This is a genomic window from Paenibacillus qinlingensis, assembly GCF_031455095.1.
Lineage (GTDB): Bacteria > Bacillota > Bacilli > Paenibacillales > NBRC-103111 > Paenibacillus_E > Paenibacillus_E qinlingensis_A.
The window spans coordinates 1-57,671 of record NZ_JAVDSB010000004.1 but is presented as its reverse complement, the minus strand read 5'-3'; the positions used below and the strand labels follow the sequence as shown (position 1 = coordinate 57,671).

Below are 57,671 nucleotides of genomic sequence, written 5' to 3'. Positions count from 1 at the left end.
GCCTGGTTCATCGCGCGAGATATGAATTTACTTCTCATGGGTGAGGATACGGCGAAAGGCTTGGGTCAAAAGACGATCTGGGTCAAATCAGTCGCAGGCCTGCTCATTGTCGTGCTTGCGGGCTGCTCTGTGTCGGTCGCGGGTCCCATCGGATTCATTGGCATTGTTATTCCGCATATCTCTCGATTTTTCATCGGTGGTGATCATCGTTGGGTCATTCCTTATTGTGCTGTCTTAGGAGCAATTCTGCTGATACTAGCGGATCTGGCAGCAAGATTTATTATGATTCCTGAGGAAATGCCTGTTGGCGTGATGACCGCCATTATTGGAGCCCCATTCTTTATTTATATTGCGCGAAGGGGGCTTATCAAATCATGAAGGGTCATGTTCCGGTTCGATTACGGCAAGGTAGGATCTCTTTTTTAGTCGAAAAGAAAGCGTTGAAGGTATCCCTCTTGTTACTCGTGGTTTGCGTCGTGATTGCGATTGTCAGCACGGGGATGGGGGAAATGTACATATCGCCGATCGATGTAGTCAAAAGTGTTATAGGCATTGGCGCCGATGATTACGCGATGGTCGTTCAAAAGCTCCGCCTTCCGCGTATTGTCATTTCCATGTTAGTAGGCGCTGCGTTGGCAGCGGCAGGTGCGATCATGCAAGGGATTATTCGAAACCCATTGGCATCGCCAGATATGATGGGTGTTACGGGGGGAGCTTCAGTGGCTGCGGTCACCTTTCTCACGTATTTCAACGGCATGCTCAGCATTCGGTGGCTGCCGGTCTCGGCGATGCTGGGTGCTGCAGTGGTTTCCGTCATTTTGTATATGCTCGCTTGGAAAAAAGGAGTCACACCCATCCGCCTCATCCTCGTCGGCATTGGGATGTCATCGCTGATGTCAGCTGCGACGACGATGATGATTGTTTTTAGTCCGAAGAACGATCCTGGCACAGCTTACCTATGGCTGACAGGTTCGGTTTACGCGGCGAATTGGGAGAATGTGCTTACGGTTCTGCCATGGACGGTCGTCTTGATTCCACTTGCATTTCTATTAGCACGCCATGTCAATATTGGACAGCTCGGGGATGATGTGGCAGCAAGCGCGGGAAGCGCAGTAGAGATCAACCGCTTGTTATTGCTGCTCATCAGCGTGGCGTTAGCGGGTTCAGCTGTTTCCGTAGCTGGCGCGATCGGATTCATTGGCTTAATCGCTCCGCATATGGCACGCAAATGGGTGGGCTCAAGCTTTGATAGCCTGTTGCCCGTCTCGGCACTGCTCGGAGGGGCCGTCGTGATGTTAGCTGACCTGGCGGGAAGAACGTTCTTTCTACCGCTCGATGTGCCAGTCGGTGTATTCACGGCTGCGGTGGGGGCACCCTTTTTCATCTATTTGCTGTACACCAAGCGAAATTCAAGATAGGAGTGAAGAGCGTGCCAACCTTGGAGACCAGAAATTTAAATTTAACCTATGGCAAAGAAAATATTATCGAAGGTTTGAATCTTACCATTCCTAAAGGAAAAATTACCGTATTAATCGGTTCAAATGGCTGTGGAAAATCAACACTCCTTCGTTCGATGGCTCGCTTATTGAAGCCTGCTCAAGGCGAAATCATTTTGGATGGCAAGCATATCGCGGAAATTCCAACGAAAGAGATTGCGAAGCGCTTATCGATCTTGCCGCAAGGGCCAATTGCCCCCGAAGGGTTAACGGTGTTTCAATTGGTGAAACAAGGACGGTACCCTTACCAGAATTGGTTGAAATCATGGTCGGATGAAGATGAACGATTCGTGAAGGATGCCCTTGCCGTTACCAAAACAAGCGAATTGGCGGAAACCGCGGTGGATTCCTTATCCGGCGGACAACGCCAGCGGGCGTGGATTGCGATGACGCTTGCGCAAGGAACGCAAACCATCCTGTTGGATGAACCTACAACGTATTTGGATATGGCTCACCAAGTTGATATTTTGGATCTGTTGTTTGAACTGAATGAACGTGAGCAACGCACGATTGTCATGGTTCTCCATGATCTCAATCTCGCTTGCCGCTATGCGCATCATCTCGTGGCGATCAAAGATAAATCTGTTTTTGCCCAAGGGAAACCGGAGGATGTCATTCATTCAGAACTTGTCAGACATGTATTCGGTATGGAATGTGACATTATGGAGGATCCATTCTTTGGTACACCGATGTGTGTCCCGAAAGGTAAAGGCCGCAAATCGGAGAAGTTCGAACTTAAGCAAATAGAGGAGGAAGCCCAACATGAGCTTATCCGAAACTAAACAAGTGGGAACGATTGCTGCATTAATCAAAGAAAGAAGAACAATTCGTGATTTCAAACAGGATCCTGTTTCAGACGAATTGCTGCTGGAGTTACTGAATGTAGCCGTTTGGGCACCAAATCATGGGAATAGACAGCCTTGGCGTTTCATTTTGTATAAAGGAGATGGACGCAAGGCATTAGCAGATGCGATGCTCCAGACCTATGATGATGAAGAGATGAGGGAAAAACACGGGATACCCAAGTGGAACGATTTCATGAAGATTCCCGCGCATCTCGTTGTAATTCTGAAAGAAGATACACGCCAGAAGCAATGGGATGAAGACTACGGTGCCGTCTGCGCCCTCATTCAAAATTTCCAATTGGCCGCTTGGGAGCAAGGGCTCGGCGTCGTGTGGAAAACGAACAATTATAACTATGAATTGGAGTTCCAACAATCCGTCGGCTTGCAGGCAGATGAGAAGATCGTCGGCCTTCTAAATGTCGGATATCCCGCATCTGTTCCAAAGGTGCAGCCGCGGAAGTCTGTGGAGGAAATGCTGACGATTATTGATTCGCAATAGGATAGGCAAATAGTAAAAGTGATTCCAGAAAACCTTCGAAACGCTTAACGCGATTCGGGGGTTTTTCGATAATTGCAGATCGGCCTGCAGCCTTTTATAATAAAGGGACTTTAACCAGACACCAAGGGGATACAGATGAAAAGAATTCTTGTGATTAGCGATATTCATGGCGAACTTGCCAAATTTGAAGCTTTACTAGCAGCCGCGAGGTACAACTCCGAACAAGATCAACTGATTTTGCTGGGCGATTATGTGGATCGAGGGCCAGACGCCAAGGGTGTCATTGAACGAGTTATGGCTTTAAAAGAGGCCGGAGCGCGAGTTTTAAAAGGGAATCATGAGGATTTAATGATCAAAGCATTGACGACGCAGGATGAAAGAGCATGGAAACGCTGGGCACAAATCAATGGCGGCGATATGACGCTACAAAGCTATGGGTTTACGGAGGCTGATTATGCCCTCGATGAGAACGCGGAGTCGTTCACTAAACCAGAACTCCAGTCCGATTTATTATCGGAGCACTTGGCATTCATAACGCAACTGGAGCACTATATCGAAACGGATGACTATATATTTGTCCATGCCGGTGTGCAGCCAGGAGTGCCTGTTTCGGAAACGGATCCATTTACGCTGATGTGGATTCGTGGCGAATTTCATACAGGGTATAGTGGTGAAAAAATTGTGGTTTTCGGTCATTCATCCACCGATACCCTGCACGGCGATTCGGATAATTATCATGTTTATTTTGGTGTAAATCGTATTATTGGCATCGATGGTGGCGCCGTTTATGGTGGGCAATTAAATTGTCTAGAACTGCCAAGTCAAGTAGTGTACAACGTAAAGTGAGGGATAACCGTTATGTCTTTAATCGAATTTGGAATTGTAGGGCGAGGGTGGAGAGCTGAATTTTATTTGCGCATTGCGCAAATGCAGCCTCACCGGTTCGCCGTCCGTGCGATGCTCGTCCGTGATGAGGAACGAGGCAGGGAAATCGAGGAGAAATGGGGCGTGAAAACCTACCGAGACATGGCATCTTTCGTTTCAAGCGGGCAGCTCCTATTCGTGGTTGTTTGCGTTTCGAGGGATGCCATGCCTGGCTGCACACTAGAGCTGGTAGAAAGGAACATACCCGTATTGACAGAGACGCCTCCGGCCAATGACATCTCGGGTATGACTGACTTGTACCGGTCGGTGTCCAAGCTAAAGGGGCGCGTACAGGTGGCCGAACAATATTTGTATCAGCCGATGCATGCTGCACGTATAGCTTTTGTGAGATCAGGTAAACTAGGTGACGTTTCTCAGGTGCAAGTATCGGCCGCTCACGGTTATCATGGCATCAGTCTAATCCGAAAGTTGCTTGGCATTCAATTCCAGAATGCCATTATTCGTGGACAGAGATTTACCTCTGAAATCGTGAAAGGTCCGGGGCGTAATGGGCCTCCGGAAAGTGAAGTGATTGGCAACTCGGTGCAGGATATCGCTACGCTTCGTTTTGGAAACCAGCTGGCGCTGTTTGATTTTACAGGTGACCAGTATTTCTCTTGGATTCGCCAAAATCGTGTCCTTGTTCGCGGAAACCGTGGCGAATTATCGGATGAAACGTTCCGGTATTTGAAGGATTTTACAACACCTATCACTGGCAATTTCCGTAGAGTCGATACCGGTCATAACGGTAACTTGGAAGGATATTATCACCAAGGGATTATCGCGGGCGAAGATTGGGTGTACGAAAACCCAGTCGTTCCCGGGCGTTTATCCGATGATGAGATTGCGATTGCTACTAGTTTGACTCGAATGGCGGACTATGTAAAGGGTGGGCCATCTTGTTATGACTTGGCTGAGGCGATGCAGGACCATTATGTATCGATCATCATGCAATCCGCGATTGAGTCGGGCGAGGAACTGACAACGACGACGCAACCCTGGGCGGAGTAAATGCTGACATTAATGTTTTAAACGTGATTATTTTCAAATAAATTCCTTACCTGATCAGCCATAAATTGTGTGGAATGCGGCATGTTATGAAGGATCCACCACTCTACAATGCCAATGAAAGCAGAGGCCATGAATTGGGCCTTGATTTCAATGTCGATATCGGGAGGAGTTCCCGGCTTTTCCATTTTAACCATCAGATTAGTGGAGATAAATTTCAGCAGGCGATCTCGGAATAGGAAGACTCTCTGATTGGAAAACATAGCTGAGAAGAATGGGGAATGGCTATGAAAGTAATCAAAAATCGGCTTGGGGTCTTGTACTATCCCCTCGCTTACTTGATTGGCCTCCCGGTTCGTGCATAACGTAATCAATGCATTGATATGCTCCTCGATGCATTTGTCCAGAAGATCGTATTTGTCGTGGTAATGCAGATAAACGGTGCCGCGGTTCACATTCGCACGCTCCGCGATCTCGTTAATGGTGATGTGTTCAAAATCTTTTTCCGAAAATAGCTCCAGAAACGACTTCTTTATGGATTGCTTGCTTCGGAGAATACGGCGGTCGGTTTTAACAACGGACTCCATGTGTGGCATTCCTCCTCAGATAATCAACAATTTCACGGGTGTTGTTGGATATGAAACAATTACGTCGATATCAACCATTGAGTAATCACTGCTTCTGTCTATAATATTAATCAACGGCCGTTAAATATTCAACATGTGTTTAATATCATAGCGACGAAGGAGCGAATAGTCATGGAAAACATTCAACATAAAGTGGTTATCATAACAGGAGCATCAAGCGGAATCGGAGAAGCTACAGCGAAATTGTTAGCCGAAAAAGGTGCGAAGGTCGTATTAGCTGCGAGAAGAGAAGAACGTCTGCATGCGATCGTTAATGAGATTAAAGCGAGTGGTGGCGAGGCCTTTGCTGTAAAAGCTGACGTCGTGTCTGCTGAAGATATGCAGAACGTGGTCAAGTTGGCCCTAGGTGAGTATGGCCGTATTGATGTGTGGGTGAACAATGCGGGGATCATGCCATCTTCCAGGATGAATGAATTACGCGTGGAAGAGTGGGATCAGATGATCGATGTGAACATCAAAGGCGTTTTGTACAGTATAGCCGCGGTACTACCTGTCATGCGGGAGCAGGAGTCCGGCCATATCATCAACCTATCCTCGACTTCAGGGTATCAAGTGTCTCCAACATCAGCCGTATACGCGGCCACCAAGTTCGCTGTTAGAGCCATTTCGGAAGGACTTCGCCTAGAGGAGTCCGCTACTTCGGGAATTAGATCGACCTTGATTGCGCCAGGTCTGACGAAGACAGAGCTCTTTGACAGCATTACCAGCCCGGAAGTGCAAGCGATGGCCAATCAAATAAGCGGCATGGGCATTTCTCCCAACGGTATTGCTAGAGCCATTGCATTCGCCATTAATGAACCAGATGACACGCTAATCAGCGAAATTATGGTAAGACCGACAGCTTTGTAATGAATGTAAAGATTTGTAATATAATTGAAATATGATATTCATCTGGCATTCATGTATAAAGCTTATAATAAAACCCGACCCCCTTTTTAAATATATATACTTAGACCCTCAGCCCGTTGCTGTGGGTCACTTTTTTGTTTGTCAGTCGTGGGTGTTTTTACAGCTCATCCCCCTATCAGCCTCCAAAAAAACCTTTCCAAGTAAATGTAAACCATTTATACTGAGTCTATTGAAAATCATTCTCACTCACAACCGACTCTGACCATGGAAGGGGTTATTACTCCAAATGCTGCCGGTTCAAGATCAGGATTACTCGCTTCTCATACTTTCTTCCATAAGCAAACGTCGTTTCTACAAACGGAACACGCTGCATTCAAAGAATATCCCAGGAGATATGCTCTTTGTTGTGACACAAGGCAAAGGCATTCTTTGCATCGATAATCAAGCTGTGCCGATCAAGCCGAATCAGACATTATATATAGCTCGAAATAAGCCGATCGAAGTGATGTTGGAGTCAGAGTTTATCGAGTACTATATCTTAATCATTAGACGTATATCGTTGTTCAAAAAGAGGGACGGCTGGCACTGTGCCAGATCGACCTCGGATCCTTCGCTTTTTCAGACGGGCAAGATTCAAATCAAGCAGGCCAAGCAGCATCACGAAAGTGTGGAGCACCTCTATCAAGAATCCCGAACGAAGTCGACGAAGGATCCCCTGCTTCAACTCAAGTTTCAAAGTCTGATTCAATCGATGCCCGAGGAAGTACCAGAAACGATTGAATTCGAGGATGCGTCCAAAGGAATTGATCAAAGCATTTCTTACATGTACAAGCATTTTAGCCACAAAATCAAGCTGGAGACGTTGTCCGACATCGCAGGACTGACGCCAACTTCCTATTCAAGAAGCTTCAAAAAAGCGAAGACGATGTCCCCTGTTGAGTATTTGAATCAGATTCGGATCGATTATTCCAAGGAACTTTTGCAACAGTCAGAGTCTTCCATCAAGGATATTTCAGCAGCTGTTGGTTTCGGGAATGAGTTTTATTTTAGCCGCATGTTTAAGAATAGCTTGGGGATTTCACCTACGTTGTATATCAAAAGGAAACAATTGAAAGTCGCTGTAGCATCGTGTTTTCGTTATCGCGATTGTTTGCATGACCTAGGCGTGGAGGATGCCTTTGAATTGAATGGTTATCGACATTTAGAGTTAGGCATCGAAGAGAATCAACGGCAAATAGAAATTCAATTAGCGGAGCTGCGTAACTATGGACCAGAGTTAATTATTGCAGATTACCGGCATCTCCCCCTTTATAACCAGTTAAAGCAGATAGCTCCGACAGTCATGGTAGATTTTTCAATGGATTGGCGCACGTATTTTAGAAGGATTGCTGAGTTAGTCGGACGGGAAAAAGAAGCGCAACAAACGTTCAGTCAATTGGATCTGCGAGTGAAGTTTACGAGGGATGCGTTAACGGACATAATCGGTCTCCAAAGTGTGTCCGTCATTCGATTGTATAGTGAAAAAATTCGCGTACACGGCATGATAGATCACCCATTAAGCCATTTATTATATACAGAGCTTGGGCTTAAGCCTGGAAGTTGTGTGCCATTGAACGAGAGAACCAAGGAGTATCCTGTAGAAGTCATACCCATTTTTGATACGGATTTTCTCCTGATTGATAAACGACTTTCCGCACAAGAGGAGGCTAATCTGTACAATAGCATGTTGAAAGGGACTTCTTGGGATGCGATGAAGGCTGTCCAGAACAACCAGATCCGCGTGATTCCGAATTGGATTAGCATGAGCTGGGCTCCTAGCGGACAGAACCAGATTCTTGACGATTTGCTGCAGTGGCACGCCTGAACTGAAAGAGGCGTATCCCTACACAACAAAAAGCCTACAACCAGTTCATACTGGAGGTAGGCTTATCTGTTATTTCAGGCTACTCTTGCCGAATCACCATCACCCCATATGGGGCTAAATTGGCCTCCGTACCAACCGAGGAACCATCCAAGAGACTCACATACGCTCCAGGCAGCGCCACACGTTTGAGTTCATTTGTATAATTCAAAAGCACCCAGAACGCCTGCCCATCCTTCGTCTTGGCAATGACTTCCACGCCGTTCACGGGCTCCCGCAATAACGGCTCCAAGCCCTCGCGTTGAACTACATGCTGCATCAGCGCCCCGAGTGCATCAGCATCCAAATCGCATCCCACATAATAAACGCGGCCATTACCGTACGCATTCACAGTCACCGCGGGTTGACCTATGTAATAATGGCTATCGTAAGTCGCCAATACCTCGGCGCCATTACTCTTCAGAACATCGGCCCATATCGCGGCGGTGCCCTCCCCGAAAGTCCCCTTCACCTTGACGGTTCTGCCGAAATTGATGGAATCGAACTCTTCGAGCTCAACACCGGCCATATCCTTAAATAACCCTGGGACGGTGAGCGTCGACATTTGGTTGTTCCATGTTTTCGTTCCTGAGCGGAAGGTGATTAACAGTATGCCGCCGCTAGCTGTAAAAGCCTCGCATTTGGCAGCAATTTCAGGTGTCATCAGGTTAAAAGCCGGCATCATCACGAGGCGATACTTGGAGAAATCGGTCTCCACATTCACGACATCGAGATTGAGATGTTGATCCGCAATAGCGTCGTAGTATGCGTGCAGCAGCATATTATAATTGAACTTCCGATTGTGCGGCTGTTGCCTATGGCTCCAAGCATTATCGTAAGATTTAATGATTGCGACTTGACTCACATTCTGTGAGCCCACGAATAAATCATGCAACCCAGCCAATTCGGCGCCGAGCTGTTTGATCTCGCGATACCTTCTCCGCCCGATCCCATCATGATCGAGAATGCCATGCCAATACTGCTCGATCCCCACCGTGCATGCCCGCCAGCGGAAATACACCATCGCTTCAGCGCCGTGCGCGAGCGCTTGATAGGTCCACAACCGCAATTGGCCAGGTTCGGGCGTGTCGCCCATATGTTGCCAACCGCAGGGACCGCTTTGCTGCTCCATCATCCAGAAATTCTGCTCTTTAATGCCGCGCATCAGATCATGTGCCATGGAGGCACTAGAGGGTGAGCCTTTTCCCCACATATTATTCGGATAATTGTCCCAACAGATGAAATCGAGATCTTTCCCTATTTTAAAATAGTCCAAATCATTCGCATGCCCCATCAAATTATGGGTAATGGGTAGAGAGGTATAGGTGCGAATTTCATCAATCTGGGCCTTCTGATAAGCTGCCGTTGCATCCGTAAAAAAACGGAAATAATCCAATACCATGCCAGGATTGTGATTGTAAGGTGTAGAGAGGTCGCCTGCTCCAGCATTTTGACTGAAACCATCGCTAGATGAATAGGCAGGTAAATCAATCTCATCGAAATGACGATAGGTCTGGCTCCAGAAAATCGTTCCCCATTCTCGATTTAACGCATCAATCGAACCATATTTACGAGCCAACCATTTGCGGAATTCACGCAGATCACTTTGGCAATAGCAAGGACCACCGAATTCATTATCCACTTGCCAAGCCACAACATGCGGATGGTTCGCATAATGTGCCGCTAATTTACGCGTAATGATGGTTGAATGCGTCAGATAGACGGGATGATTCGGGCAGTAATGCCGTCTTGTCCCGAAGCCCTTTTTGAGGCCGTATACATCCACGGGATACATATCTGGGTACAGATCCATCAACCATTTGGGTGCAGCGGCAGTCGGAGTCCCCAGAATAATCTGGATGCCTTCCTGCGTAAACACGTCAATTGCGCGATCCAACCAGGAGAAATCATAGACACCGAGTTCGGGCTCCATTTTGACCCAAGCAAACTCCGCCAATCGGACAATATTCATACCGGCTTCCCGCATCATTCGCGCATCTAGCTGCCAACGCTCTTCTGGCCAATGTTCTGGATAATAATCAACGCCAAAGTACATAGTGACAACACCTCATCAAGGGATAGTTACTAGCTATTGACTGTCTAACAGGGCTGTACCTTCATTATAACGGATGAGCATTGATCTACACGTAAACTTTCAGGAAAAAAATCTCCAGCAGTTGTCCTATTTAGGTTGTTGTAGCATATGTACGACAAGTGCCCATTATAAATGAAAGAGGAGAACATCATGTGAGGAGAGTGCTCGAATTGTCAAATGAGTTCGTGATGCGTTCATTGGATGAGGTCCGGTTCTGGTCACGTATTATGAAGGAACATTCCTTGTTTCTCAAACTGGGCTTTCGCTGTGAAGACACGACGTTGATCCAAGAGGCGAATCAATATTATCAGATTTTTGAGGGTATCGAGAATCAATCCCATTCGTACAACGAGTTGACAGACCCTGAACAAATTCGGCGCTTCAATACAGAAGTGTCGTCGGCTGCTGCACATATTTGGGCGTTCAAAAGGAAAGTTCTTGGACTCATCATCCAATGCAAGCTTCCTGGCGGTAATAACTTCCCATTGTTAGTTGACCATACGAGTCGTGAGGCGAACTATTTCCGTAACCGATTACACGAATTGAACTCTGGACGATTAGAGCCATTACACGACGCGATTATTGATGAAAATGTGTTCTTCCTGCGTATCATGGCGGATCACGCTAAGTTTATCGGTCATTTGCTGGATCCATCCGAGCGTCAATTAGTGGAGCAAGCGCGGAATTTTAGTCATGATTTTGACCAACTCCTCTTCCAAGCCATTGATTTGAGCGGGATGCGGCCGCAATCTCAAACAGATCCTCTCTTGGACCAGTTCCTGGACCAGAATCGTGTCTCTGTCGTTGCACTCCGTGATTTCAAAAAAACAGCGCGTGATTTAATAGAAGCCTGCAAAATCAAAAGCATCATCCATCCCTTGTTGGCGGATCATGTGTTCCGCGAGGCGGAGCGCTTCTTAGCGATTATTGATATGTTTGAGCAGTGCTTAACGGGCAATCCAGTCATGGGGATGCGGGAGGCGCATGTGGAGCATTAATTAGGCTGAAAACAACAATTCCGATAAAACTTATAGGATTATAATAAATTGTGATTGACGAAGTTTCATTCCGAGTGGTACTCTAGAAATGTGACCACCGTTTGAACGGAGACGCTATTCTCTTTTGGGAGAGGAGTGTCTTTTTTTATTTTAAAAAGGAGTTGAACCTAATGAGCCAACCGTTGTTGAAACTCGAACATGTGAACAAAACATTTCACTCTAGTAAAGGGTCTGTTCAAGCTTTGCACAATATTCAGCTGCAAGTGAAAGAGGGGGAATTTATTACTGTCATCGGTCCCAGCGGCTGCGGCAAAAGCACGCTGCTCAAGATCATTGCTGGACTGGATGTTGCGCATACCGGTGAGGTTCAACTGGGAGGTCAGGTTATACATGGACCAGGCATTGATAAGGGCTTTATTTTCCAAGAGCCAAGGCTGTTTCCGTGGTTGAACGTTGAGAGAAACATCGCCGCGGACCTTTCGCTACGAGACCCTGAAGTGCGTAAAAAAGTGGATGAACTGATTAAACTCGTCCGTCTGGAAGGCTTTCAGAAATCGTTTCCGAAAGAGCTTTCTGGTGGAATGGCTCAACGTGTTGCCATAGCAAGAGCCTTACTTCGTAATCCGAAAGTGCTGCTGCTTGATGAACCGTTCGGTGCACTGGATGCTTTTACGCGAACTCACATGCAGGAAGTGTTGATTGATATTTGGCAAAAAAATAAAACGACGATGATTTTCGTTACGCATGATATTGATGAGGCGATCTATTTAGCTAATCGTGTTGTGATCCTCAAACCGCGGCCTGGCGCGATCAGGAACATTGTGCCCATCGATCTGCCGATCCCGAGGAAGAAGACGACAACGTCTTTTCAGGAGCTGCGGCTGAAGGTGCTCAGTGAATTTGAAAAAATCGAAGAGTTAGAATTAATCGATAGTTCGGGCATTTAAGGAGGAAAAGGGGGAGCTCTTAATGAGCCAACAAGGACATTTGGCAGGTATTGATCAACAGAGATCTAGGCAACGATTCCATCGCGTGCTTCTTGGTGCTTCGGTACCTTTGCTTGTACTGCTTTCTTGGCAGTTGCTGGGCCATTTGGGCGTGATTTCATCGTTGTTATTTCCAACGCCGCTTCGCATTATGAATGCAGCTATTCGCCTTATTCAAACAGGTGAGCTTTATGACAATATCAAGATTAGTGTCGCCCGAGCACTTTCGGGCTTCTTGTTAGGCGGCTCGCTGGGCCTTGCCTTCGGGATTCTCGTCAGTTTATTCCGTAGAACGGAGAAAGCGCTAGATCCTACAGTTCAAATGCTTCGCATGGTGCCTCATTTGGCAATCGCACCTTTATTTATTTTATGGTTTGGTATAGGTGAAACGGCTAAAGTTCTTCTCATTGCCAAAGGGGCGTTTTTTCCGCTATATATCAATGCTTTCTTGGGTATTCGAGGCGTGGATAACAAGCTTTTCGATGTGACACGTGTTCTAGGGTTTAGTAAGTGGAAGCAAGTCATCCGGTTAACGATTCCCGGAGCGCTGCCTCATATTTTATTAGGCGTTCGTATCTCATTAGGTGTGTCTTGGCTTGGACTTGTTGTGGCTGAATTAATGGGATCGACCGCAGGGATTGGTTATATGATGTCGGATGCACGGCAATTTTCCAAAACACCTGTTGTGTTCGTTGGTATTCTCATTTTTGCCGTTTTCGGTATCGTCGCGGATTCCGCTGTGAGGATGCTTGAACGTAAATGGCTTAGCTGGCAAGACAGCTACAAAGGGCATTAAGCAATCTCAAGATTTACCGCACAAAGCTAAGGGGGAGAAGGTATGAGCAATCGTGTCGAGACACTAAGTCAAGCCGCGCAAGGAATAGGCAAATCGAAGGGGCAGAAGCTAGAGCTTGTTCGAATCAAGTGGTTGTGGGAGAGAGTGAACGATTTCGTCATCGGCTCGATCGTGCCATTATTACTCCTTGTCATTTGGCAAGTATCGGGGGATTTGGGACTGTATTCGCCGTCATTTTTGCCCACACCGTTACAGATTACTGCGGAATTTCGTTCGTTAATCGCTTCCGGTGAGCTGACCCAGCATCTATCCATTTCGTTGCAACGAGCTGTAATAGGTTTTCTAATTGGAGGATCCATTGGGTTGCTTTTCGGCTTTTTCGTTGGTTTTGTTCAAAAGCTGGAGTTCATGCTGGATCCCTCCTTTCAAATGCTGCGCATGATTCCGCATCTCGCCATTGCGCCGTTAATTATACTTTGGTTCGGTTTCGGTGAGGTTTCGAAAATCGTAATTATTGCGAATGGTGCCTTTTTCCCTATGTATATCTATACCTTTCTAGGCATTCGAAATGTGGATCGCAAATTATTCGAGGTCGCTCAAGTACTGAATTTTAGCAAGTCGAAGCAAATTTTCCGATTAATTCTCCCTGCTGCCTTGCCAGGTATTCTTTTAGGCTTACGCTTATCTGTAGCCATTTCTTGGCTGGGACTCGTCGTAGCGGAGTTGATCGGTTCGCAGGAGGGAATTGGCTTCCTTATCAACTATGGCAAACAAAATTCAAGCGCAGAGCTTATTTTCGTTGGGGTCATTATTTTTGCGGTGATCGGCAAACTTGTGGATACGCTTGTACGATGGCTAGAAAGAAAATGGCTGAGCTGGCGTGACAGCCTCCAGGGCTAGGACTTAAATAAATAGTGTTGACGACTTTGAAATACGGTGCTAGTATGGCTTTAATCTCAGTAAACAAATTGGTTTTGTCGACTTAAAGTTAAATACTCAGTCCAACCGTACACACGGAGGCGTTCCTACAAAGGGATGCCTCTTTTTTGTTCCAATTACATTTTTAGAGGAGGTCAAGGTAATGGCAAAGGTTTTGGAAGATAACGAATTGCGTCTCGATGCGGATGTGCTAGTGATTGGCGGAGGTCCTGCGGGAACATGGGCGGCCTTAACGGCTGCAACGAAGGGCTCGAAGGTGATTTTGGTGGATAAAGGTTACTGTGGAACGAGCGGGGCAACGGCACCATCGGGTACAGGAGTTTGGTACATCAAGCCAGACGAGAAGCTGCGCGAGGAAGCGAGACAGAGTCGCTATTTGCTGGGAGGTAAGCTAGCGGAGGTGCCTTGGATGAACCGGGTGCTCGATCGCACCTATGAGAATATGAATAAGTTGGGTTCCATGGGGTATCCGTTTCCGAAAGATGACATCGGTGATCCTTATAAACGTGGTTTACAGGGCCCTGAGTACATGAAGTTGATGCGGAAATTGGTTCAAAAGGCTGGTGTAAAAATCCTCGATCACAGTCCGGTACTCCAATTGCTTGCCGACGAGCATGGTGTTGGCGGTGCAACGGGTGTGAGAACACAGAGCGGTCAAACCTGGACAGTTCATGCAGGATCTGTGGTGATCGCAACAGGCGGATGCGCCTTTTTAAGCAAAGCCTTAGGAACCAACGTGTTGACGGGTGATGGCTACTTATTAGCAGCTGAAGCGGGAGCTGATTTCTCGGGAATGGAGTTCTCGAATGCGTACGCAATCTGCCCGACATTCTCTTCCGTAACCAAAACAGCCTACTACAAATATGCGTCCTTCTATTACGAGGATGGATCGATTGTAGAAGGGGCAGGGTCGCAACGTGGACGATCGATTATTGCGCGGAATTTGCTGCAAGGTCGTCAGGTCTACGCGAGTTTGGATCAAGCACCAGAAGACCTTCGTCCGTTGCTGCGTGTGAATCAAACGAATTTCTTCTTGCCCTTCGATCGGCTCGGGATCGATCCGTTCAAAGATAAGTTCCCTGTTACCCTTCGCTTAGAAGGTACGGTGCGTGGAACAGGCGGGATCCGGATCGTCGATGAGCAATGTTCAACCATTGTTCCAGGCTTATATGCGGCCGGCGATGCAGCGACGCGTGAGCTGATCTGTGGAGGTTTCACAGGTGGCGGCAGTCATAATGCGGCTTGGGCGATGTCATCGGGATCATTTGCAGGAGAAGGTGCAGCCCAATTTGCTAAAGATCTTGGCGATAAAGCGACCAACCGTCAGCTGAAAAGTGTCTCAACGACAACCTTTACGAAGTCGGGATCGGGTCAGATTTTAAGCAAAACAGGCGAAGCCATTCAAGCGGTACAAGAGGAAGTCATGCCGTATGACCGTAATTTGTTCCGTACACAGCAAGGTTTGGAAGGATCAATCAATCGGCTTGATGGGCTTTGGAACGATCTGCGTGAACGTGTGACGACATTGGATATAGCGGGTGTTCGTCATCGTGAAGCAGCGGCTATGACAGCTACAGCTCGCCTTATGTACAACACGGCACTTGAGCGTACCGAAACGAGAGGCATGCATAAGCGGGAGGATTTCCCGGAGATTGATGCTGAGCAAGGGTACCGATTAATTAGCGGAGGACTTGATCAGGTATGGACACAAAAAGCGAATGTGAACAAGGAGGCTGTTACCCCATGATCGAGTTAGTCAGCGAGACCAAATGTGTATCGTGCAACCTCTGTGTGTCGGTGTGTCCAACGAATGTATTTGATCGAGTGGAAAATGGAATCCCCTTTATTGCTCGGCAAAGTGATTGCCAAACCTGCTTCATGTGCGAACTATACTGCCCAGCGGATGCGCTCTACGTCGCCCCCGATGCGGAGGGACTGATGCATGTGAGTGAGGAGATTCTTGATGAGCAAGGATTCTTTGGCGGTTATCGCGAGAAAGTTGGCTGGGGTAAAGGACGCAAGCCAGTTGCCGAGCATCCTTATATGTATGAATTATCGAAGCGTGCATCTTTCGCGTAGTTGGGATCGTGTTTGTCCAAATTGAAAGGAGAATGGAAGATGATAGAGAGACAGAAGCGAATTAAAAGGGGATTCGGACTTTTCCGTACCACGCATTTGGTTTTGATTTTAGCGGCTATGGTTGCTTTCTTGGCGGCTTGTGGCAATTCGGATGGAGGTGCCAAGACGGCAGGTGCTAGTGCAGCAGCGACAAGTGGCGGAGCTGCCAAGGCGCAACCACCTGCAGTTATCAACTACGGTTACATTGGCACGAACAAGCTGAATTTCCCAGGTGGTGCAGAGGGTTGGGGCTTGTACAAAGGGATTATCCAAGAGGAGCTCAAAAAGTACGGCATCACCGAGGTTAAGCCCGTAGCTTTTCCGAACGGACCTGACCAAAGCGAGTCGTTAATTAGCGGCAGATTGGATTTCGGCAGTTTGGGCGATACGCCAGCGATACTTGCTCGTTCCACGGGAGCGAAGACGAGAGCGATAACCCAGAACTCAACAGACAATATAGGTTATTTGATTGGTAAAAAAGGTGGACCTACAACGCTTGCAGATTTGAAAGGTAAAACGATCGCAATTCAGAAAGGTTCCTTCATGCACCGCTATATTGCCGGCCTTGTGAAAGAACAACATGTGCCCGACGTGAAGTTCATTCATATGCTGCGTCCGGATGGTGAAGCGGCATTGTCTCGTGGCGAAGTGGACGCGATGACGAACAGTGCAATCTTTGCTTTGAAACAAATTGAGAATGGATTCCCATTAATTGATGAGGCGACCAAGCATTCCAATTTAATTGGAGGTAGCCTTACGGTTGTGTCTGAGGACTACCTGAAGAAATTCCCTGATTTCCCGAAGGTTTGGAATGAAGCAAGGCAAAAAGCGCTCAAAGATTTACAATCCAAACCGGATGAATATTATCAATTCTTATCTCAATTAAATGGGTTCACACCGGAATTGAACAAGAAGGTTACACCAATTGAGACGATAAAAGAGGTTAATTTCAAGGATGATGGTGTGAAACTGCTTGATGGAACGAAGAAATTCTTGGTTGATGAGAAGCTGGCGGAGAAGGATTTTGATCTGAATCAGTGGTTACTTAAATAAAGGCAACATGCCTATTCAGAAAGGGAATGATGACATGACTGTATCCTTACAAGTAGTTAATCAAGCTGATTTAACTCCCGAAGTGGAGGCTAATCGTAAGGCGGATTATCCTGTTCATTCGCTGTTTCTGAATCGTTGGTCGTCGCGTGCTTTTGAAGAGAAAGAAGTCACGAATGAGACCTTGTACACGATTCTAGAAGCTGCTCGCTGGGCGCCTTCCAGCTCCAATCTGCAGCCATGGCGATTCGTCGTCGCCCAAACAGAGGAACAGAAACAGAAGTTCCAATCGTTTATTAAGCCGAATAATCAATTGTGGACGGAGCATGCTCCTGTTCTGTTGCTAATCCTGTCCAATAAGTTCCGTCAGGATGGTGAACCTAGTGGTGCGCATGCGTTTGATGCAGGTGCAGCTTGGGCATCCCTTGCTTTTCAAGCCCACTTGCTAGGTCTGGCTACGCGTGCTGTTGGCGGCTATGAGAGAGACAAGGCACGTGAAGTACTTCAGATTCCAGCGGAGTATGAGCTTCATGCTGTGATTGCTTTAGGTTACCGTGGAGCACGTGAAACGTTAGCCGAAGACTTTCAGCAACGTGAGCTGCCGAATGGACGACGCTCATTGAGCGAGAGTATCATCGAAGGCTCTTTCTAGTTCGATGGACTCGTGGAACCGGCAGTTTGCAGCGTTGCTCTCTGTACAATTGCTTGTATCGACCGCGCACGGCATGTTCGTTCCCCTTTTGCCCAGCTTCCTTCAGGATGTTGGGCATGTAAGTGGGGATTCGCTTTACATATGGTCAGGCGCCATATTTTCGGCCAATTTCATGATTATGATGCTGCTCATGCCCTTCCTGGGGCGCATCGGAGATCGTTACGGGCGTAAGCCTGTGATGCTATGGTCAGGATTGGGGATGACCCTCGTTACGGCTTGCATGTCACTTGCCACTGAGCCTTGGCAGTTGGCGCTGCTGCGATTGGCACAGGGCTGCTTTACTGGCATCCTGCCATTCACGATGGTGCTGATCTTGATTGGAGCTGCCAAGAATAAAGTTGGCGTTTCGGCTGGCACCATGCAAATGATGGGCGAGACCGGTTCGCTAATTGGCCCCTTGATCGCGTCCTCTTTACTTACATTTTACGCAGTAAGAGGCGCGTATCCGGCTATGAGTGTATGTATTTTGCTTGCGACCGTCAGCGTATTTTGCTTTGTTAAAGAAGGTCCACGTGCACCTGTCGATGCTAAAATGGAACGAAGCACATGGCTATCCGACTGGAAGCAAATTTGGCGGATGAAGCCGCTCCCCTCGCTGCTGCTTAGTGCCCTTTGTATTAATTTCGCACTAGTCGGAACGAATCCAATTATTCCTTACTATGTGCGGCAATCCGCGCATAAGCTCACCTTTTTCAACGATCAATGGCTGCTTGGCATCACCTTATCGGCGACCTCTCTCGCCGTTATCGTTTTCTCCCCGTTGCTGGGTATGCTATCCGATCGCGTAGGACCCTTATTGTTGCTCAAAATAGCGACGAGCACTGCGTTTCTCCTCTGTATCGTGCAAGCTGTGACACATCTCTATCCGCTCATCCTTGCGTGTCGATTTACACTCGGCCTGTGCGTAGCGGGTATGATGCCCAATATTCAGGCCCAAGTGCGAGGCTTAGTCCGCAAGGGGATGGAGGGACAGACCTTCGCCATGGTGAACTCATGGATGTTCCTTGGCTGCCTAACCGGACCGCTTCTCGGTGGCGTTATCGTCGCGCAATTCGGCATCCGTGGTTGGTTTATTACGGCTATGCTCGTTTTTGGCGTCAGTTGCTGGCAGGCTTTTCACATTGGAAGTTACCAATCGCGGAAGGCAGAGTTGGAATTAGCCCAAACCGTGACGCGTGTATCATCCACTGCAAATTAAAATGAAACGAGCTCCTTGGGGCTCGTTTTTTTTGCGTAAAGGGCTGTGCTGTGGGGAGACTGTTGTAGATGTAACAGAATTGATATCCGCAAGTTATAAAGAAGCCGAGCATTCCGCGAAGCCAGGTGGTATAATAGGTTAAACGTTTCAACAAACTTGGCGAGGAGTGTTACAGATGGCAACAATTCAGAAGGGGTGGGCCCAAGAAGCATGGGCACAGACCGTAACAAAAGTAGACAAAACAAGCAAACGCATTGGTGATGGCTTTCCACATGCAAGTGTTGGCGGAGAATATAAGCTGGAGCCGGCCTATTGGTGGACAGCGGGCTTCTGGCCTGGATTGTTGTGGCTTTTATATCGTGATACGAAAGATGAAGGATTGAAGCAGTTGGCGGAGTCTTGTGAGCAGCAGCTCGATCAAGTTGTTACCGACTACTATCGTCTGGATCACGACATCGGCTTCATGTGGACATTGACGAGTGTTGCCAACTACAAGCTAACGGGTGCAGATGACTCCAAGCGCAGGGCTTTGCTTGCGGCGAATCTGCTTGCGGCACGCTTTAATGTGAAGGGAAACTACATTCGTGCGTGGAATCCTTGGCGCGAGGGTGAAGACAATGCAGGTTGGGCCATTATCGACTGCATGATGAACTTGCCTTTGTTGCACTGGGCGTCACTGACCACGGGTGATCCGCGCTTCAAAGAAATCGCTGTAAGACATGCGAACATGGCCGTTGAGCACTTCATCCGTCCCGATGGATCGGTGAATCATATCGTGATCTTCGATCCTGCCACCGGTGAAAAGCTTTCCGTGAACGGCGGGCAGGGCTTTGCACCTGAATCGGCTTGGTCGCGTGGAACTGCGTGGGCCATTTATGGTATGAGCCTCAGCTACAAGTACACGGGTGATGAGAAATATCTACAAGCGGCGAAGCGCGCTGCGCATTTCTTTTTGGCAAATCTACCGGAAGATCATGTGCCGCATTGGGATTTCCGTTTGCCGGACGGCATCCCGGCGTATCGTGATTCCTCGGCAGGCGCGTGCGCGGCGTGCGGCTTGCTCTTAATTGCGGAGCAAGTGAACAGCCAGGAAGCATCCCTGTACCGCGAGGCGGGCGAGCGGATTCTTCACTCGTTGTACACGAACTACGGCGCATGGGATTCCGAAACCGAAGAGGGGTTAGTTACTCACGGTACAAGCCATTATCCTGAGGGGAAGAACATTGACGTTCCGCTCATCTACGGCGATTATTACTTTGTTGAGGGGCTTTCCCGACTGCTCGGGCATGGCGAGTTTTTCTGGTAGGTTGTATGAAAGTAGAGCTGTTTTCGAGTAGCATTGTGCTGCTTGAGGGCAGCTCTTTTTTTTGATGTAGTCGACGAAAATCCGATGCCAAAGGTTTTCAACCTGCTCAATTCTCCTCCTTGTAGATATCGCAGAAACTATTGTGCATTGATATACGCTCCCCACCGGCTCTACCTCCCCATACAATTCGATCTCCAATTTCAATGTTGAACTGTTGAATTGTGCCTCCTTTTAACTCAACCACTCTTACAGCATGTTGAACAATGGGAGTTAGACGGAATGGACGCATTTGTTCGCGAATACTCAGAATGTAGTCACTTTCATCTAGGAATAATATATCAATCTCAAATTTCATAAAAAAAGTATGTACAGAATTACAAGGGTGGATAATTAGACATTCGTTATCATTAATAGTTCTTTTTGCCATCCAGCCTATGAAACGTGTAAAGAAGCTGTCTGCGAACTGGATTTGGGTAGCGATTATTGTCTGTGATTTCTCTAAAATCAGTAGCATTTAAACACCTCAAATGTTATTTGAAAATTAAAAAAAATAAAAAAAGTCTAAATGGAGGATGTGAAAATATGATAAATAACCATGACTTATTACCTATAAAATAATAGGATTTTATTACTAAAATATAGTAAAGTTTTGTAAAACTTTTATGAAAAATTTATGAAATCACCAATTTTCACGACTTATTTCGACAGTATTCGACAATAAAGATCATATAAGATACTTATTGAATATTCTGATTGATATAAAATTTTATATTAATATTTAATTTATAAAAAAAAAATTTATAATGCTTTTTTGTGGAAAGCCAAAGTGAGTTTGGAAAGGAAGCTAATCATGCTAAAGACATTACGACAAAAACTACATGATGAAAAGGGGCAATCTGTTGTTGAGTTCGCTATCATCATGCCTCTCATTTTATTGATTATTATGGCAATGATTTATTTTGGCCTTTTTATTTTTGCCAAAAGTGTTGTTTTATTTTCCGCACATCAAGGAGGAAGAGAAGCTTTGAATTTTAGAACAAACATTCAGTATTCCGAACAACAAAAGGAGCAATTTATAAAAAATGCCTCCTTGCAGGTACTTCAAATGCTGCCAGTAGGCGCAAGCCCTCCAGAAGTAGAAACAATTAAGAACGAGAATACAGGACTCATACAAATTACCGTTACGTATTATTTTAAATTAAGTCTTCCTTTTATCAAAGAGATTACGGGAACGAACAGCCAACCTGTGAAATCTGAAGTGTTCTACCGCTTTGCCCCACCTCAGGAAATTTAAATCTACATGACAAGGCGGAGATCAGAATGAAGTTACTTGCTAAGTTTCGAGAAGAAGATGGCTTTTCTGCAACATTCTTCGCTATTACAATGCCGGTCATTTTAGCGATTATGGGAATTGCCATCGACGGCTCCTATGTGGTATATAACCGAATCAAGTTGGATATGGCTGCAGATGCTGCAGCACGTGCAGCTATTCATTCATTGGATTTATCTGTTTGGTATGGAGAGAGGAAAATCGTTCTTAATACAAGTAAGGCGTACCAAATGGTAGATCAATTAATGAGAGATAACATGCCTACGGCTCGCTTAATAAGCCTTGAAATTCCATCGGACTCTCCGAATACGTGTGTAATTGAAGTAGAAGCTCAAGTACCTTTATTTTTCCTTCGTCTCTTTAATGAAACAAGCTACAAGATACACGCAAGCGCAAGCTCCATTGGTTATGATCCTAATCAGACGCAAAGGTGAGAACAACATGAGTAGCCTAATAACATTTTGTATATTTTGTATTTGTTTCCTTACATTCGTGCCTGTACATAAGATGTTTAGGGGAAGCCCCTTTCGAAAGGTAATAGACATCGTACTTTCTAGAGGTCAACCTACCTCATTTTCTTCTTCTTATCTACTACAAAAAGTAACCCCTATTCTTCATATTATTATTAGATTATTCCGTATTAAAACGAATTACGTGAGATGGGATCCATACCGGAATAAGCTTGCAACGCTGTATGTCAATAAAGAAGTAACGGTAGAGCAATTCATTGCTTTGAAAATTTTAGCTGCTTGTTTGGTCTTCCTCTATATGTTACTACTAAATGTTTTTCAACCATCGCCTTTTTTGTTTTTACTTGGTATGTTGTTGACCTTAATTTCTTATTACATTCCTGACCAACTCTTAAACATCCAAATAAAAAAGCGAAAATGGGAAATTTATCGTGATATTCCTTCGATCCTGCTGTCTTTAGCGGTAACTACGGATGCAGGGCTTTCCTTGAATCAAGCACTAGAAGAAATATGCAGTGTGAAAACAGGGGCACTTACGGAGGAATTGCGAAAAACTTTGCAACAGATTTCAGTGGGGATCCCGCAAAAAGAAGCCTTCGAAGGCCTGGCAACAAGAGTACGAATTGATGAAATTACGATGTTCGTTTCTGTCCTTACGCAAACGTTAGAAAAGGGTTCATCGGGAATTACGCATGTGCTTCGTGAGCAGGCTAATGAATCGTGGGCGAAAAGAAAAGGGATTGCGAAGGAATTAGCTGGCAAAGCTTCCATCAAGCTATTTCTACCCATGATTGGTCTTGTTCTCCCTGCATTAATGATCTTTCTGATTGTTCCAGCCGTGTTCTCCATATTAAAGTTTTTTAAATATTAATCCGCAGGAGCCCCTATGTTACTATTACTTACTTGTCTACTTGTCTATGTCGTGTTCGTTTCATATTCGCTTGTATCAGATCTTCTGTTCGGTCAGATACCTGAGAAATATCACTTAAAGAAGTATTATCGTTTTTTGCGTGGGGAGTCGGGGAGGAAAAGATCGTTTTCCGATCGTATGCTCCGTTTGAATAAAGAACAACGGTATTACGCACTGAATACGAAGAAGTACTTTATGTACACTCTCCCAATTTGCTTTGCCATTTTTCTATTCATGCTCTTTATTTTCCGAAGCTTTCCCTTTGCGCTGTTAATTAGCTTGGCAGGTGTTTTTTATCCTAGATTTATTATTTTAGGCTTGATCAAAAAGCGTCGTCGCTTACTCAACAATCAGCTAAAGGAAGCCATGTTTTCATTGGTCTCATCCCTCCGTGCTGGGGCATCCCTTCAGACAGCGATTGAAAGATGTGTGCAGGATTTAGAAAACATTTTCAGCGAGGATAAAGATGCACCTATCGTGCGAGAGTTTCAGTACATGGTGGAAGAATTACAAATGGGCTACACCGTTGACGAGGTTCTTCATGCTTTTAGAGATCGCGTACATTTGGAGGATGTTACAGACTTCGTGAATGCAACGTTAATTGCGAAGAAGAGAGGAGGTAATTTAACGGAAATCTTAGTTAATATCTCAAAAGTCATCTCAGAAAAAATTGAAATCAGCAATGAGATTCAAGTATTAACAGCTGGAAAACAAATGGAAGCCAGAATGCTCTCTATAATGCCGGTTTTTATAGTAGGGTGTCTAACACTCCTCTCTCCAGAATATATGGAGGCCATGTACGATTCATGGGTTGGGAAGCTTTTGTTGTTTGTTGGATTTATTTTAATCCTTATTAATTATTGGATTAGCAGAAAAATTGTTGACATTCATGTGTAACTAAAAGGTGGGCTAGAAATGAAATCAACGTGGGTTCGAGTTTCATTAGGTATTGTGCTATCTGTCATTATTGCATTCGTTAGTCATGCCTATTTAAAATCTTTGCGTGATGAAGTAACCGTTGTTGTGGCAGCTGTAGATATACCGGTACAGACGGCCATGAAACCGGACATGTTTACAACGATTCAAGTCAATACATCGAGTCAACATCTACTTGCTCCGAATGCCATCCGCAATGTGTCCGATCTAACTGGCGCCATGGCCATGGACTCTTTTAAAAAAGGTGAAGTCATCGTTAATGATGTGAGAAAAGTGATACCAAGTGAACAAACGACGACGGATGGAAGCAAAATTAATATTAGTGATTTGGGACGTTCGTTCTATATTCCAGCAGATAAAAAGGCAATTTCCATCAGTCTTGATGCGGAAGGAAGCCTGGGGTACAGCTTGAAAAAAGGCGATATCGTTGATGTCATTTTTACAAGTTCAAGTACAGATGCGGAAAGTTCGTACTCCACGACGATTCTCCAGGGAATCGAAATATTTGAAGTTGAGGCGATTAGTGAAAAGGACAGAGCGAATAGGACGAGTGGTCAGAATATCACCTTATTAGTTAGTTCCCAAGCGGCTCAAGATTTAGCATTTGCGAAAAGAAAAGGAAAGATCGACTTACTTCTAGATTCTTCGCGAGTGGGGGAACGTTCTGCCAAACCGCAGAATCCAACCAGCTCACAAAAATTTAAACCAGCCGGGGGGAAAAAGGAATGAAAGCTCCACTTGTGATTACGCTGCATTCTCCCCAAGGAGGTTCAGGTAAATCCACACTGGCACTCAATTTAGCTTTGCAATATGCCAAGCAGGGAAAGAAAACGTTGTTGGTGGATATGGCTGGGTATGGGGGATTACCGGCTATGTGCAAAATCCCGATAAGAGGAAGCGGCCTATCAAGTCTCATTACGGTTTTGGAGCAGAGCGTGGAATTGCCGAACTATGATCATTTTGCAGGTTATTTTAAAGATGCGATAGTTCCCTATAAAGACATTCGAGATTTTCATTTATTACTAAGTGCATCACCGCTCAAGATGGAGAAGCTGTCTAGTGTGTATACCGATTATCTGATTGAAACAGCAAAGAAAGAGGATTATGCGGTCATTCTTGTGGATACTTCTTCTGAATTATGTGAACGCAATATCGCTTGTATCGAATCCGCAGATCTGCTGCTTATTCCGACTTTGCAGGATGTCGCATCAGGTTGGAAAGTAATTCTGTTCAAAGAAATTCTGGCGAGTTTGCATATTCCTAAGGAAAAAGTCTATCTCATTGCAAATCGTGTGACGAAATATTCAGGCTTCAGTAATAAAGAATTTCAAGAGGAAATTGGCTTTACACTGCTTAGTGAAATTCCTGATATATCGAAACAGGTGCAACGACATGTAAATTCTGGTATACCAATGGATTTATCTGGGAAGAGGAAAGTTTCTGCTATGTTCCAACAGTTAGCCCAAAAAATAATGTTGCAGGTGGTCTAAGTTGAGTATTGAGGACTTAATTAAACGTCGACAAGAAGCTTTACTGCACAATGAAACCGCAGCGGCAATTGAAACGATGGATGCAGGAAACTATAAGACGGAAATATTTGGTAGAGTCAGACAAAAGATTGCGGATAATCGCGAATTGTTCGCTAGTGATATGAAGCAGGATATTGCATACATTCGCAATATGATTTGGAAAATTATCGAAGATGAACTGGCGTCACAACGAACGGAATGGATGCTGAGCTCGTATGATCGCTCAGAAATTCTAGAGCAATTAATGCATACCATGTTCGGTTTCGGCATTCTGGATGCCCTTATCCATGACACCCAAGTTACGGAGATTATGGTGAATGGCATCAAGAAAATTTACATCGAGAAGGATGGCCTCTTGCAAATTGCACGTGATCGCAAAGGGCAGCCACTAACTTTCTCAAGGCAAGAAGAATTATTGCATGTTATTGAAAAAATTGTGTCTCCGATTAATCGCAAAGTAAACGAAAGTGAACCGATCGTTGATGCAAGGTTACCAAACGGTTCTCGGGTGAATGTGGTGCTTAATCCTGTTTCCTTGGATGGGCCAGCGGTTACGATTCGGAAATTCCCGGAAAAACCCTATACCATGGGCCAATTGGTTGAAGTCGGCACTCTTTCAAGCGAAATAGCCGAATGGCTTGGGATGCTGGTGGAGGCTAAGTATAACATCATTATTTCGGGTGGAACAGGCTCAGGAAAGACGACATTCTTGAATGCGTTGGGGATGTTTGTACCAAGTCAGGACCGAGTTGTCACCATCGAAGATGCGGCGGAGCTTAAGTTAAACAATGTGGAGAATCTGGTTCGCTTGGAAACGCGGCCTGCCAATATTGAGGGCAAAGGTGAGATTAAGATTCGCGAGCTTCTACGTACAGCACTGCGCATGCGGCCAGATCGCATCATTGTTGGGGAAGTGCGTGGCGGAGAAGCGCTAGATATGCTGCAAGCGATGAATACAGGCCATGATGGCTCCTTGTCTACAGGCCATGCGAATTCGGCTGCCGATATGTTAAGTCGTCTAGAAACAATGGTACTGATGTCAGGGCTTGAATTACCAATACCTGCAATTCGACAACAGGTTTCCTCGGCAATTGACTTCATTGTTCAGCTAGGGAAATTACGCGATGGAAAGCGGAAGGTCACTGAGATTGTTGAGGTACTGGCTGTTGAGAATGATCGAATACAGCTACAGACGATATTTAAATGGGATCAGAACGTAGGGGATCTTGTGTCAACTGGAGAGAAAGTGAGTGCCACTGATAAATGGATGGCCACTGGGTTTGCGAACCACTTTGCCATGAAAGGAGGTGAACAGGGATGAGGATGTTGTACAATTCATATTTCAAGTTATGTAATTTTTTGGAAGATTTTAAGAAGAAAGAAGAAGGACAAGCACTAAGTGAATACGCCATTGTAATTGGGGTAGTTGCGGTCATTATTATTGCTACGTTGGTATTGTTTAGAGGGGCACTAACAAACCTATTTACCAGAATTATTACGTATATGGAAGGAGTGACGTAGGGGATACAATCAGCCAGAAGTGACGCTTAACCCGAGTGCTTTGGCGAGGACTGAGTTAGGTCGCTTCCAGCCTTATGTTTAGACTACGAGTTATTAATGAGTGTGTCAAGAAATGCGAAGGAGTCAAACTTATGCAGATTAATGAACGCGATGAGCATGATTTAAATAGTAGTACATATAGCGATAGTTTTTATGGCTTTCAATTAAAAAATATTGTTAAAACCATTGTTTCGTTGACTTTAGCTCTGATGATGGGGTGTTTTTTGTTTGTAACTACATCTTATGCGGAAACAAAAGGATGGAATGCTGTAGCTGAACTTACTCATGAAGGGGTTATAACCGTAGTAGCACCAACACCGGACGGTGGTTTTATAGCGGGTGGATATATATCTATTACAAATAATAATAACATTTATACAGCTTTATTAGTAAAGTATGATGCAAATTTTAATGAACAATGGAAAAAGACAATCGAAGGTTATGATTATTCGAGTGGTTATGGTACTTTCTATGGCTATAACAGTATTAAGAGCAATGCTAATGGAACTGAGTACATTGCTGGGGGAGGAGATGTTGTTCATAGGTTTGATCAAAATGGCAACTTAACAGGTTCAAAAGTTATTCTTTATAATGTTCCGGGAAGCTATATGAGTAATGTAAGCGATGTTGCGTATGACGATGACGGCGCGATAATTGCGGTTGGAAGTGTAATACAAGGTTGGGAAGAACAAAAAGTAGCTATGGTAAAAGTTAATAATGATGCTACAATGTCTCCGATTTCACATGTCTCGTACACCTCTTATATAGGATACACTCCGATTGGTAATGATCCTTTTAATTGGGAGAATAATCCGTGGGAGTCATATACAGATGCTAGATCGTATCTGAAAATAGCCGGAAAGTATTATATAGCAGGATATTACAATAAATATGCAAATATTCATGTTGTTGGTACAAATCCTAATAACTATAACAATATAACATTTGGAGGAAGTAATGGCTATTCTAGTTATTCTCGTATTCGAAAAACATCGGATGGCGGATTAATTGCAGTTGGCAATAGCGCCGCTACTGACGGTGATATGACAGGATTAAATAAAGGCTCTAACGATGGAATCATCGTCAAATATAATGCGAATATGACTATTCAATGGAAACGAGCGTTTGGAGGTAGTAGTGACGACTATTTTACAGATGTTCAACAAACTTCGGATGGCGAATATATTGTATTAGGTTACTCTTGGTCGACAGATAAAGATATGCTATCGATTAAGTCCTCAAGAGTGAGTGTTAAGTATGATGCGCAGGGTAACTTACAAGAAGTGAAGCCAGATGCTGGTAGTGATAGTCTTATTTCAACTACCAATAATCTTTATACGCATGGTCATAAATCGGGTGGTGGATCTACCATTCTAAAATATGGAGAAATTGAACCACCCAGTATTTCACTCTCAAAATCAACTCCGAACTCTGCCAATTACCCGTTAACGATTCAGGCGACTATTTCAGATGCTAGCGGAATCGCTGTGCAAAAGTGGGCAGTCGGCGATCAACCGGCCAGTTACTTTAAAACAGGTGGTACAGTATTTAGTGGAACTAGCTTTGTTGTTCCAGCTAATGGAACCTATACGGTGTATGCGAAGGATCTTACCGGGAATGAAGCGGTTAAAACGATAGAGGATAAAACCGAAGTATGGAAAACTGTCAGTTATAACAATAATACGGGTTATTTAAATGCAATAGCACCAACACCAGACGGTGGATTTATTGCTGGTGGATGGACAATGGATGAAAGTGGTACTTCATCTTCAACAATTGTTAAGTATGATGCCAATTTTAATGAACAGTGGAAGAAAAACACTGCAGAAGCTGACTATAAAACTTGGAGTTATTTTAGTATTAAAAGCAATGATGATGGAAGTGAATATATTGCTGCGGGTGGAAATGTTGTACATAGGTTTGATCAATATGGCAACTTGACGGGTTCGCAGTCTGTTCCCCTTGATATTGTTGATATTGCGTATGAAGAGGATGGAGCAATAATTGCGGCTGGAAATCAAGGAACGTGGGGGAATTTACAACTAGCTACAGTAATCGTGAATAATGACGCTACGATGACTCCTCGTACACCTGTCTTATATTCTTCAAATGTTACTCATGGGTACTCGGGATTTAAGTCAGGTAGCAATTATTATATGGCAGGAACTTCTAATAACTATAACAAAGCTTTTATTCGGGTACTTAATTTGGAAACACATGAAGTTCAGGAAGAAATATTTGGGGGGAATAATGGAAGTTCGCTATTCAATCGTATTCGACAGACATCGGATGGCGGATTGATTGCTGTTGGCTATAGTTCCGCTACGGACGGCGATATGGCGGGATTAAATAAGGGTTCTTATGATGGAATCGTCGTCAAGTATGATGTGAATTTAAATGTAGAGTGGAAAAAAACGTTTGGTGGAAGTAATGAAGACTATTTTGATGATGTACAACAAACGCCTGATGGGGGTTATGTTGTATTCGGTCGTGCTTTTTCAACAGACGGAGACCCGGCACCGGTTGTATTGAATTATGCTGCTGTTATTGTTAAGTATGATGCTATGGGTAACATACAAATCATGGAATCGCTAGATTATAATGAATTTGAGTTTGGATTTAATACTGTTATTTCATCCTCCAATGGCATTTATGTAACGGGTAATGATGGAGATCCCTACTATGGTGGAAATCGCATTCTGAAATATGTACCTGCCGAGCATCTCCCACCTAGCATTAATCTATCTTTATCAACGACAAATCCAACTAACCAAGATGTAACCATCCATGCATCTATAACTGATGATAATGGAATCGCTATTCAGAAATGGGCAAGCGGTGATCAACCTGCAAGCTATTTTGCAACGGGTGGTACAGTATTAAGTGGAAGCAGTTTCGCTGCTCCAGTTAATGGAACCTACACCGTATATGCGAAAGATCAAGCAGAGAATGAAGTGGTTAAGACAATAACCGTGTTCAATATCGATAAGGTAGCACCAACAGTACCTACGTTAACAGCGGATAGTACTACGCATACGAACAGTAATGTAAATGTGACTGTAACGTTTCCGGCGGATGCTTCAACCAAAGAGATCTGCATAAACGGTGGAACTTGGACAGCCTATAGCTTGCCAGTTGTTTTTAAAGCTAACGGAACACTCGAGGCTAGAGCGACAGATGCGGCAGGTAATGTTTCACCAATATCCATATACATGATAAACAACATAGTTAAACCAGTCCCAACAGCACCCACACTAACTGCGGATAAAACTACGCCTACGAACAGTAATGTAAATATGACTGTCACATATCCAGCAGAGGTTTCAATCAAAGAGATCCGCATAAACGGAGGGACATGGGCAGCCTATAGCTCGCCAGTTGCTTTTACAGCTAACGGAACACTCGAGGCTAGAGGGACAGATGCAGAAGGCAATGTTTCACCAACAGCCACTTATACAATTAATAATATAGATAAAACAGCACCAACTATTCCAAGCATCGCATTAAGCACCAACGACTGGTCTAACACCCCAGTAACCGTTACCATCCTTTCGGGAAGTGATTCTGAAAGTGGTGTCTTAACAAGCCAATACAAAATTGGTACCAACGGAACGTGGAGTAACTATAGTAACCCGTTTGCAGTCAGTTTAATTGGCCAGACAACGGTGTATGCTAGAACTCTCGATGTTGCTGGTAACATCAGTAATGAGACGAGCGCAACAGTTTTAATCAATACGCCAACTGCACCACCTACACCTAACCCGGATACGGATGAGCCAAATAACAGTAAAGAAAACGCAGCATCCATTGTTGGAGTCAAGAAATCGTATCTTTCAACGAGTGGTGATGTCGATTTTTATCGTTGGACAGCAAGTACACTAGGTAAAGTTAAAATTTCATTTATTCCTCCAACCTATAAGAATTATAATTTGGAAATCCTTGATTCAAACTCGATGATTCTAGGATCCATAGTACCTGGTGGACCGAACAATACTTACATTAGTGTTGCGGCAGGATCTACGTATTATCTTAAGGTTAGCGGTCTAACGAACACAGATTATGGTATTTCTCCTTATACGGTGCTAATTGGTGATGCCGATCAAGATGCGAATGAGCCTGATAATAATGATAGAACGACAGCACCGAGTATCGGGATTTCATCTTCTAAGGTTGGATTTATATCGTCTGTCACTGATCAAGATTATTATAAATTCGAAACAGGTACAAATGCAGGCAGGGTGAATATCAAATTAGACATGCCAAGTGATGCTAATTATCATCTTACTATTCTTAATTCGGCTGGCAATCAACTTATTATTCAAGATTTAGGACAAGGTATAGATGAAGAGGCGAATCTCTCTTTTACTATGGGAGAAACTTACTATCTCTTAGTAACAAACTCTGGCAATAGTACGATAAGTGGAACAAGTTATACACTTTCAGTAGGAGCAGTTGAAGTAAGCTCCGGGGAACCGAACGAATCCTATTTGGAAGCGACAACGGTTGTGCCTGGAACTACTTATAGCAGTTATACAATTGGAACTAGCGGAGATAAGGATTACTACAAATTCACAGCAAATGCAAACGGAAAAATCGTTATCAAGCTGAATGGAGTAAGTGGTAAAAACTATGGGTTATACGTATTCCGTGACGAAGGCAACCGACTAGATCCTAATAAAGTATCAGGTACTGCCACATTAAAACAGGTACAGTTCGAGGTTCAGCAAGATCACATGTATTATGTGGCGGTAATCGGAGATTCACCGAATGATTACGATGCGACTAACGCTTACTCGTTAAATGTTAGTTCAATTGTAACGGATGATGAGTCTAACGATAGTTGGCCAGAAGCGAAGAATGCAGCACTTGGTGTTCCAGTAACCTCTTATATTTCAGTATCTGGTGACGAGGATTACTATTATTTTACACGATCGGGTACAGGGCTAGTTCGTGTGCAACTAGATGTTTCACGTGTATCTTCATCTAAGGATTACGATATTCAAGTTTATCATGAGAACGGAACGTTACTTTCTAGGTACAATAAAAATGCAGGTGTCAATGAGGATTTCATGTTTACTGCGCAAGCAAATGTGAAATATTACGTTAAAGTTTATGGATATAGAGATACTGATGGAAACTATGGAACGGAACCGTATGTTTTACTCATAACACAACAATAAGACTGCTCTTTGATAACCTAATATAAGCATAGGGGTGCAAGCCATGAGCCTAAAATGTAGGCTAAAAAGAAACAGAAAACGTCTCATAAGTCTAGTTGTGCTTTTGACGATGTTATTTAACTCACTCTTGGCTTTTGTACCTGAAGGAAAGGTATCTGCCGCTTCTAGTTTAAATATCACAAGTATTGGTCAGACAGGTGCCCAATATTATGTTGCTGGTCTTAGTTCTTATTGGGATGACGATTATTATGCACAAATGGTCTTAACCCGAGACCCAGTCCCCTCAGGTGGTGCTATTGGAATTGCGAACTATCGCTATTATGATGGTTCGTTCATTTATCCACCGACGAGTGGAACTTCGTACACATCTGGCTGGGGAGATCTTAGCGGTTTAACACCGGGGTCAAGCTACACCGTTTATGCGGCGGCTCAAGCAAAAAATGGCTATTGGTATCCTGCTGGATCCTACACCTTTACGACAACTGCTACAAGTAGTGCTAGTTTACAAATTGTTAGTATCGGTCAAACAGGTGCTCAGTATTATGTCACTAATCTAAGTAGTCCATGGGATGACAACTATTATGCTAATTTAGTCTTAACACGTGACCCAGTTCCGTCGAATGGAGTTACTGGAGTTGCGAACTATCGCGTTTATGATGGTTCATTCATTTATCCACCGACATATGGAACTTCGTACACGTCAGGTTGGGGAAATCTTAGTGGTTTATCACCAGGGACATCCTACACGGTATATGCTGCAGTGCAAGCGAAAAATGGCTATTGGTATCCCGCTGGATCCTACACTTTTACGACAAGTGCAGCTAGTGGTGGAGGCAGCACAGGCGGTGGTGGAGGGAACACCGGTGGCGGTTCGAGTGAATTTCCTTATCCGGGAGCTGGTGAACCGTTCTATTATACGAACGATCATGGTTCACCGTACAACTATGTCATTCTGTGGAACGGCAATGGGGCCAACTATTATCACGTGAATCTTGAGCGACATGATGGATATATTCAGACGACGACACCGAACACGAATATGGCAAATGTGACATTGACAAGTGGAAAATATACGGTTCGCATATATGCGTGTGCTTCTACCTCTTTGTCTACTTGTTCTACAACACATTATCAGTTAACGATTACAACACCTGATATGGATGTGGTAACTCCTACAGTATCCGTTTCGAATATACCAAATACGACGGCAGGCAAGGTTGTATCTGTAAGCGTAAGTTCTAGCACGCCATGTTATAGGATGTCAGCAAAGTATACACTTAATGGCGTAGATACATGGTTAAGTGAGCAAAGTTCTTGTAATTATTCGGCTAGTTTTACTCCATCTACGGCTGGTGATTATACCGTTACAGTATACTCCAGGAGTTACAACGAATCCGATCCTAGGACAGGGACGGCTAGCAGTTCTTCGACATTTACCGTTTATCCATTAGTTGTGAATCCAGCGGTAATTGTATCCGCAATACCAAATACAACAGTAGGCAAGGCTGTATCTGTAAGTGCAAGTTCTAGTGCGCCGTGTTATCGGATGTCAGCCAAGTATACGGTTAATGGCGTAGATACATGGTTAGGTGAACAAAATTCTTGCAGTTATTCAGCTAGTTTTACCCCATCATCAGTAGGGGACTATACTGTAACCGTCTACGCAAGGAGTTATATCGAAACGGATCCAAGGTCTGGGGATTCAAGTAACTCTGTAACATTCGCGGTTGCACCAAATGATACTTACGAACCAAACGATACAATCGCAGATGCGAAGAGTGTCACAGCAGGAAGCATAACGAATTCGTATCTTTCTACTGCAGGAGACTATGACTACTGGAAATATACGCCTTCTACTAGTGGAAGTATCAACGTTCAATTGAATGTTCCTTCAATTCCTTGGGGACTAGACTACGATCTACAGGTATACGAAGGGACAGCATCAAGCCTCGGGACCATGATTGCAGAGTCGACGAAATCTGGAAATACAACAGAGTCCAAAGACTTTATGGCAATTGGAGGCAAGACTTACTATTTCAAAATTTACAAAACCGTAGGAACGTATAGTGCGACGTCAACCTATGACCTGATCTTAGGTAACTTGTTCCCTGATAATAATGAAGATAACAACACCTACCTAAGTGCCAAACCGATTACACCAGGTGGAAGCAGCATAAGTTCCTATATTTCCAATGTATTAGATGGGGATGTCTGGAAGTTCACGTCGGGAGCCAATAACATTGGAATGATGACGGCACAACTCACAGTACCTTCTGACGCAGATTTTGAGCTTCAGGTGTATGAAGATAATACCCTGGGTGAACAATTAGCGGAATCAAAAAATACAGGTAACGGTGTATCGGAGTCAACTACTTTCCCTGTAAATCCAGGAAAGGATTATTTTATTAAAGTATGGAGTAAAGATAATGCATCTCGAAGCGCTTCGCCATATACGCTAACTTTAGGAAGTATGCCGTTAGATATAAGTGAACCGAACGATACGATTGCAGATGCAAAGAGCGTAATAGCAGGTAGTACGACGAATTCATACCTTTCTACTCCAGTAGACTTTGATTATTGGAAGTACACACCTTCTGTAACAGGAGAAATCAATGTTCAATTAACTGTCCCTTCAGTTCCCGTGGGATTAGACTACGATCTACAGGTATACGAAGGGACCACATCAAGTCTGGGGACAATGATTACAGAGTCTACGAATTCCGGAAATAACACTGAGTCTAAAGACTTTACGGCAATCGCAGGCAAGACTTACTACTTCAAAGTTTATAAAACCGAAGGCACTTACAGTTCAACTTCACCTTATGGCCTAATACTAAGTGGTGTGTTTCAAGATAATTATGAGGAGAACGATACCTACACAACTGCCAAACCTATTACACCAGGTGGAAGTACAATTAGTTCTTATATTTCTAGTTTCAACGATGGAGATATCTGGAAATTTACGACAGGAGCTTATAATAGCGGCACAATGTCTGCGGACCTCATCGTTCCAAATGATGCGGATTTCGAACTTCAAGTATATGAAGGCGATGATCCATCAAGTAACCCGCTAGAAGAATCTAAGCATATTGGTAATGGCGTCTCAGAATCTATCAGTTTTCAGGTAAAGCCGAAGAAAGACTACTATCTAAAAGTTTGGAGCAAAGGAAATGCATCACGAAGTGCTCAACCCTATAAGCTGTCCGTAGGTTCGTTACCAACGGTTATTGACAACTATGAGTTGAACAACACGGATGAGGATGCCAAGGTCATATCGCCTGGCGTTGCGATTGATTCCTACATTTCATACGATACAGATGGCGATGTCTGGAAATTTGAGACAGGCGATTCAAACATTGGCTCCATGCAGGCTAGATTAACTAACATTCCTACGGGCGTTAATTACGAACTGCAAGTCTATGAAGGCAGTACGAATCATGATCAAATCGCCGATTCCAACAATCTTGGGAATTCAGACGAATTGATTAATTTTATAGTAAAGCCGAAAACAAAATATTATGTAAAAGTGTATAGTCAAGGAAATCAATATCATAGTACTTCACCATACACAGTATCGATTGGAAGCTTACCGGTGGCGCCAGATTCCTATGAGTCTAACAATACGATTGCACAAGCAACGGTGCTTACACCAGGAACACCGATCAATTCTTACATTTCTTCTATGTCAGATGCCGATTATTTTTACTTCATGACAGATGCAACTACGGTTGGCTACATGAATATAGGATTAACGGATCCTGGACCTTTTGGGGACTTTGGGGATGATTTTAAAACCGACTATGATTTCCAAGTGTATAAAGGTTCGGAAAGTGATGCTAATTTAGTAGGTTATTCCACAAGTAACGAACGTTCTTCTACCATTGAAGTAAAAGTTGTACCGAATACGAAATATTACATCAAAATCTATAATGGCGGAACTGGCTTTACACCTGAGTCCTATCAGTTAAACGTAACAGCATTGCCGCATGATGGGGAAGACAATGATACCGAAGGAGCAGCCAACAATCTGCCGCCACGGGGCGTTGTTGAATCTTATTTATACAAAGCTGGCGATGTGGATTACTGGATGTATCGAAGTGGTGCTTCTGAAACGGGAACTAAAGTTTTTGGTATGAAGGTGCCTGCGGGAAGCGATTATGAACTGCAAGTCTATCCTGCCGGCGGATATGATACGAATCTCATGAAGGGATCGTATAAAAACAATAACGAATACGATTACGTCTTGATGGAAGTGAGTCCGAATACCACCTATTACATGAAGGTGTACGGTGCATTAGGCAAAGGATTACCGGCGCAATACAGCGAGGATATCCCTTATATCATTAGCATTGGAACGGATCAGTATGGAGAAGGAACAACCGGTGGGAACGACAATGCCGTTGATTCTTATGAGGTCAATAATACCCGTGAACAATCCACGCTCGTCGAAGATGGAAGAACGATTAATTCTTATCTTTTTTATGACGGGGATGTCGATTACTACAAAGTAAGATCCAAGCTGCTCGCTGGAAATATGACAGTGAGTCTAGCTGTACCAACTGGTCAAGATTATGAATTGCAAGTTTATGAAGGATCAAGTTCCAGAGTCTGGACATCGGATTTGTCGGGAAATTCCACCGAAACCGTTAACTTTCCCGTACAGCCAAATACTAATTATTATGTCAAAGTATATGGTGCATCAATAGGAAACGGGCACTCATACAGTGCTAATCTGCTGGATAAGTATGTATTAAGTATTGGCCAAGCTCCTAACACAACCGTAGATCAATGGATTACGGATTCAGAAAGTACGAAGCTGACTAGCCACACGAAGTGGGATGAGTCAAAGTTTAGTGAGAATTCGGATTGGATTGACACAGAGTGGCAGGCAGTTGATGGTGTTGCGGGTCAATTGAGTGATTTACATGAGTATTGGGAGAATCAGAAACAGTATCTCCTGGATCGAATTAACAATGGTACACAGGGGGAAAAGATCTGGGCTCAGAATCAATATGGCCTAGAGGAGGAAAGGGTTAAGCTACTTGAACTAATATTAACAGGAACTGAAGTGCAACAGTCTTGGGCTGAAGGTCAGTTGTTTATTATTAATCTAGCACTTAAAGGATCATATGGTGAGCAACAATGGGCACAGAACTATCGATATTGGGAGAACTTAAGAGATTACTATCAAACACTAGTCGATGAAAACTCTCAAAACAGCTGGGCTAAAGAACGTAGAGATTTAGCTGCAATTTTAATGAATGGTGTTACAAACGAAACAGAATGGGCGCTAGATCGTTGGAACTGGTTGGCCGAAGAGGATTATCTTCAACACCTCATAAACGAGAATCTGGATCTGGATACCGTTAGATGGGCGCAAGGCCGGGCGGATTTAGTTGATAAGATTTTACACGGCACACCAGATGAACAGAACTGGGCAAGAAAGCGTTGGGGCTTGTTGGAACTTATTGAGCATGGGACTCCTGCTGAAAGAGATCAAGCTCAATATGATTTAGAAGAGATGGATGGGAAACATATTGTGCAGTATACCCCGATGGTTGGCGTATCCTCCATAATCACAAGCAGTTGCAATACATCAAGCTGCATGAAAATGATTAGTGATATCACTGCTGTTTTATACAGAGATAAATTAAGTGATAAGCCGTTAGTACTTAATACTACACAGAAATGTCCTATCTGGGATTCTAATCGACCTGCCGAGTGCAGTGAATGGGAAGATTGGTTAACTACTCAGTACAATAGTTATGCAGCAATAACTATTCCAGCTTCTGTAGATAGTATTATTGAATCAAGTAGTAGTGGTACATTTATTGATGCTGTAGGGGATATAACGAAATTAGCAGGTTACTTTACAAAAGGTTTACTTCTGGGTATCGTTAGCCCACTTACGGACCTATATGATATGGTAAAGAACTACCAAGAGATTATTAAACTTGCACAGTTAGTAGTAGGTACCCTTATTGATTTTGCAAAAGATCCAAGTTTAGAAAAGTTGTCAGCAATTGGTCAAGCGTTAAAAACAACTGCGTTAAATGGAATATTGGATCTTTGGAATAACGCTACAGATAGTAAGTATGCCGTGGCAGAGACTATTGGGAATATTGTTGGCCAGGCCGTTCTTACTTTCTTTACAGCGGGTTTCTCTGCAGAATTAAAATTATCAACCAAAATTGGATCTCTGAGTACAGATTTAAAACTAGCCAAAAAAATTGATGTGCTTGATTTCTGCCATTGTTTTACGGCTGGAACTAAGGTACTGACTCAAGACGGTGAGAAACCGATTGAGCAGGTACAGCTTGGCGACATGGTACTAGCGAAGAATCCAGACACTGGCGAAATGGCCTATAAGGAAGTTGATGGTCTATTCCAGAAAGAGATTACGGAGTCGTGGAACATCTATGTAGGTGATGAGCTGATTACGACTACGGATGAGCATCCGTTCTGGATTCACAGTAAGGGTTGGGTTGTTGCAAAAGATCTCTTGGTTGGCGATTTGTTTGAGACGAGCGATGGTTCGTACTTGGCGATTGACAAGATTGAGGTTAAAGAGCAGCATACAACGGTTTATAACTTCCGAGTGAAGGACTTCCATACGTATTATGTTTCGAATTTGAAGATTTTGACGCATAATAGTAATGGGAAATGCTTTGGAATTAATATTACTGCTCTTAACCATTCTACCAAAGGAGACTTTACTTATGATCCTAAAACTGGTGAAGTAAGTAGGATGTCTGGTGGTGGACATGGACAGGAGAATATTGATTTCTTGGAATCTATTGGATTTGAATATAATATTGAAAAAACCTACTCTAATGGGGTTCGTGTTGGTAATGTTCCTAAGCATAAAACGCCAGGGAAGAGAACAGGAAGTGGTCAAGCGTGGTTCCCATCATCATGGACAAATGATGATATTAAAAATGCTGGATTGTATATTACTAATCTCCCGGAAAACAATTGGGTTGGAGATGGTACAATTATGTTTGGCGAATTTAAAGGTGTAAGAGTAGGAGTAATTAAAACAAACGGTGAAATTGGGACTGTGTTCCCTGATGGAAATAGCCAACCATAAGGAGAGTGCTTTATCATTCAAAGTAAATATAGAGATGTTATTGAAAGAAGGGCGCGGCTCAATGACAATGACCCTGCTATAGAAACCCTGAGAATTGAACTAATATCATTGTTATGTGTTAGCACAGAAGACACAATTGAGATGTTGGAAGGTTCTACAAAAGAGGAAGTTATGTATGTAAGCGAGGTTTTCGAAGAAATTTCTTACCAGTTAAAAAGTGAAGAGTATATTATTTGTTTAAAGGAATTAGATGCCAAGTTTCCAGACCTTAAGCTTGAACCTATTGTAGAAATAGCTGAGCGTTGGAGTAAGTATTAATGCAGTAAATCATTTTGAACTAATTGGCAATACAAGGTGTATATTGGACCTTGTATTGCCCATATCAGGGAGAATGTAAAGATTATTGAAGAGTTAAATTCTAGACTGAACGGAAACTCTTCAGCGTTTGGAACTGTAAATCTCTTTTCAGAGAGACCTGTTTGTGCAAGTTGTGATAATGTTATCAAGGCATTTAGTGCCGATTATCCTAACCTGACAATAAATGTGTTTGACTTTGAAGGGAACATGGCAATGATAGTAAATGGCCAATTAACAGGCCAAACAAGGAGGTACTAAATTGAGTCAAAACCTAAGTGAGATAAATCAATATGAATTCGCATTCCCTAGTGATTTTACAGATGAATTAGTAACTCGACTAGGTTTGATTGTAGGTATCCCTATCAATCTGGAGCCTGATCCTCAGAAGTCGGAGTTAATACGTGATTATGACTCCCCTATTGAAGTAATAAGAGTTATGAAAAGTCCACATGACCCTGAATGCTTTATTATGGTGAAATACAACAAGAAGGATTGGTTGTATCAGCTTGTAATACGAGTCAGAGTCAAAGTAAGCAAGGAAGTTGAAGAATTCCTGAGGGAAATAAGTTTAAAGATCGAGGATGAATATGGACATAACCCCACAGATACAATCAAAAATGTAATTGATAGAGAAGATACTTTCCTAAATAAGTATTTAAGCCGACACAATATTGATTTATAGGCTGGTTGAAGGGAACGGTTTGGATAGCCGTGATATTCTCTCTGCTATCCAAACTCCTTGTTATACGAGTATTTAAGTTTAATGATTATATAATGGGAGAAAAATTTATGACAATTGAACAAATCGTATCTCAATACCGCTTCGGCATGATAGCGCGGCGCTGGGGAGCACTGTGGGTGGATGGAGTCATCCTATGGATTCTCCCTGCAATCCCTGTAATTACATTAGGCGAAGGTGTCTATCAGAAGACATTATGGTTATGGATTGCTCTTCTATTCTCGTATATCTTTGTGATGGAAGGTTTACTAGGATGGACAATAGGTAAATGGTTGTTTCGTATCCGAGTAGTTAATGTGGAAGGTAAAGCACCAGGATTGGTTAAAGCTTTCATTCGTACATTTCTAAAAGTCTTTGAAGCTAATCCAATGATGCTTGGTGGCGGAGTAGCTGGGATAGTTGCACTTATATCTAAGAAGCGTCAACGCCTAGGCGATATGCTAGCAAAGACATATGTAGTAAAACGTGAAGATGTAAGTAAGATCACGCCATTAGAAAAGTCAGCTGAAGCTGAGCCAAGCTTTGTAGAAGTGGTACGAACGATTAATGAGCCGGAGTTAACCTAGGTAACTAATAAGAATGGAGTTTACAAGATAATGAAATCGTATATGAAATTATTTCACGCTTTATCATTTATCCTAGTTTGTTTGCTGATTAATGCCTGCGGTTCGACTAGTGTCGAACAGGTGCAATCCAATGCGACCGCTCAACCGACGCCAACGCCGACCCTTGTTTTTGATCCGGCAACTGCATACACGGCTGCGCTAAACACAGCCTCGAAACTGAATAGTGCCAACGTAGGCGTGAGCATCGTGAAGTCCATCGAAATTATGCCAGGCGCGAACATGACAGGGAAATTCATATTCCAAACTGATGTTATTCTCAAACCAGAAGTGCTATTGGCAGGGAAAGTCACACTCGACATGATGGGGAGCAAGGTTGATTCTGAATTCTATAGCAGCAAAGGGATCATGTATGTAAAAGGGAAAGACAAGTGGGGCAAGGATATTGGCAATGAAGAAACACTGAGTGCTATTCACTATAATCCAGTGAAACAATTGGAGTTATTGAAGGCTGCTTCTGACCAAGTTACGGCCAAAGATTTAGGAGATAGCTATGAATTCCGTCTTGCTACAACGGCTGAAAAGCAAAAGGATTTTCTGGCTGCGAATTTCAGTAAGATTTTTGCGGAAAATCACGTTCTAGCTAAAGAAAAGCTGGAAGTAAAAGTGCTAGACTACGTACTCACATTTGATAAGAAGACTAATCAAATTAAAAGTGCGCATGCTTTGGTGGAAATGTATGAATTGAAAGAAAAAAATGAGAAAGAGCACTCAACGTACACGATGGATGCGAATTATTCGAGTTACAATGAGGTACAGGCCATTTCGGAACCAGCAGGTCTAGTTAAGTAGAAAGCAGAACACTTTTTTCATTATTTTTGTGATGGAAGGTTTATTAGGCTGGACTATAGGTAAATGGTTGTTTCGTATACGTGTAGTTGATGTGGAAGGCAAAGCACCTGGATTGGTTAAAGCTTTCATTCGTACATTTCTAAAAGTCTTTGAAGCTAATCCAATGATGCTTGGTGGCGGAATAGCTGGGATAGTTGCACTCATAACTAAGAAGCGTCAACGCCTAGGCGATATGCTAGCAAAGACTTATGTAGTAAAACGTGAAGATGTAGGCAAGATTACGTCACATGAAAAGGTAGTACAAGCCGAACCAAGCTTTGTTGAGGTTGTAAGAACGATAAATGAGCCGGAATTAAATTGATCGAAAGAAGCCGTCCCGTTGTAAGGCAAGCGGAGCGGCTTCTTTACATTTTGAGCCGAGTGGATTGACAAAAAAGCATATGAAAAAAGGATCATATTCGACTGAATGAAATCTTTTCGTCATGTTCAATTTCATTGCTGTCATTTTAATTTTAGTAGAATTATGGTGTACAACACCTTTTATTAACACTTGGATTTTGTAAATAATTTACTTCTGGAGGAAAGCTTTGTTTATGAATAATCATTTAAAACCAATTGGAGCAATTTTAATAATTAGCATTTGTTTAATTTTCACTCATACAAATTCGACTGCAGAAACAAAAAAAGAGTTTAGTGATATGGAAGGTCATTGGGCCCAAAATGCCGTAAATTGGGCCTCTAATCTTAATATCGTTACAGGTTATCCGCAGGGCGATTTTAGACCTAATAACTCTGTAAGCCAATCTGAATTTTTAACTATGATGGTAAATATGTTTGTCTCGAAGGATCCTTCACTTAAAACTGCTTTGGACAAAGTAAACCCACCTGACAAGGAGTGGGATGCTAAAGTTTTTCAATTAGCCAATGACAATAATTGGACAATTGGTGAGAGAGGTTCTTTAGCAAGTAGAGGGCGTGTCGCTTATTTACTTGTAAATAGTCAAGGATTAAATTGTACATTGAACGAATCAGTACAATCGTTGTTAAGTGACAATATCTCTAAAGGAAAAATAGATGCAACGGTAGATGGCTACAGATCAGGTGACACATTAACACGTGCAGAAGCGGTAACATTTCTACAAAACGCTTATAGTAAGTATAGTAAGATGGTTAGGGCTGAGACAGGGCATAGCACGAGTTGTCCTCGACTTGTAAGTACTGTTACCCCTCCATGACAACGACCATGAGGAAATTAAATTGTCCGATGAACTTCAAGAACAACTTACAATTATTCAAAAATTAAATATTCGATATGGCTGGAGTGTGAAGAGGACTATCACGCTTTATAATCCGAGTCTTTCAGTGTTTAACGCAAATAATGAAAAAGTGGCACTGATAGGTGCTGTCAATGAATACGGTAGTATTCGTACAGGTTTTACCACTTACTTCGCTGATTCTAAGGAAGTCAGAGGCTATTTAATTGAATGGGCTAATGCTAATGGAGCAACGTTGAATGATTCCAGGTTTAATGAGGAAATAAAAAATAAACTAGGTCAATCTGCAGACAAAAGGAGTGAACTTATATCTTTCTATTCAGGTAAGGTTAAAATTAGTTATAAAGGATCATTAGTAGGGGCTGACGCTGGTTTTATCGTAATGGGGATCATATTAAACTAGATGAAGAAATCATTGAACGGAGTTACAAAAGTAAACGTCAATAACGAACTTTATTTTCACTTTTGCAGTACCAACCTTTAAAAAGTCATTTGACTTACGAACTTAATTTATTTCTTAATAATTGTGAAAACCGCGGAATTACTGGGATGTTACTAACGAACTCGAATTGGCGAGCTTGGGTTGGACTAGAAACCTGATATTTTCAATAAGTTGATACTGCGACAAGTCTCTCTCTAGTTAACGTATTTTTACTTAGACCGTACTAGCAGCGGCCTTCAATCTAATTTGTTCACTCTCAATCTCTTGAGCGATAACTGGGCATGAAAAAATGCTCCCCTCACGGTAACAGGTTTTATTATTTCACCTGTCTACCGTATGGGGAGCATATCAGAATAATATTAATGTCGAGGAACAGCCTTCTTTTTCCTACCTTGAACTAACGGAACTCAACTATATCCTTAGTTTTCCAGTTAATCCATGAGAACGTAATAGGGTTAGCGAAAGTGACTTTAATAAAATCGCCTGCTACATCAAAACTCTGGACAGCCGATTCGTGTAAAAGAGTAACATTTTTAGATATTAGATCTACTTTATACAGTTTGTTATCATTTTTCTTCTGGAAAATCACCGTGTGCTCATCAACGACAACAAGATTATAAGTATTCAGTTCTATGATCTTCGTTGGCTCCTTCTCAGGTTCATTAATGAGCCTTTCCATAAGGTAAGAACCGTCAGTATAGAATAAGGAATTGTTAATGACTTGATATCTCGGGGAAATATTCCTCATGAGTTTACGTTTATTCGTTCCGTCTAGCTTCATTTCATAGAAGTCAACGGGTAGCCTGGATTCTTGATTGTAATATAGGGTGTCACCCACGACTTGATAATTCCATACATTTTTATATGCCAACTGATTTCCAGTACCATCTGTCTTAACCATATTCACGTTCGATGTATCAAATTGTTTCGTATAATAAATCGTTTCGCCGGTGAGAGACATAGCCCCAATCGATGTGCCGCTGAGTAGCTTCTGTAGTCCTGAACCGTCGGTTTTCATTTTATAGACGCCGTTCTCTGGGGATAGATTGAAATCCCTAGGGTGTCCAATGACTTCAAACGTTGAGAAGTAGATCCAATCTTTATCGACAATAAGGTGGTTAGTACTTACCTTATCGCCAATCTTGGTGTTCATAGATCCGTCTAGTTTCATTTTATAGATTTTCCGCTCATCCATGGGGTGGGTGTAATAAATCCAGTTTCCATCCACATAAACGCTTCCTACTTGGCTTCCATTCAAGCGATTAATGCTAGGGATATAGCTGGTTTCTGTAGCTTTCACTTCGGCTGTGACGTTCTCATGGTGAGTGATATCAATACGTTTGGTTTCACCGTTCCAGGCTACTAAAGCTCCTAGTGCTTCGCTGACGAACCGCAATGGGACAAGTGTAGACCCATTGGAGATGACACCAGGAACTTCCAGTGTTACAGATTTTCCGTTCTTATAACCGTTCTTTTCCCCAATTTTATAGGTAATCAAAATATCGCCTTTCGTTGCAGTAACCGTACGCGTAGTATTGTCCCATTGAATTTGTGAACCTAAAGTTTCAAAAATTTTCCTTAACGGTACAAGTGTCGTCCCATCTGTAATGATGGGCGGGGTATCAAACGTCAACTCATTGCCATCTAGGTAAACAGCAATCTTGCTATCAGCAGCGTAAGCATTGGAGCTTACAACAAACATTATAAGCAAAAGAAGTGCAACAACTTTTCGACTCAACTACAAGACCTCCCAATTTAGTTTCTCTATTTATATCGACTCTCCATATTCGACAAAAAATGCAATTTCCCTTTTCCAAACATTATCAGCTGTGATAATCTGAATTTATGTACAAAATTTTACTGAAGAGGAAGATACATGCTATGAAATCAAGGATTAAAACTATTAAAGGAATTTCTATCGGAATTATCATAAGTGCCTTACTAACAAGCGGTGTAGCAAATGCTTCAAATGGAGGAAACAATATTATCGTATTTTACAAGCAGCTTAAATATAAGATTAACGGTGAAATGAGGAACTCTTTACTAGGCTAAGGGTTTATTTACAAAGACACTACGTATGTACCACTCCGAATGGTGAGCGAGGCGCTAGGGAAAGAAGTCGGCTGGGATGGCAATACGAATACAATCTCACTCAGCTTGAATACGAAACTACCATCTAATTCCTCGATAAATGATTTGCCTCCGGTAAATGCTTCGATTACAAATGATGGAACTATAATTGAGGTTTACTACAAGCAATTGAAATATAAAATAAACGGTGAGATGAAAAATAACTTAGGAGGTCAAGGATTTATCTATAATGACACTACCTACGTACCACTCCGAATGATTAGTGAGGCTTTGGGAGATGAAGTCGGTTGGGATGGAAGCACGAATACCATTTCACTCGGCGCAGTGACTGCCCCTAATGTAAATTTATCAACAACAACAAATGTAGGAGATTCGAAAAGTTTAACTACTTTTCCTTTCGTTGCACGAGATGAAGCAAAAGGTTTTCTCGCAGTTAATGAATGGGGGCGGAATCATAATTCATCTGCGTACTCTTATTTCACAATTAATAATCAATCATATAAAGAAGGTTTCGGACTCTACATGCATAACAACCCCTATCCGCCATACATCAAATCGGGTGGCAACATGGATATAAAGTTGGAAGGATTTTATTCCAGGTTTACCGCGTTGGTAGGTTTGGACAACAGTGTACCTTCTAATACAGCAACAGGAACCTTGAAGATCATCGGTGACTCTAAGGAGCTCTTGAGCGTAACCGACATAAAGCCAGGCCAAGATCCAAAGACAATTGACGTAGATGTTACGGGAGTACAATTCCTCTCGTTCAATTTCCAGTCGGACCGTAAAGGACTGCTAAATATGATTATTGCGAATCCTATGGTGACAAAAAACAACAACCCAACTACAGTAATTCCGAAAACACCATTGCCTACTACAACGCCGACACCTACCCTGACACCAGTACCATCTGTTCCTCCACAGTCAGACTCAGAGTTAAAGGATGTGGTTCAGAATAAAGGCGATGTTGTCATTACATCCCGAGATCAGTTTAGGGAAGCTGTAGCAATTAGAAATTATGGATACAAGAAGGTGGATTTGAAGGGATGGAAGATTGTAAGTACATTCGGAGGTGAGACCTATACGTTTAGTGACAGTCATATTCTTGGTGCATACGGTATAGGACCAGAAGAAGATACTGTGTCAATCGTCAGCGGCAATTTTGCGGAGACCGTCTCCAGATTCCCTACTAATACGTACTATAAAATATGGTCGATGAGTGAAATCTGGGACAATAATTCGTATGATAACGTGGAGCTTTATAATGCATCGGGTGAACTTGTCAGTCGTTACAGCTGTAAATCATCTAGTAATTGTACAAAAAAATCGTTCTAAGATGAGTAATGATAATACCCTCATAAACAATTTGCCGAAGACTCGTTTATAATTTTAAAATATAAACCGTAGTTAATTAAATGTCCGAAGAACAGTGAGGGATCACAATTTATTTTGATACTAGTGTGTTTTTAGTTGGGTTACTATTCGGATTTTCATTCCATAAAATAGCTTTAAGTATAAGCTGTCGTTGACCCGCGGGGGCATTGGTATGGGTGGGCGCTCGGTGTCAATCATTTAGAGAATTACTACTCACCAACCATTCTATCTCGATCAGAAACAAATTTGCATTGATTTGTGGAGTGCTAAGTAAGCTGGCTAGTTTAGCTCTTGCTAAATTGGGGCATCCTTTTACTAGATTGATAGATGCTAGTGAAAGGTGGAGTTGGAACGATGACAACGGAAGCAACTAACATATTGAGACCAATCATTCCGAGTAAAATTGCAGAATCCATTAAAAACTTACGGGAGCAAGGTTGGGTAGACGATGATTTCTTTAACTTCTGGCGTTATGATGAAGAATCTGCGGAAGCTCGTCTGTTGTATCACTTTTTCCGTAACAACCGAGTCACCTTTGCGGCAGCAATTATAAATAGCTATAGTGTTCAGGAGATGCAGCAGTAAGGGTGGAAGCATGAGTAAATATGTTGGTAGAATATGAGGATGAAACGCTTGAAGAACGTTGTTTTGTTTATCCAATGCTATAACCAAACTCTATCGTCATCGCTCCTTACGGAGTGACCGTGATAGCGTTTTTTTTTATTTTTATCTATCCTTCATACTTTGGGCAAACTTTCATGATACGATAATGGCAAAGTGCAGAAGTAGCACGATCAGGATGGAAGGGAAGTCACGGAATGTCAGATGAACAATTAGCTGTATTAGGTGTACATATTGAACAGGCAGGTTACGATGAAGTGCCTGATATTATTAAGGGAATTGATTTTACGGTGAAGCAAGGGGAGCTCGTGGGATTGTTAGGTCCGAACGGCGCCGGCAAGAGTACGACAATTAAGAGCATCCTAGGCTTGCTGAAGGATTTTAAAGGCAAAATCTCCTTCATGGGTGAAACCAAAAGTTACGCGTATATTCCCGAACACCCGATTCTATATGATGAATTGACGTTGTGGGAGCATATGGAATTCGCGGCCTCGGTGTATGAGCTGGATCGAACCGTGTTTCTTGAACGTGCTGACGATCTCTTGCATCGCTTCCGATTGCTGGATGAGAAGCATCAATTGCCTGGGAAATTCTCGAAAGGCATGCAGCAGAAAATTATGCTGATCCTCGGCTTTTTGAACAAACCGGATGTGTACATCGTGGACGAGCCCTTCATTGGCCTAGATCCAAAGGCGATCAAGGATTTCATAGGGATGCTGGAAGAGGAACGGAAGCGTGGTGCAGGCATTTTGATGAGTACACACGTGTTAGATACAGCGGAGCGGATATGCAGTTCATTTGTACTGCTGTCAGGCGGCAGATTGGTAGCGAATGGTACACTTCAAGACATCCAACAACAATGTGACATGCCGGATGCGACGTTGTTCGACTGCTTCCATTCCTTATTATGAGAGGGGGCGACAGCGGTTTGACTAGCAGCTACCAAGTTTTTGCGCGAAGAGTGCGCTCGGATTTACGCTTTCAATATCGGGCCATACGCATGGCCGTTGATTGGGTCATTGCGATTTATTTTGTCATTCCTCTGCTGATCGTAGCAGGTTATCACTATTATGCGTGGTATATGACTCCCCCGACGTGGTTAAGCGGGATCTCTATTCATACGGTAGCGACGCTTTTCTACATTTACACATGGATGGGTACGCTGCGGTACTTTGTGGAAGAGGGGGACCAGTTATTCCTCCGGCAAAATGAAGGCTGGTTCCGACACATCATGCATCTTGGCTATCGGTATTCGGTGGTACTGCAGGCGATTACAATGATGCTGGCAACGCTCCTATTTCTGCCGTTACTAGTGCCGGTATATGCGTATACGATCACACAAGTCGTGTGCTTCTGGTTACTGGCTTATGTGGTGAAGCTGAATATAGGGTTAATTCGTCAACTGCTTGCCCTTCGATTCCAAAGGTTCATGCTATGGTTGCTGCGTATTGTGGCATTCGCCTGCGGCTTTATTTTATTCCAAGTGTTACTTACTAAAATTAACGATCAGACTTTCATCAGCTGGGCTGCCATTGGGTTAGGGATACTTACATTTGTACTTTTAACCAAAACGAGGCTGCGTGAAAAAGGGGCCTTCTTCGCAGATGTCGCCAGAGAGCGAGATGCGCGGATGCGTATCGTCTCTTTGATGTTAATTCGTGTGACGGAGCGCAAAAGAAAACCGACACGCCGATATCCGCTATTTTTCAGCAGATCGCAGCGGTTGCTCAAAGGCAAAGGAGCTGGCAACGGAATTGCAGAGCTCTTAGTAAAGTCCTATTTCCGAAATGGATTGCAGTGGCGACAATCGATTCAATTCGTCGTTGTCATCAGCGGAGCACTGTTTATTTTGCCAGGCGCCATTAAAATTCTCGTTTGGATCCTTGCGGTGGTCTTGTTGGTCTTCTGGCGTAAATCATTTTGCAAGGATGAACTAACGACCCCATTCCTGTCGCTATTCCCCATTCGAGATACGATGAAGCATCAAGCGATTCAGACGGCCATACCTATCTTAGTGCTGCCAGCCATGATCGTCATCAGTTTAGTCGCAGGTATCTCCTTGTTCACATGGTGGGGGCCGATTGTCATGATCGGTGCCGCGATCCCGTTAACGTATGGAACCTCATCTGTGTTTACTAGCTGGTATTGAGCAGCGAAGACCAAATAGAGGAAGATCATAAGGTTAGTCAACGCATGTTGGCTAGCCTTTTTTATTTTACTATAGCCGTGTCTGTAGATGCCTAGGCATTATCCCATAATGGAATAGAACGTTAAGTTTAAGCGGATGCTAGCAAATAATTCCCATTTAAAAGGTGATGAAAGCGAGGCCGAACTCCGTTGGAACTTCTAGTGCCCTTATTAATTGTAGCGGCCGTAATCGTAACAGCATCGTTACTTCAGAAGCGCTATCCCCAGATTCCTCTGCCCTTTTATTTAATTGGACTAGGAGCTATCGTATCTTGGCTGCCCTTCCTTCCGACAGAGTTCGAATTTGAACCTGAGGCATTCATGGTTTGTTTAATTGCGCCTATCCTTTTTGGAGATGGCAGGGTCATATCGCGCAAAGAACTGTTGGAATATCGCAAGCCAATTATCCTAATGGCGATCTGGCTTGTTGTCTTTACGGTCATTGGTATTGGCTATGTGATTCACTATCTGATCCCTGCAATGCCACTTCCAGTTGCTTTTGCTTTAGCGGCAGCCTTGTCACCTACGGATGCAGTTGCTGTTAAATCTATGACGCGAGGCCGGACGTTCCCTAAAGGCTTAATGGCAATCTTGGAGGGAGAGTCACTGCTCAATGATGCAGCAGGTCTCGTCTCGTTTAAAGTTGCGTTAGGTGTCGTGATGACAGGTGTATTCTCTGCCAAATCAGCTGCTTTAGAATTTCTGCTTGTGGCTCTTGGCGGCTGTCTGATTGGACTTGTAATCGGAGCTGCGTTGGTGAATTTTAGAATTTTCCTTAGAAAAAGAGGCCTAGAAGAGGTCCACTCGCTGGTTACCATTCAACTCATAACACCATTTGCGATCTATCTTGCTGCGGAGGAACTTCATGTTTCGGGCATTTTGGCCGTCGTTGCCGCGGGTATCGTGCATGGCTTAGAACGCGATCGGTTACAGCAAACGACGACGAAACTGCACATCATCTCGATGAATACGTGGTCGATGCTTAGTTTTATCCTGAACGGTCTCGTCTTTGCTTTGCTGGGTCTGTTACTTCCGGAAGTGATAACAGGGTTGCTCCATAGTGGTGAGGCTTCGGTCTACAAAGCATTGGGTTTAGCCCTCGTGATTTACGCGGCGCTAGGTACAGCGAGGTATTTATGGGTGTATTTTTTACATAATGACTTCCTGCCTGCTAATCACGCGAGCGCTAAAATCGACATGAATACGAATCGCAAAGGATATGCCCTTGCTGCCAGCTTATGTGGTGTTCACGGTACCATCACTTTGGCAACAGCCCTATCGATTCCCTTCCATTTGTCCGATGGAACACCATTTCCACTGCGCAATACGATCTTGTTTATTTCGGCCAGTGTAATCTTGATCAGCATGTTGGCTGCCTCTATAGCCATGCCATTCATCGGGAACTCAACTGTCGCTGAAGCTGATTCAGCAGCGATGACGATGAAAGAAGCGAGCATTCATTTGGCGAAACAGACGATTCAATTTCTCAAAACCGAAATGGATGCCATGAACTTCGATGCGACCCTTGCCGTCACGAAGCAATTGGAGGAACAAATTCGAATTGAGTCCTATGGCTCCGTCAAGCTCTCTGGTTCCTATATTCGTGAGCTGCAGCAAATTGGGAGAGAGGCGGAAACCACTAGGCTCTGTGAGCTTATTGATCAAGGTGTGATTTCGCCTCAGCTGCAGGCTGTGTTTATGATGCTGCATAAACCGCAATCGGAGTCCTTTTTTCTCGCGAGGCTCCAGTACCTCTGGGTCAGATTCAAATTGAACCTGCTTAACCGTAAAATGAAGCAGCATCGCAGGGAGGGGATCCCCGAGAGATTTCGATCCGTTTCGGAGATGTTTGAAGAGCTTGAAACCATCGAAACACAATTGCAGCAGGCAGCCGTTACCGCAATTCGCAAGCAAAAATCGAAGAAGCATAAGCTCGAAGCCCTGCTTGTCATCCAGCATTATTCACGCATGCTGAAACGCGAGAAACAGAGGGAGAACGAGTGCTCTGAAGCCGAGTTTCTACAACAGCTGCGGATGACCCAGCTGCGAAGTGTGCAGATTAGACGTGATGGCGTTCAAGAGCTAGAAGAAGCGGAGCAAATCTCGAGGGGAACCGTGCATGAATTGCTGCAAGCGATAAATTATGAAGAGATGCTTATTTTGGACAGTGGCGGGGAGGAATCAGCGCCATGTTGAACGAGTAGACGTTATCAACGAAAGAAGAGTCTGGTTTAAAAAGTCTGAATTGACTTTTTGAAACAGACTCTTCTTTTATTTGCGAGGTCGTAGGAGATACCACTCTACAACAACCAGATTCATCAGAAGACCGACCCAAACGTTGATATTCAGGATATCTGTGACCATCTGCGCCCTTCCACCTGAGGGAAGCTTGAATCCGTGCATGGCTAGATAGACCAAAATACAGACGGGAACGATCACTCTAGACGTGATTGCAACTAAGGTGACCGCATAGCTTCGAATCATCCAAACACGATGCTGTTGGAGTTCACCTTTGACCGCGTAACGGAATCCTTTCCAAGTCGTGAATAGCCACAGCAGACTTAGTGCAAGGAAAGCCATCGCTTTCGTAAAGTTCTCGGCATAAAAGGTTAATACAAGGCCTAAAATCCCACTGACCATAACACTGATGACATAAACACGTCCTAATGCCTTATGCCACACGGTGTAGCTAGCTCGAAACCGCGCATGAAATTGAAATAAACCGCTGATCAGCGCAATCGTGGCAACCGCGATATGAAGCGTGAGCACCGTGTAGTGTAGAGGAAAATCCACATCAAGGGTGATTCGGCTATTCGCCGAATTGAAGGTCACATAGGGGAATATTGCCGCTATAGCGACCCCAATAATAAGGATGATAGATAGAATACCCAACTTTTTATTCATGCGGAACCCCCGATTCGTGATACTCTCCTCCCTAGTGTAAAGTCTAAATCTAAAGCAATGCTTACGCTGTTATTAAAAATTTCTAAACTTTGGAACGATCAGCCGTGATATGTACTAAAGTGCAAATATTGATGTGATTCAATGCATGTATTCTAGGAGCAATTCGCACTATGATTAGGATGACAGTAAACAATATAGTGCAAATATGCAGGAGGTTACATGATGTTACATCCATTCATGGGAATCAGAGATTGGGATCGTATCGGCATGTCCGTAGAGGATTCAGCTAAAACATTACAACGTATTGCTTATGTAGATCGTCAATTAATGCGGATAGAGGCTGCTCATATGGCGGCTAGACCTGAATATGAAATAAAAGGAGCGCTCGCTCGCTTAAGCTATCAGGATGCGGAGCACCACGATCAATTCCGCAATCGGATTAAGCAGCTGCGCATGAGCACGGTGGCGTTCGACAAGTGCCCAGATGTTTCGCTGAACGAGCTCATGCAAACGGTACTGAATTCGCCTACGACTTTGTGTTTATTGACGGCACTTTTTGAAGTCGTGAAACCAGCACAAATCGCTGCTCTTCATGCCTATAAGAGCAAAGCACAGCCGCTGGTAGATGAACCCACACTCCACATTATGAAGCACCAGCTCATTGACCGTGAAGAACAAATGGCGTGGGGACGTGAAGCGCTGGCATATTTGCTGCAGTCCGCGTCGGGATCGGAGAAGGAAGAAGTGAGCCGCTGGAGAATGTATGTGGAACAACTACTTGAAGCGGCAGGTGGTGTAACGGGATGGGAAGAGCGGATCCCGTTAGATCCATCTGTTCGAATCACAGTCGAGCCATTTACGATGCCGCAAACGAGCACGCGAGACAGCCGTTTCAGCTCACAAGTTGTGAAAATGCAAGGGTTGAGTATCCCAGACAATGAGGAGGGAAGATTCCTGACGATGATGCTGTCGAGGTATTTCGAAATGTCGCCAGCGGAAGGCGTAGCTTACGTTCATTTCACCACAGAGGGTAAGCCGTGGCAATTCTATCGCGATACAGCTAGGCACATGTGGGATGAAGTCCGTCATAGTTGGTTCGGTGAAGCGGCACTTCGCGTGAAAGGGTACGATGTGTATCAATTCGCGAACTGGACAGGGTGGTATGATATGACGGCACAGTTATTTGAAGGGACCGAGGCATATTCCCATTTGACGATTGCGATTGAGAAAGCGGCAATGAAGTATCCGCCCGGCAAGCGCGAAGAGTGGGAGTTTTGCCGAGATACGGCGAAGGATCCGCTCATGACGACGTTTCAAGATTTTGACTGGGCAGATGAAGTGGTGCATGCAGGCTTTGGACAGCGTTGGATGATTGATGATGTTCACCGTGGAGACGCGCGTGCCGCACAGGAAGAAGCAGAGAGAACCGTGAAGAAACGTGCGGTGTATATGGAAGCGCATGGAGAACTTGCTAAAAACAAACCGGCGGGAAGCCTAGGAGGCTATTAATACGAATGGCACATTTCGATATGACCAGAATAAATGACGGCTCTAATCGCCCACCGCGCCTCGAGATTCATCAATCCATGTGGGCGATGATGGGGCATGGGGAAGCAGATGTGGAGCCTTCACTGGAGACGAAACTCGAGCGCATAGCTAGCGCAGGCTTTACGGGCATCTTGGCTAGAGTGCCGGAGTTGGCTGTCAGGGAGGAATGGAAGAGATTGCTGAAGCAATATGGTCTCAGCTTTGGCTCGCATTGCTTCCCATTTAACCCGAGCGACTTATCCGCTCATATTCATCAGGCGAATGACATGGATATGCTGTATGTGAATGGACAAGTGGCCGATGCTTTTGTAATTGGGGATGAAGCTATTGAGCTGCTGGGAGGTCTAGGTGCTGTGTCGGCAGCGCATCAGATGCCATTTTATGTGGAGACACATCGCGGCAAGATCACGCAAGATGTGATCCGCACGGTGCAATACGCACAAGCGCTGCCCAATCTGCGGTTTACATTGGATATTTCCCACTACGTGTTAGCAGGGGAAATGACAGAGAAACAAGACAAGGCGGAGCTGTTATTCAAGACGGTGCTGGAGCGAACCTCTGCTATTCATAGCCGCATTTCTTCTGGTGAGCAAATTCAAGTAGATGCAGGCTACTCAGATGCGATATTGGAGCGTTATGAAAAATGGTGGACCCAAGCGATGCGCTATTGGCTGCAGGGGGCTAAGCCTGGCGATGTGCTGCCGTTCGTTTGCGAGCTCGGTCCTGCACCATATGCAATCAAGGGGCTAGATGGCAGAGAGTTAACAAGTCGGTGGGAGCAAGCTTTGATTTTGAAAAATATAGCGCAAGCTTGCTGGAAACGTGCTACAGTAGAGTAAAAAAGCGAGGATATCTCCTATGGAGCAAATAACGCTCAAACAACTGGAATTTATTCGCAAATCTACGATCAAAGCGGTTGAAGGACTATCGGAAGATACAATAGACGCTATGCCCGAAGGATTCAATAACAATATTCGCTGGAATTTGGGGCACATTATTTTCGTGCAAGAGAAATTTGCTTTTCATTTTATTGGTGAGCCGTTACAAGTGCCTGAGAACTTTGAGCGATTATTTGCAAAAGGCACGAAACCAGCGGATTGGAACGAGGAACTTCCTTCCCTGGAGACGTTACTTGCTTTGCTTGTTGAGCAACCCAAACGGATTCAGAGCATTTTACATGATCGCTTAGATGAAAGTGTGGCTAAGCCATTCACAACTGGTAACGGTTTACTCTTAACTACAATTGGGGAATTCCTAAACTACACGTTGTATCATGAAGGCATGCACTTTAATTCGATTACGCTGCTAAAACGTTTCGCAGCCAACCCATAGCCGCTGGCATTAACAACCTCTTCACGCTTGCTTATGAAGAGGTTTTTTTGTCTATTATGGTATAATCGATATAGTCGCATGTTGAAGTAAGGAAGAGGAGATAAGATACGATGACAGATCATATAGCAAAACAAGATACAGGTTGGAACTTCGATAACAGTTATGCTGCGCTTCCACAAACCTTCTATACACAAGTGAACCCTACCCCTGGACGCGCACCGAAATTGGCTGTGCTGAATGCTCCATTGGCAGCAACGCTGGGGCTAAACGCGGATACTTTACGCAGCGATGAGGGGGTTGCAACACTCGCAGGCAATCATATCCCAGAAGGCTCTTTACCTTTGGCGCAAGCTTATGCAGCACACCAGTTCGGACATTTTAACATGTTAGGGGATGGCCGTGCGATCCTGCTGGGCGAACAGATTACGCTAACAGGGGAGCGGGTGGATGTTCAACTGAAGGGTTCGGGCAGAACCCCCTATTCCCGTCGAGGCGATGGCCGCGCAGCCCTTGGACCCATGCTGCGCGAATACATCATCAGCGAAGCGATGGTGGGGCTTGGCATTCCTACGACACGCAGCTTAGCAGTTGTAACCACAGGTGATGTTATTTACCGTGAAACCGAACTGCCTGGGGCCGTACTGACTCGTATTGCTGCTAGTCATATACGTGTGGGTACCTTTCAGTATGCGGCACAATATGGGGACGTAGATGATATTCGGGCAATTGCGGACTACACCATACAAAGACATTATCCCGAAGCAGCCCTGCAGAGTGACACCGATGAGAACCGCTATCTTCACTTCCTACAGGAAGTGATCAAGCGCCAAGCCCAATTAATCGCCAAATGGCAGCTAGTTGGTTTTATCCACGGCGTAATGAACACGGATAATATGGCGATTAGCGGCGAAACCATTGATTACGGTCCTTGTGCCTTTATGGATACCTATGACCCAGCCACTGTTTTCAGCTCCATCGACACGCATGGCCGCTACGCTTACGGCAATCAGCCGCGAATTGCTGTGTGGAATCTGGCAAGATTTGCAGAGACACTGTTACCCTTGCTGCATACCGACGAGAAGCAAGCTATTCAAATAGCTGAGGGAGCACTCTCTGAGTTCTCAACAACCTATCACGAAGTATGGCACGCGGGTATGAGAGCGAAGCTGGGGATTTTTGGCGAAGAGGCAAATGACCATGAACTGATTGAAGGCTTGCTTAGCTTAATGGAGAAGTACAAGGCGGACTACACGAATACATTCGCAGCTATCACTTTCAATAAACTCGAAGACACCGTGTTGTTTGGCACGCCTGAATTTGCTCCGTGGCAGGAGTTATGGCAAGCGAGACTTGGCAGACAGCAGGAAAGCCAGGAGGCTTCGCAGCAATTGATGCGTAGCAGCAATCCTGCGGTTATCCCGCGGAATCACCGGGTAGAAGAAGCGCTGGAAGAAGCTGTTGAGCATGGCGACTACAGTGTGATGGAGCAGCTTCTTGCTGTGCTGGCCAACCCATTCGCGCATGCACCTGAACAGGCTGCGTATGCAGCGCTGCCTGCGCCTTCGGCCTGTGCGTATCAAACATACTGCGGCACCTAAGCTTATCCTTACAGAAGTCAACTGCCTGGTCGAGGCGGTTGGCTTTTTTTATCATATATGCTCACTATCCCTTTGGCTCAGAAGAACATGTTATTGAGGATTAGTCAGGCAATTGTAACCATGAGCGAAGGGGATAGTGGAGTGAGAGTAGAAGAAGCGCTGGAAGAAGCTGTTGAGCATGGCTGCTGGTCGAGGCGATTGGCTTTTTTTATCATATATGCTCACTATCCCTTTGGCTCAGAAGAACATGTTATTGAGGATTAGTCAGGGAATTGTAACCTGAGCGAAGGGGATAGTGGAGTGAGAGTAAAAGAAGCGCTGGGAGAAGCTGTTGAGCATGGCTGCTGGTCGAGGCGATTGGCTTTTTTTATCATATATGCTCACTATCCCTTTGGCTCAGAAGAACATGTTATTGAGG

52 protein-coding genes (1 of these 52 running past the window's edge) are annotated in these 57,671 nt (G+C 44.0%); 47 read left to right on the top strand and 5 right to left on the bottom strand.

Features of this window, described 5'->3' with window-relative positions; all coding sequences use genetic code 11:
- From J2736_RS13715 to J2736_RS13690, 6 genes are all read left to right on the top strand, one after another.
- Window positions 1-378: the 3' portion of a FecCD family ABC transporter permease gene (locus tag J2736_RS13715; protein ID WP_310499165.1), read on the top strand. It extends 633 nt beyond the left edge of the window; 378 of the gene's 1,011 nt are visible here — the last part of the coding sequence; its start codon lies off the left edge, out of view; its stop codon occupies window positions 376-378.
- Complete coding sequence (locus tag J2736_RS13710) at window positions 375-1,418, top strand: FecCD family ABC transporter permease (protein WP_310499164.1); 1,044 nt, start codon at window positions 375-377, stop codon at window positions 1,416-1,418. Before J2736_RS13715 ends, J2736_RS13710 begins: the two co-directional genes overlap by 4 nt.
- Window positions 1,419-1,429: 11 nt before the next feature.
- The gene (locus J2736_RS13705; protein WP_310499163.1) at window positions 1,430-2,278 is read left to right on the top strand and encodes an ABC transporter ATP-binding protein; all 849 of its coding nucleotides are present in this window, start codon (window positions 1,430-1,432) and stop codon (window positions 2,276-2,278) included.
- On the top strand, window positions 2,259-2,840 hold the full coding sequence (locus J2736_RS13700; protein WP_310499162.1) for a nitroreductase family protein: 582 nt from the start codon (window positions 2,259-2,261) through the stop codon (window positions 2,838-2,840). Before J2736_RS13705 ends, J2736_RS13700 begins: the two co-directional genes overlap by 20 nt.
- A 135-nt stretch (window positions 2,841-2,975) precedes the next feature.
- Entirely contained in the window at window positions 2,976-3,686 is a 711-nt protein-coding gene (locus tag J2736_RS13695) for a metallophosphoesterase family protein (RefSeq protein WP_310499161.1), read from the top strand.
- Window positions 3,687-3,698: 12 nt separating this feature from the next.
- Window positions 3,699-4,775, top strand: a complete 1,077-nt coding sequence (locus J2736_RS13690) for a Gfo/Idh/MocA family protein (protein WP_310499160.1) — start codon at window positions 3,699-3,701, stop codon at window positions 4,773-4,775.
- Between the two features lie 17 nt (window positions 4,776-4,792).
- Here J2736_RS13690 and J2736_RS13685 read toward each other — a convergent pair whose 3' ends face one another.
- Window positions 4,793-5,359: a TetR/AcrR family transcriptional regulator gene (locus J2736_RS13685; protein ID WP_310499159.1), complete on the bottom strand. Its 567-nt coding sequence runs from the start codon at window positions 5,357-5,359 to the stop codon at window positions 4,793-4,795.
- 171 nt (window positions 5,360-5,530) lie between these two features.
- Between J2736_RS13685 and J2736_RS13680 the strand changes: the two genes are divergently transcribed.
- Together J2736_RS13680 and J2736_RS13675 are read left to right on the top strand one after the other, a co-directional pair.
- Window positions 5,531-6,268 (top strand): SDR family oxidoreductase, encoded by a 738-nt coding sequence (locus J2736_RS13680; RefSeq protein WP_310499158.1) that lies wholly within the window; start codon window positions 5,531-5,533, stop codon window positions 6,266-6,268.
- 286 nt (window positions 6,269-6,554) lie between these two features.
- Window positions 6,555-8,132 carry a helix-turn-helix domain-containing protein gene (locus J2736_RS13675; RefSeq protein ID WP_310499157.1) on the top strand — a complete coding sequence of 526 codons (1,578 nt, stop codon included), beginning with the start codon at window positions 6,555-6,557 and terminating at the stop codon, window positions 8,130-8,132.
- A gap of 79 nt (window positions 8,133-8,211) precedes the next feature.
- Here J2736_RS13675 and J2736_RS13670 read toward each other — a convergent pair whose 3' ends face one another.
- Window positions 8,212-10,224, bottom strand: coding sequence for a beta-galactosidase (locus J2736_RS13670; RefSeq protein WP_310499156.1), 2,013 nt, complete (start codon window positions 10,222-10,224; stop codon window positions 8,212-8,214).
- Between the two features lie 209 nt (window positions 10,225-10,433).
- Between J2736_RS13670 and J2736_RS13665 the strand changes: the two genes are divergently transcribed.
- The 10 genes from J2736_RS13665 to J2736_RS13620 all read left to right on the top strand — a co-directional run bounded on the left by J2736_RS13665 (window position 10,434) and on the right by J2736_RS13620 (window position 20,366).
- Window positions 10,434-11,261 carry a DUF2935 domain-containing protein gene (locus J2736_RS13665; RefSeq protein ID WP_310499155.1) on the top strand — a complete coding sequence of 276 codons (828 nt, stop codon included), beginning with the start codon at window positions 10,434-10,436 and terminating at the stop codon, window positions 11,259-11,261.
- 170 nt (window positions 11,262-11,431) lie between these two features.
- Window positions 11,432-12,208 (top strand): ABC transporter ATP-binding protein, encoded by a 777-nt coding sequence (locus J2736_RS13660; protein ID WP_310499154.1) that lies wholly within the window; start codon window positions 11,432-11,434, stop codon window positions 12,206-12,208.
- Window positions 12,209-12,230: 22 nt separating this feature from the next.
- A complete protein-coding gene (locus tag J2736_RS13655; RefSeq protein WP_310499153.1) occupies window positions 12,231-13,043 on the top strand; it encodes an ABC transporter permease in 813 nt (270 codons plus the stop codon).
- Between the two features lie 42 nt (window positions 13,044-13,085).
- A complete protein-coding gene (locus tag J2736_RS13650; protein WP_310499152.1) occupies window positions 13,086-13,943 on the top strand; it encodes an ABC transporter permease in 858 nt (285 codons plus the stop codon).
- Window positions 13,944-14,124: 181 nt separating this feature from the next.
- Window positions 14,125-15,729, top strand: a complete 1,605-nt coding sequence (locus J2736_RS13645; RefSeq protein WP_310499151.1) for an FAD-binding protein — start codon at window positions 14,125-14,127, stop codon at window positions 15,727-15,729.
- Window positions 15,726-16,061 (top strand): ferredoxin family protein, encoded by a 336-nt coding sequence (locus J2736_RS13640; protein ID WP_310499150.1) that lies wholly within the window; start codon window positions 15,726-15,728, stop codon window positions 16,059-16,061. The genes J2736_RS13645 and J2736_RS13640 overlap by 4 nt, the downstream gene beginning before the upstream one ends.
- Window positions 16,062-16,100: 39 nt before the next feature.
- Window positions 16,101-17,153: an ABC transporter substrate-binding protein gene (locus J2736_RS13635; RefSeq protein WP_310499149.1), complete on the top strand. Its 1,053-nt coding sequence runs from the start codon at window positions 16,101-16,103 to the stop codon at window positions 17,151-17,153.
- A gap of 34 nt (window positions 17,154-17,187) precedes the next feature.
- Complete coding sequence (locus tag J2736_RS13630) at window positions 17,188-17,802, top strand: nitroreductase family protein (protein WP_310499148.1); 615 nt, start codon at window positions 17,188-17,190, stop codon at window positions 17,800-17,802.
- Between the two features lie 4 nt (window positions 17,803-17,806).
- Window positions 17,807-19,060 (top strand): MFS transporter, encoded by a 1,254-nt coding sequence (locus J2736_RS13625; RefSeq protein ID WP_310499147.1) that lies wholly within the window; start codon window positions 17,807-17,809, stop codon window positions 19,058-19,060.
- A 175-nt stretch (window positions 19,061-19,235) separates the two neighbouring features.
- Window positions 19,236-20,366, top strand: coding sequence for a glycoside hydrolase family 88 protein (locus J2736_RS13620; RefSeq protein WP_310499146.1), 1,131 nt, complete (start codon window positions 19,236-19,238; stop codon window positions 20,364-20,366).
- A gap of 106 nt (window positions 20,367-20,472) precedes the next feature.
- Here J2736_RS13620 and J2736_RS13615 read toward each other — a convergent pair whose 3' ends face one another.
- Window positions 20,473-20,880 (bottom strand): DUF192 domain-containing protein, encoded by a 408-nt coding sequence (locus J2736_RS13615; protein ID WP_310499145.1) that lies wholly within the window; start codon window positions 20,878-20,880, stop codon window positions 20,473-20,475.
- A gap of 336 nt (window positions 20,881-21,216) precedes the next feature.
- On the opposite strand from J2736_RS13615, the gene J2736_RS13610 reads away from it, so the two are divergent.
- From J2736_RS13610 to J2736_RS13530, 18 genes are all read left to right on the top strand, one after another.
- Entirely contained in the window at window positions 21,217-21,660 is a 444-nt protein-coding gene (locus J2736_RS13610; protein WP_310499144.1) for a TadE/TadG family type IV pilus assembly protein, read from the top strand.
- A gap of 26 nt (window positions 21,661-21,686) precedes the next feature.
- On the top strand, window positions 21,687-22,130 hold the full coding sequence (locus tag J2736_RS13605) for a TadE/TadG family type IV pilus assembly protein (RefSeq protein WP_310499143.1): 444 nt from the start codon (window positions 21,687-21,689) through the stop codon (window positions 22,128-22,130).
- Between the two features lie 220 nt (window positions 22,131-22,350).
- On the top strand, window positions 22,351-23,037 hold the full coding sequence (locus J2736_RS13600; RefSeq protein ID WP_310499142.1) for a type II secretion system F family protein: 687 nt from the start codon (window positions 22,351-22,353) through the stop codon (window positions 23,035-23,037).
- A gap of 186 nt (window positions 23,038-23,223) precedes the next feature.
- Complete coding sequence (locus J2736_RS13595) at window positions 23,224-23,973, top strand: type II secretion system F family protein (RefSeq protein WP_310499141.1); 750 nt, start codon at window positions 23,224-23,226, stop codon at window positions 23,971-23,973.
- A gap of 18 nt (window positions 23,974-23,991) precedes the next feature.
- Entirely contained in the window at window positions 23,992-24,741 is a 750-nt protein-coding gene (cpaB, locus tag J2736_RS13590; RefSeq protein ID WP_310499140.1) for a Flp pilus assembly protein CpaB, read from the top strand.
- Window positions 24,738-25,502 (top strand): AAA family ATPase, encoded by a 765-nt coding sequence (locus J2736_RS13585; protein WP_310499139.1) that lies wholly within the window; start codon window positions 24,738-24,740, stop codon window positions 25,500-25,502. The genes cpaB and J2736_RS13585 overlap by 4 nt, the downstream gene beginning before the upstream one ends.
- Before the next feature lies 1 nt (window position 25,503).
- Complete coding sequence (locus tag J2736_RS13580; protein ID WP_310499138.1) at window positions 25,504-26,862, top strand: CpaF family protein; 1,359 nt, start codon at window positions 25,504-25,506, stop codon at window positions 26,860-26,862.
- Complete coding sequence (locus tag J2736_RS13575; protein ID WP_310499137.1) at window positions 26,859-27,062, top strand: Flp family type IVb pilin; 204 nt, start codon at window positions 26,859-26,861, stop codon at window positions 27,060-27,062. Before J2736_RS13580 ends, J2736_RS13575 begins: the two co-directional genes overlap by 4 nt.
- A 131-nt stretch (window positions 27,063-27,193) precedes the next feature.
- A complete protein-coding gene (locus J2736_RS13570; protein ID WP_310499136.1) occupies window positions 27,194-32,281 on the top strand; it encodes an OmpL47-type beta-barrel domain-containing protein in 5,088 nt (1,695 codons plus the stop codon).
- A gap of 109 nt (window positions 32,282-32,390) precedes the next feature.
- Window positions 32,391-39,371: a polymorphic toxin-type HINT domain-containing protein gene (locus tag J2736_RS13565; RefSeq protein ID WP_310499135.1), complete on the top strand. Its 6,981-nt coding sequence runs from the start codon at window positions 32,391-32,393 to the stop codon at window positions 39,369-39,371.
- 141 nt (window positions 39,372-39,512) lie between these two features.
- On the top strand, window positions 39,513-39,689 hold the full coding sequence (locus J2736_RS13560; RefSeq protein ID WP_310499134.1) for a hypothetical protein: 177 nt from the start codon (window positions 39,513-39,515) through the stop codon (window positions 39,687-39,689).
- Between the two features lie 36 nt (window positions 39,690-39,725).
- Window positions 39,726-39,986 (top strand): deaminase domain-containing protein, encoded by a 261-nt coding sequence (locus tag J2736_RS34315; RefSeq protein ID WP_397340669.1) that lies wholly within the window; start codon window positions 39,726-39,728, stop codon window positions 39,984-39,986.
- 1 nt (window position 39,987) lies between these two features.
- Complete coding sequence (locus tag J2736_RS13555; RefSeq protein WP_310499133.1) at window positions 39,988-40,410, top strand: hypothetical protein; 423 nt, start codon at window positions 39,988-39,990, stop codon at window positions 40,408-40,410.
- A 107-nt stretch (window positions 40,411-40,517) separates the two neighbouring features.
- Window positions 40,518-41,033 carry an RDD family protein gene (locus J2736_RS13550; protein WP_310499132.1) on the top strand — a complete coding sequence of 172 codons (516 nt, stop codon included), beginning with the start codon at window positions 40,518-40,520 and terminating at the stop codon, window positions 41,031-41,033.
- A gap of 30 nt (window positions 41,034-41,063) precedes the next feature.
- Entirely contained in the window at window positions 41,064-41,882 is an 819-nt protein-coding gene (locus tag J2736_RS13545; protein WP_310499131.1) for a DUF6612 family protein, read from the top strand.
- Between the two features lie 19 nt (window positions 41,883-41,901).
- Window positions 41,902-42,243 carry an RDD family protein gene (locus tag J2736_RS13540; RefSeq protein WP_310499553.1) on the top strand — a complete coding sequence of 114 codons (342 nt, stop codon included), beginning with the start codon at window positions 41,902-41,904 and terminating at the stop codon, window positions 42,241-42,243.
- A gap of 232 nt (window positions 42,244-42,475) precedes the next feature.
- Entirely contained in the window at window positions 42,476-43,117 is a 642-nt protein-coding gene (locus J2736_RS13535) for an S-layer homology domain-containing protein (RefSeq protein ID WP_310499130.1), read from the top strand.
- A gap of 22 nt (window positions 43,118-43,139) precedes the next feature.
- Complete coding sequence (locus J2736_RS13530) at window positions 43,140-43,559, top strand: hypothetical protein (RefSeq protein WP_310499129.1); 420 nt, start codon at window positions 43,140-43,142, stop codon at window positions 43,557-43,559.
- 436 nt (window positions 43,560-43,995) lie between these two features.
- Here J2736_RS13530 and J2736_RS13525 read toward each other — a convergent pair whose 3' ends face one another.
- On the bottom strand, window positions 43,996-45,336 hold the full coding sequence (locus tag J2736_RS13525; protein WP_310499128.1) for a stalk domain-containing protein: 1,341 nt from the start codon (window positions 45,334-45,336) through the stop codon (window positions 43,996-43,998).
- Window positions 45,337-45,479: 143 nt separating this feature from the next.
- Here J2736_RS13525 and J2736_RS13520 point away from each other — a divergent pair, with 143 nt between their 5' ends.
- The 6 genes from J2736_RS13520 to J2736_RS13495 all read left to right on the top strand — a co-directional run bounded on the left by J2736_RS13520 (window position 45,480) and on the right by J2736_RS13495 (window position 52,067).
- Window positions 45,480-45,650, top strand: a complete 171-nt coding sequence (locus tag J2736_RS13520) for a hypothetical protein (protein ID WP_310499127.1) — start codon at window positions 45,480-45,482, stop codon at window positions 45,648-45,650.
- Window positions 45,651-45,656: 6 nt separating this feature from the next.
- The gene (locus J2736_RS13515) at window positions 45,657-47,024 is read left to right on the top strand and encodes a stalk domain-containing protein (protein WP_310499552.1); all 1,368 of its coding nucleotides are present in this window, start codon (window positions 45,657-45,659) and stop codon (window positions 47,022-47,024) included.
- Window positions 47,025-47,417: 393 nt separating this feature from the next.
- Window positions 47,418-47,648 (top strand): hypothetical protein, encoded by a 231-nt coding sequence (locus J2736_RS13510; RefSeq protein ID WP_310499126.1) that lies wholly within the window; start codon window positions 47,418-47,420, stop codon window positions 47,646-47,648.
- Window positions 47,649-47,881: 233 nt separating this feature from the next.
- Window positions 47,882-48,595: an ABC transporter ATP-binding protein gene (locus tag J2736_RS13505; RefSeq protein ID WP_310499125.1), complete on the top strand. Its 714-nt coding sequence runs from the start codon at window positions 47,882-47,884 to the stop codon at window positions 48,593-48,595.
- Window positions 48,596-48,612: 17 nt separating this feature from the next.
- On the top strand, window positions 48,613-49,833 hold the full coding sequence (locus J2736_RS13500; protein ID WP_310499124.1) for an ABC transporter permease: 1,221 nt from the start codon (window positions 48,613-48,615) through the stop codon (window positions 49,831-49,833).
- Window positions 49,834-50,021: 188 nt separating this feature from the next.
- On the top strand, window positions 50,022-52,067 hold the full coding sequence (locus tag J2736_RS13495) for a Na+/H+ antiporter (RefSeq protein ID WP_310499123.1): 2,046 nt from the start codon (window positions 50,022-50,024) through the stop codon (window positions 52,065-52,067).
- Window positions 52,068-52,142: 75 nt separating this feature from the next.
- Here J2736_RS13495 and J2736_RS13490 read toward each other — a convergent pair whose 3' ends face one another.
- Entirely contained in the window at window positions 52,143-52,775 is a 633-nt protein-coding gene (locus J2736_RS13490; RefSeq protein WP_310499122.1) for a DUF2306 domain-containing protein, read from the bottom strand.
- 219 nt (window positions 52,776-52,994) lie between these two features.
- On the opposite strand from J2736_RS13490, the gene J2736_RS13485 reads away from it, so the two are divergent.
- The 5 genes from J2736_RS13485 (at window position 52,995) to J2736_RS13465 (ending at window position 57,517) form a co-directional block, all read left to right on the top strand.
- Complete coding sequence (locus J2736_RS13485) at window positions 52,995-54,284, top strand: hypothetical protein (protein ID WP_310499121.1); 1,290 nt, start codon at window positions 52,995-52,997, stop codon at window positions 54,282-54,284.
- A 5-nt stretch (window positions 54,285-54,289) separates the two neighbouring features.
- Window positions 54,290-55,162 carry a sugar phosphate isomerase/epimerase family protein gene (locus J2736_RS13480; protein ID WP_310499120.1) on the top strand — a complete coding sequence of 291 codons (873 nt, stop codon included), beginning with the start codon at window positions 54,290-54,292 and terminating at the stop codon, window positions 55,160-55,162.
- A gap of 19 nt (window positions 55,163-55,181) precedes the next feature.
- A complete protein-coding gene (locus J2736_RS13475) occupies window positions 55,182-55,655 on the top strand; it encodes a DinB family protein (protein WP_310499119.1) in 474 nt (157 codons plus the stop codon).
- A gap of 110 nt (window positions 55,656-55,765) precedes the next feature.
- Window positions 55,766-57,253 carry a protein adenylyltransferase SelO gene (locus J2736_RS13470; RefSeq protein WP_310499118.1) on the top strand — a complete coding sequence of 496 codons (1,488 nt, stop codon included), beginning with the start codon at window positions 55,766-55,768 and terminating at the stop codon, window positions 57,251-57,253.
- A 120-nt stretch (window positions 57,254-57,373) separates the two neighbouring features.
- Window positions 57,374-57,517, top strand: a complete 144-nt coding sequence (locus J2736_RS13465) for a hypothetical protein (RefSeq protein ID WP_310499117.1) — start codon at window positions 57,374-57,376, stop codon at window positions 57,515-57,517.
- The last annotated feature ends 154 nt before the right edge of the window (window positions 57,518-57,671 follow it).

What these genes read in the sequence shown, in the direction of transcription:
- J2736_RS13625 (WP_310499147.1), top strand. Translation starts at nt 17,807, where the DNA reads ATGGACTCGTGGAACCGGCAGTTTGCAGCGTTGCTCTCTGTACAATTG.
- J2736_RS13700 (WP_310499162.1), top strand. Translation starts at nt 2,259, where the DNA reads ATGAGCTTATCCGAAACTAAACAAGTGGGAACGATTGCTGCATTAATC.
- J2736_RS13620 (WP_310499146.1), top strand. Translation starts at nt 19,236, where the DNA reads ATGGCAACAATTCAGAAGGGGTGGGCCCAAGAAGCATGGGCACAGACC.
- J2736_RS13655 (WP_310499153.1), top strand. Translation starts at nt 12,231, where the DNA reads ATGAGCCAACAAGGACATTTGGCAGGTATTGATCAACAGAGATCTAGG.
- J2736_RS13490 (WP_310499122.1), bottom strand. Translation starts at nt 52,775, where the DNA reads ATGAATAAAAAGTTGGGTATTCTATCTATCATCCTTATTATTGGGGTC.
- J2736_RS13585 (WP_310499139.1), top strand. Translation starts at nt 24,738, where the DNA reads ATGAAAGCTCCACTTGTGATTACGCTGCATTCTCCCCAAGGAGGTTCA.
- cpaB (WP_310499140.1), top strand. Translation starts at nt 23,992, where the DNA reads ATGAAATCAACGTGGGTTCGAGTTTCATTAGGTATTGTGCTATCTGTC.
- J2736_RS13565 (WP_310499135.1), top strand. Translation starts at nt 32,391, where the DNA reads ATGTTATTTAACTCACTCTTGGCTTTTGTACCTGAAGGAAAGGTATCT.
- J2736_RS13695 (WP_310499161.1), top strand. Translation starts at nt 2,976, where the DNA reads ATGAAAAGAATTCTTGTGATTAGCGATATTCATGGCGAACTTGCCAAA.
- J2736_RS13465 (WP_310499117.1), top strand. Translation starts at nt 57,374, where the DNA reads ATGAGCGAAGGGGATAGTGGAGTGAGAGTAGAAGAAGCGCTGGAAGAA.
- J2736_RS13570 (WP_310499136.1), top strand. Translation starts at nt 27,194, where the DNA reads ATGCAGATTAATGAACGCGATGAGCATGATTTAAATAGTAGTACATAT.
- J2736_RS13545 (WP_310499131.1), top strand. Translation starts at nt 41,064, where the DNA reads ATGAAATCGTATATGAAATTATTTCACGCTTTATCATTTATCCTAGTT.
- J2736_RS13650 (WP_310499152.1), top strand. Translation starts at nt 13,086, where the DNA reads ATGAGCAATCGTGTCGAGACACTAAGTCAAGCCGCGCAAGGAATAGGC.
- J2736_RS13505 (WP_310499125.1), top strand. Translation starts at nt 47,882, where the DNA reads ATGTCAGATGAACAATTAGCTGTATTAGGTGTACATATTGAACAGGCA.
- J2736_RS13645 (WP_310499151.1), top strand. Translation starts at nt 14,125, where the DNA reads ATGGCAAAGGTTTTGGAAGATAACGAATTGCGTCTCGATGCGGATGTG.
- J2736_RS13470 (WP_310499118.1), top strand. Translation starts at nt 55,766, where the DNA reads ATGACAGATCATATAGCAAAACAAGATACAGGTTGGAACTTCGATAAC.
- J2736_RS13550 (WP_310499132.1), top strand. Translation starts at nt 40,518, where the DNA reads ATGACAATTGAACAAATCGTATCTCAATACCGCTTCGGCATGATAGCG.
- J2736_RS13690 (WP_310499160.1), top strand. Translation starts at nt 3,699, where the DNA reads ATGTCTTTAATCGAATTTGGAATTGTAGGGCGAGGGTGGAGAGCTGAA.
- J2736_RS13660 (WP_310499154.1), top strand. Translation starts at nt 11,432, where the DNA reads ATGAGCCAACCGTTGTTGAAACTCGAACATGTGAACAAAACATTTCAC.
- J2736_RS13610 (WP_310499144.1), top strand. Translation starts at nt 21,217, where the DNA reads ATGCTAAAGACATTACGACAAAAACTACATGATGAAAAGGGGCAATCT.
- J2736_RS13640 (WP_310499150.1), top strand. Translation starts at nt 15,726, where the DNA reads ATGATCGAGTTAGTCAGCGAGACCAAATGTGTATCGTGCAACCTCTGT.
- J2736_RS13615 (WP_310499145.1), bottom strand. Translation starts at nt 20,880, where the DNA reads ATGCTACTGATTTTAGAGAAATCACAGACAATAATCGCTACCCAAATC.
- J2736_RS13485 (WP_310499121.1), top strand. Translation starts at nt 52,995, where the DNA reads ATGATGTTACATCCATTCATGGGAATCAGAGATTGGGATCGTATCGGC.
- J2736_RS13630 (WP_310499148.1), top strand. Translation starts at nt 17,188, where the DNA reads ATGACTGTATCCTTACAAGTAGTTAATCAAGCTGATTTAACTCCCGAA.
- J2736_RS13670 (WP_310499156.1), bottom strand. Translation starts at nt 10,224, where the DNA reads ATGTACTTTGGCGTTGATTATTATCCAGAACATTGGCCAGAAGAGCGT.
- J2736_RS13635 (WP_310499149.1), top strand. Translation starts at nt 16,101, where the DNA reads ATGATAGAGAGACAGAAGCGAATTAAAAGGGGATTCGGACTTTTCCGT.
- J2736_RS13480 (WP_310499120.1), top strand. Translation starts at nt 54,290, where the DNA reads ATGGCACATTTCGATATGACCAGAATAAATGACGGCTCTAATCGCCCA.
- J2736_RS13535 (WP_310499130.1), top strand. Translation starts at nt 42,476, where the DNA reads ATGAATAATCATTTAAAACCAATTGGAGCAATTTTAATAATTAGCATT.
- J2736_RS13520 (WP_310499127.1), top strand. Translation starts at nt 45,480, where the DNA reads ATGAAATCAAGGATTAAAACTATTAAAGGAATTTCTATCGGAATTATC.
- J2736_RS13680 (WP_310499158.1), top strand. Translation starts at nt 5,531, where the DNA reads ATGGAAAACATTCAACATAAAGTGGTTATCATAACAGGAGCATCAAGC.
- J2736_RS13710 (WP_310499164.1), top strand. Translation starts at nt 375, where the DNA reads ATGAAGGGTCATGTTCCGGTTCGATTACGGCAAGGTAGGATCTCTTTT.
- J2736_RS13575 (WP_310499137.1), top strand. Translation starts at nt 26,859, where the DNA reads ATGAGGATGTTGTACAATTCATATTTCAAGTTATGTAATTTTTTGGAA.
- J2736_RS13510 (WP_310499126.1), top strand. Translation starts at nt 47,418, where the DNA reads ATGACAACGGAAGCAACTAACATATTGAGACCAATCATTCCGAGTAAA.
- J2736_RS13560 (WP_310499134.1), top strand. Translation starts at nt 39,513, where the DNA reads ATGTTGGAAGGTTCTACAAAAGAGGAAGTTATGTATGTAAGCGAGGTT.
- J2736_RS13475 (WP_310499119.1), top strand. Translation starts at nt 55,182, where the DNA reads ATGGAGCAAATAACGCTCAAACAACTGGAATTTATTCGCAAATCTACG.
- J2736_RS13685 (WP_310499159.1), bottom strand. Translation starts at nt 5,359, where the DNA reads ATGGAGTCCGTTGTTAAAACCGACCGCCGTATTCTCCGAAGCAAGCAA.
- J2736_RS13675 (WP_310499157.1), top strand. Translation starts at nt 6,555, where the DNA reads ATGCTGCCGGTTCAAGATCAGGATTACTCGCTTCTCATACTTTCTTCC.
- J2736_RS13605 (WP_310499143.1), top strand. Translation starts at nt 21,687, where the DNA reads ATGAAGTTACTTGCTAAGTTTCGAGAAGAAGATGGCTTTTCTGCAACA.